61 protein-coding genes (1 of these 61 running past the window's edge) are annotated in these 57,671 nt (G+C 34.2%); 37 read left to right on the top strand and 24 right to left on the bottom strand.

What is annotated here, in order from left to right:
- The 7 genes from BLV64_RS05530 to BLV64_RS05500 all read left to right on the top strand — a co-directional run.
- Positions 1–3,146 carry the 3' portion of an ATP-binding protein gene (locus BLV64_RS05530; RefSeq protein WP_092133202.1) on the top strand. It extends 2,680 nt beyond the left edge of the window, so the window shows 3,146 of its 5,826 coding nt (coding positions 2,681–5,826); its start codon lies off the left edge, out of view; the stop codon is at positions 3,144–3,146.
- A complete protein-coding gene (locus BLV64_RS05525) occupies positions 3,143–5,320 on the top strand; it encodes an ATP-binding protein (protein ID WP_092133201.1) in 2,178 nt (725 codons plus the stop codon). Before BLV64_RS05530 ends, BLV64_RS05525 begins: the two co-directional genes overlap by 4 nt.
- Positions 5,321–5,333: 13 nt before the next feature.
- A complete protein-coding gene (locus tag BLV64_RS05520) occupies positions 5,334–5,708 on the top strand; it encodes a response regulator (protein ID WP_092133319.1) in 375 nt (124 codons plus the stop codon).
- Positions 5,709–5,753: 45 nt separating this feature from the next.
- The gene (locus tag BLV64_RS05515) at positions 5,754–6,794 is read left to right on the top strand and encodes an adenylate/guanylate cyclase domain-containing protein (RefSeq protein ID WP_177165298.1); all 1,041 of its coding nucleotides are present in this window, start codon (positions 5,754–5,756) and stop codon (positions 6,792–6,794) included.
- Positions 6,795–6,865: 71 nt separating this feature from the next.
- Positions 6,866–7,441, top strand: coding sequence for a Pycsar system effector family protein (locus BLV64_RS05510; protein ID WP_092133199.1), 576 nt, complete (start codon positions 6,866–6,868; stop codon positions 7,439–7,441).
- 411 nt (positions 7,442–7,852) lie between these two features.
- Complete coding sequence (locus tag BLV64_RS05505) at positions 7,853–9,496, top strand: M1 family metallopeptidase (RefSeq protein WP_092133198.1); 1,644 nt, start codon at positions 7,853–7,855, stop codon at positions 9,494–9,496.
- 12 nt (positions 9,497–9,508) lie between these two features.
- Entirely contained in the window at positions 9,509–10,720 is a 1,212-nt protein-coding gene (locus BLV64_RS05500; protein ID WP_092133197.1) for a bifunctional alpha/beta hydrolase/OsmC family protein, read from the top strand.
- 81 nt (positions 10,721–10,801) lie between these two features.
- Here BLV64_RS05500 and BLV64_RS05495 read toward each other — a convergent pair whose 3' ends face one another.
- Complete coding sequence (locus BLV64_RS05495) at positions 10,802–12,268, bottom strand: sigma 54-interacting transcriptional regulator (RefSeq protein ID WP_092133196.1); 1,467 nt, start codon at positions 12,266–12,268, stop codon at positions 10,802–10,804.
- Positions 12,269–12,369: 101 nt separating this feature from the next.
- The gene (locus tag BLV64_RS05490) at positions 12,370–13,497 is read right to left on the bottom strand and encodes a vWA domain-containing protein (RefSeq protein WP_092133195.1); all 1,128 of its coding nucleotides are present in this window, start codon (positions 13,495–13,497) and stop codon (positions 12,370–12,372) included.
- A 214-nt stretch (positions 13,498–13,711) separates the two neighbouring features.
- On the opposite strand from BLV64_RS05490, the gene BLV64_RS05485 reads away from it, so the two are divergent.
- The 3 genes from BLV64_RS05485 to BLV64_RS05475 all read left to right on the top strand — a co-directional run bounded on the left by BLV64_RS05485 (position 13,712) and on the right by BLV64_RS05475 (position 15,709).
- Entirely contained in the window at positions 13,712–14,293 is a 582-nt protein-coding gene (locus BLV64_RS05485) for a superoxide dismutase family protein (protein WP_092133194.1), read from the top strand.
- Positions 14,294–14,368: 75 nt separating this feature from the next.
- On the top strand, positions 14,369–14,899 hold the full coding sequence (locus tag BLV64_RS05480) for an RNA polymerase sigma factor (protein WP_092133193.1): 531 nt from the start codon (positions 14,369–14,371) through the stop codon (positions 14,897–14,899).
- Complete coding sequence (locus BLV64_RS05475) at positions 14,900–15,709, top strand: anti-sigma factor (RefSeq protein ID WP_092133192.1); 810 nt, start codon at positions 14,900–14,902, stop codon at positions 15,707–15,709.
- 340 nt (positions 15,710–16,049) lie between these two features.
- Here BLV64_RS05475 and BLV64_RS05470 read toward each other — a convergent pair whose 3' ends face one another.
- The 4 genes from BLV64_RS05470 to BLV64_RS14780 all read right to left on the bottom strand — a co-directional run bounded on the left by BLV64_RS05470 (position 16,050) and on the right by BLV64_RS14780 (position 20,916).
- Complete coding sequence (locus BLV64_RS05470) at positions 16,050–18,287, bottom strand: TonB-dependent receptor (protein ID WP_092133191.1); 2,238 nt, start codon at positions 18,285–18,287, stop codon at positions 16,050–16,052.
- 6 nt (positions 18,288–18,293) lie between these two features.
- On the bottom strand, positions 18,294–19,583 hold the full coding sequence (locus BLV64_RS05465; protein ID WP_092133190.1) for a tetratricopeptide repeat protein: 1,290 nt from the start codon (positions 19,581–19,583) through the stop codon (positions 18,294–18,296).
- A 95-nt stretch (positions 19,584–19,678) separates the two neighbouring features.
- The gene (locus BLV64_RS14785) at positions 19,679–20,242 is read right to left on the bottom strand and encodes a DUF4331 family protein (protein WP_092133189.1); all 564 of its coding nucleotides are present in this window, start codon (positions 20,240–20,242) and stop codon (positions 19,679–19,681) included.
- Between the two features lie 23 nt (positions 20,243–20,265).
- Positions 20,266–20,916 (bottom strand): DUF4331 family protein, encoded by a 651-nt coding sequence (locus tag BLV64_RS14780; RefSeq protein ID WP_092133188.1) that lies wholly within the window; start codon positions 20,914–20,916, stop codon positions 20,266–20,268.
- A 145-nt stretch (positions 20,917–21,061) separates the two neighbouring features.
- Between BLV64_RS14780 and BLV64_RS05450 the strand changes: the two genes are divergently transcribed.
- A complete protein-coding gene (locus BLV64_RS05450; RefSeq protein WP_092133187.1) occupies positions 21,062–22,288 on the top strand; it encodes an LETM1-related biofilm-associated protein in 1,227 nt (408 codons plus the stop codon).
- Positions 22,289–22,294: 6 nt separating this feature from the next.
- Here the strand turns inward: BLV64_RS05450 and BLV64_RS05445 are convergent, their stop codons facing one another.
- The 4 genes from BLV64_RS05445 to BLV64_RS05430 all read right to left on the bottom strand — a co-directional run bounded on the left by BLV64_RS05445 (position 22,295) and on the right by BLV64_RS05430 (position 24,978).
- Entirely contained in the window at positions 22,295–23,050 is a 756-nt protein-coding gene (locus tag BLV64_RS05445) for a LytR/AlgR family response regulator transcription factor (RefSeq protein ID WP_092133186.1), read from the bottom strand.
- 17 nt (positions 23,051–23,067) lie between these two features.
- Positions 23,068–23,382: a 2TM domain-containing protein gene (locus BLV64_RS05440; RefSeq protein ID WP_092133185.1), complete on the bottom strand. Its 315-nt coding sequence runs from the start codon at positions 23,380–23,382 to the stop codon at positions 23,068–23,070.
- 1 nt (position 23,383) lies between these two features.
- On the bottom strand, positions 23,384–24,721 hold the full coding sequence (locus tag BLV64_RS05435) for a 2TM domain-containing protein (protein ID WP_092133184.1): 1,338 nt from the start codon (positions 24,719–24,721) through the stop codon (positions 23,384–23,386).
- A 74-nt stretch (positions 24,722–24,795) separates the two neighbouring features.
- Positions 24,796–24,978 (bottom strand): hypothetical protein, encoded by a 183-nt coding sequence (locus BLV64_RS05430; RefSeq protein WP_092133183.1) that lies wholly within the window; start codon positions 24,976–24,978, stop codon positions 24,796–24,798.
- A 153-nt stretch (positions 24,979–25,131) separates the two neighbouring features.
- Between BLV64_RS05430 and BLV64_RS05425 the strand changes: the two genes are divergently transcribed.
- The 6 genes from BLV64_RS05425 (at position 25,132) to BLV64_RS05405 (ending at position 28,598) form a co-directional block, all read left to right on the top strand.
- Positions 25,132–25,536, top strand: a complete 405-nt coding sequence (locus BLV64_RS05425) for a hypothetical protein (RefSeq protein WP_092133182.1) — start codon at positions 25,132–25,134, stop codon at positions 25,534–25,536.
- A 12-nt stretch (positions 25,537–25,548) separates the two neighbouring features.
- A complete protein-coding gene (locus BLV64_RS05420) occupies positions 25,549–25,980 on the top strand; it encodes a hypothetical protein (protein ID WP_092133181.1) in 432 nt (143 codons plus the stop codon).
- Positions 25,981–26,160: 180 nt separating this feature from the next.
- Complete coding sequence (locus tag BLV64_RS05415; protein WP_092133180.1) at positions 26,161–26,670, top strand: DUF3124 domain-containing protein; 510 nt, start codon at positions 26,161–26,163, stop codon at positions 26,668–26,670.
- A gap of 169 nt (positions 26,671–26,839) precedes the next feature.
- Positions 26,840–27,208 carry a hypothetical protein gene (locus tag BLV64_RS14460; RefSeq protein ID WP_143034133.1) on the top strand — a complete coding sequence of 123 codons (369 nt, stop codon included), beginning with the start codon at positions 26,840–26,842 and terminating at the stop codon, positions 27,206–27,208.
- 101 nt (positions 27,209–27,309) lie between these two features.
- Positions 27,310–27,786, top strand: a complete 477-nt coding sequence (locus tag BLV64_RS05410) for a hypothetical protein (RefSeq protein WP_092133179.1) — start codon at positions 27,310–27,312, stop codon at positions 27,784–27,786.
- 140 nt (positions 27,787–27,926) lie between these two features.
- Positions 27,927–28,598 carry a lysoplasmalogenase gene (locus BLV64_RS05405; protein ID WP_092133178.1) on the top strand — a complete coding sequence of 224 codons (672 nt, stop codon included), beginning with the start codon at positions 27,927–27,929 and terminating at the stop codon, positions 28,596–28,598.
- Between the two features lie 4 nt (positions 28,599–28,602).
- On the opposite strand, the gene BLV64_RS05400 is transcribed toward BLV64_RS05405, so the two are convergent.
- Positions 28,603–29,877 carry an NAD(P)/FAD-dependent oxidoreductase gene (locus tag BLV64_RS05400; protein WP_092133177.1) on the bottom strand — a complete coding sequence of 425 codons (1,275 nt, stop codon included), beginning with the start codon at positions 29,875–29,877 and terminating at the stop codon, positions 28,603–28,605.
- Between the two features lie 132 nt (positions 29,878–30,009).
- Between BLV64_RS05400 and BLV64_RS05395 the strand changes: the two genes are divergently transcribed.
- Both BLV64_RS05395 and BLV64_RS05390 read left to right on the top strand, forming a co-directional pair.
- On the top strand, positions 30,010–30,504 hold the full coding sequence (locus BLV64_RS05395; RefSeq protein WP_092133176.1) for an RNA polymerase sigma factor: 495 nt from the start codon (positions 30,010–30,012) through the stop codon (positions 30,502–30,504).
- Between the two features lie 3 nt (positions 30,505–30,507).
- Positions 30,508–31,140, top strand: coding sequence for a hypothetical protein (locus BLV64_RS05390; RefSeq protein ID WP_092133175.1), 633 nt, complete (start codon positions 30,508–30,510; stop codon positions 31,138–31,140).
- Between the two features lie 117 nt (positions 31,141–31,257).
- Here the strand turns inward: BLV64_RS05390 and BLV64_RS05385 are convergent, their stop codons facing one another.
- Positions 31,258–32,064 (bottom strand): lysophospholipid acyltransferase family protein, encoded by an 807-nt coding sequence (locus BLV64_RS05385; RefSeq protein ID WP_092133174.1) that lies wholly within the window; start codon positions 32,062–32,064, stop codon positions 31,258–31,260.
- Between the two features lie 46 nt (positions 32,065–32,110).
- Positions 32,111–32,752: an NUDIX hydrolase gene (locus BLV64_RS05380; RefSeq protein WP_092133318.1), complete on the bottom strand. Its 642-nt coding sequence runs from the start codon at positions 32,750–32,752 to the stop codon at positions 32,111–32,113.
- A gap of 48 nt (positions 32,753–32,800) precedes the next feature.
- Between BLV64_RS05380 and BLV64_RS05375 the strand changes: the two genes are divergently transcribed.
- Both BLV64_RS05375 and BLV64_RS05370 read left to right on the top strand, forming a co-directional pair.
- Positions 32,801–33,511: a peptidylprolyl isomerase gene (locus tag BLV64_RS05375; protein ID WP_092133173.1), complete on the top strand. Its 711-nt coding sequence runs from the start codon at positions 32,801–32,803 to the stop codon at positions 33,509–33,511.
- Positions 33,512–33,569: 58 nt separating this feature from the next.
- Positions 33,570–35,732, top strand: a complete 2,163-nt coding sequence (locus tag BLV64_RS05370; protein WP_092133172.1) for a M3 family metallopeptidase — start codon at positions 33,570–33,572, stop codon at positions 35,730–35,732.
- Between the two features lie 161 nt (positions 35,733–35,893).
- Here the strand turns inward: BLV64_RS05370 and BLV64_RS05365 are convergent, their stop codons facing one another.
- Positions 35,894–36,499, bottom strand: a complete 606-nt coding sequence (locus tag BLV64_RS05365) for a trimeric intracellular cation channel family protein (protein ID WP_092133171.1) — start codon at positions 36,497–36,499, stop codon at positions 35,894–35,896.
- Positions 36,499–37,215, bottom strand: coding sequence for an RDD family protein (locus BLV64_RS05360; protein WP_092133317.1), 717 nt, complete (start codon positions 37,213–37,215; stop codon positions 36,499–36,501). Before BLV64_RS05360 ends, BLV64_RS05365 begins: the two co-directional genes overlap by 1 nt.
- A gap of 34 nt (positions 37,216–37,249) precedes the next feature.
- Between BLV64_RS05360 and BLV64_RS05355 the strand changes: the two genes are divergently transcribed.
- From BLV64_RS05355 to BLV64_RS05320, 8 genes are all read left to right on the top strand, one after another.
- On the top strand, positions 37,250–38,230 hold the full coding sequence (locus BLV64_RS05355) for a stage II sporulation protein M (protein WP_092133170.1): 981 nt from the start codon (positions 37,250–37,252) through the stop codon (positions 38,228–38,230).
- A gap of 1 nt (position 38,231) precedes the next feature.
- A complete protein-coding gene (locus BLV64_RS05350) occupies positions 38,232–39,113 on the top strand; it encodes a hypothetical protein (protein WP_092133169.1) in 882 nt (293 codons plus the stop codon).
- A gap of 5 nt (positions 39,114–39,118) precedes the next feature.
- Positions 39,119–39,859 (top strand): DUF4129 domain-containing protein, encoded by a 741-nt coding sequence (locus BLV64_RS05345; RefSeq protein ID WP_143034132.1) that lies wholly within the window; start codon positions 39,119–39,121, stop codon positions 39,857–39,859.
- A complete protein-coding gene (locus BLV64_RS05340) occupies positions 39,852–41,087 on the top strand; it encodes a DUF4350 domain-containing protein (protein WP_092133168.1) in 1,236 nt (411 codons plus the stop codon). Before BLV64_RS05345 ends, BLV64_RS05340 begins: the two co-directional genes overlap by 8 nt.
- On the top strand, positions 41,069–42,052 hold the full coding sequence (locus tag BLV64_RS05335; protein ID WP_092133167.1) for an AAA family ATPase: 984 nt from the start codon (positions 41,069–41,071) through the stop codon (positions 42,050–42,052). Before BLV64_RS05340 ends, BLV64_RS05335 begins: the two co-directional genes overlap by 19 nt.
- Before the next feature lie 37 nt (positions 42,053–42,089).
- Positions 42,090–43,421 (top strand): DUF58 domain-containing protein, encoded by a 1,332-nt coding sequence (locus BLV64_RS05330; RefSeq protein WP_092133166.1) that lies wholly within the window; start codon positions 42,090–42,092, stop codon positions 43,419–43,421.
- Between the two features lie 119 nt (positions 43,422–43,540).
- On the top strand, positions 43,541–44,875 hold the full coding sequence (locus BLV64_RS05325; RefSeq protein WP_092133165.1) for an OmpA family protein: 1,335 nt from the start codon (positions 43,541–43,543) through the stop codon (positions 44,873–44,875).
- A 98-nt stretch (positions 44,876–44,973) separates the two neighbouring features.
- On the top strand, positions 44,974–45,393 hold the full coding sequence (locus BLV64_RS05320) for a DUF2141 domain-containing protein (protein ID WP_092133164.1): 420 nt from the start codon (positions 44,974–44,976) through the stop codon (positions 45,391–45,393).
- 56 nt (positions 45,394–45,449) lie between these two features.
- Here BLV64_RS05320 and BLV64_RS05315 read toward each other — a convergent pair whose 3' ends face one another.
- Positions 45,450–45,932: a Dps family protein gene (locus BLV64_RS05315; RefSeq protein ID WP_092133163.1), complete on the bottom strand. Its 483-nt coding sequence runs from the start codon at positions 45,930–45,932 to the stop codon at positions 45,450–45,452.
- A 120-nt stretch (positions 45,933–46,052) separates the two neighbouring features.
- Between BLV64_RS05315 and BLV64_RS05310 the strand changes: the two genes are divergently transcribed.
- Complete coding sequence (locus BLV64_RS05310; RefSeq protein ID WP_092133162.1) at positions 46,053–46,991, top strand: LysR family transcriptional regulator; 939 nt, start codon at positions 46,053–46,055, stop codon at positions 46,989–46,991.
- A 31-nt stretch (positions 46,992–47,022) separates the two neighbouring features.
- On the opposite strand, the gene BLV64_RS05305 is transcribed toward BLV64_RS05310, so the two are convergent.
- The 3 genes from BLV64_RS05305 to BLV64_RS05295 form a co-directional block, all read right to left on the bottom strand.
- The gene (locus BLV64_RS05305; protein ID WP_092133161.1) at positions 47,023–47,220 is read right to left on the bottom strand and encodes a hypothetical protein; all 198 of its coding nucleotides are present in this window, start codon (positions 47,218–47,220) and stop codon (positions 47,023–47,025) included.
- A 140-nt stretch (positions 47,221–47,360) separates the two neighbouring features.
- Positions 47,361–48,158 carry a TIGR00266 family protein gene (locus tag BLV64_RS05300; RefSeq protein WP_092133160.1) on the bottom strand — a complete coding sequence of 266 codons (798 nt, stop codon included), beginning with the start codon at positions 48,156–48,158 and terminating at the stop codon, positions 47,361–47,363.
- Between the two features lie 67 nt (positions 48,159–48,225).
- A complete protein-coding gene (locus tag BLV64_RS05295) occupies positions 48,226–48,681 on the bottom strand; it encodes a DUF4442 domain-containing protein (RefSeq protein WP_092133159.1) in 456 nt (151 codons plus the stop codon).
- Positions 48,682–48,823: 142 nt separating this feature from the next.
- Between BLV64_RS05295 and BLV64_RS05290 the strand changes: the two genes are divergently transcribed.
- The 4 genes from BLV64_RS05290 to BLV64_RS05275 all read left to right on the top strand — a co-directional run bounded on the left by BLV64_RS05290 (position 48,824) and on the right by BLV64_RS05275 (position 52,566).
- Complete coding sequence (locus BLV64_RS05290; protein WP_092133158.1) at positions 48,824–49,270, top strand: DUF4870 domain-containing protein; 447 nt, start codon at positions 48,824–48,826, stop codon at positions 49,268–49,270.
- A gap of 68 nt (positions 49,271–49,338) precedes the next feature.
- Entirely contained in the window at positions 49,339–49,683 is a 345-nt protein-coding gene (locus tag BLV64_RS05285; RefSeq protein WP_092133157.1) for a PadR family transcriptional regulator, read from the top strand.
- Positions 49,676–51,529 (top strand): PspC domain-containing protein, encoded by a 1,854-nt coding sequence (locus tag BLV64_RS05280; RefSeq protein WP_092133156.1) that lies wholly within the window; start codon positions 49,676–49,678, stop codon positions 51,527–51,529. The genes BLV64_RS05285 and BLV64_RS05280 overlap by 8 nt, the downstream gene beginning before the upstream one ends.
- A gap of 206 nt (positions 51,530–51,735) precedes the next feature.
- Positions 51,736–52,566, top strand: a complete 831-nt coding sequence (locus BLV64_RS05275; RefSeq protein WP_092133155.1) for a GIN domain-containing protein — start codon at positions 51,736–51,738, stop codon at positions 52,564–52,566.
- Positions 52,567–52,651: 85 nt separating this feature from the next.
- On the opposite strand, the gene trxB is transcribed toward BLV64_RS05275, so the two are convergent.
- From trxB to BLV64_RS05255, 4 genes are all read right to left on the bottom strand, one after another.
- A complete protein-coding gene (gene trxB / locus BLV64_RS05270) occupies positions 52,652–53,632 on the bottom strand; it encodes a thioredoxin-disulfide reductase (RefSeq protein WP_092133154.1) in 981 nt (326 codons plus the stop codon).
- Between the two features lie 256 nt (positions 53,633–53,888).
- Positions 53,889–54,092 carry a hypothetical protein gene (locus BLV64_RS05265; protein ID WP_177165297.1) on the bottom strand — a complete coding sequence of 68 codons (204 nt, stop codon included), beginning with the start codon at positions 54,090–54,092 and terminating at the stop codon, positions 53,889–53,891.
- Positions 54,093–54,094: 2 nt separating this feature from the next.
- On the bottom strand, positions 54,095–54,442 hold the full coding sequence (locus tag BLV64_RS05260; RefSeq protein ID WP_092133152.1) for a phage holin family protein: 348 nt from the start codon (positions 54,440–54,442) through the stop codon (positions 54,095–54,097).
- Between the two features lie 3 nt (positions 54,443–54,445).
- On the bottom strand, positions 54,446–54,778 hold the full coding sequence (locus tag BLV64_RS05255) for a YtxH domain-containing protein (RefSeq protein ID WP_092133151.1): 333 nt from the start codon (positions 54,776–54,778) through the stop codon (positions 54,446–54,448).
- 201 nt (positions 54,779–54,979) lie between these two features.
- Here BLV64_RS05255 and BLV64_RS05250 point away from each other — a divergent pair, with 201 nt between their 5' ends.
- Complete coding sequence (locus BLV64_RS05250) at positions 54,980–56,344, top strand: NAD-dependent succinate-semialdehyde dehydrogenase (protein WP_092133150.1); 1,365 nt, start codon at positions 54,980–54,982, stop codon at positions 56,342–56,344.
- Between the two features lie 12 nt (positions 56,345–56,356).
- Positions 56,357–56,509, top strand: coding sequence for a hypothetical protein (locus BLV64_RS14530; protein ID WP_177165296.1), 153 nt, complete (start codon positions 56,357–56,359; stop codon positions 56,507–56,509).
- Between the two features lie 68 nt (positions 56,510–56,577).
- Here BLV64_RS14530 and BLV64_RS05245 read toward each other — a convergent pair whose 3' ends face one another.
- Positions 56,578–57,006, bottom strand: a complete 429-nt coding sequence (locus tag BLV64_RS05245; protein WP_092133149.1) for an FKBP-type peptidyl-prolyl cis-trans isomerase — start codon at positions 57,004–57,006, stop codon at positions 56,578–56,580.
- Positions 57,007–57,428: 422 nt separating this feature from the next.
- On the opposite strand from BLV64_RS05245, the gene BLV64_RS05240 reads away from it, so the two are divergent.
- Positions 57,429–57,671, top strand: a 243-nt coding sequence (locus BLV64_RS05240; protein WP_092133148.1) for an ISAon1 family transposase N-terminal region protein, incomplete at its 3' end; no start/stop codon positions are given.

The following is a 57,671-nucleotide window of genomic DNA, read 5'->3' as shown; positions in this document are numbered from 1 at the left end:
TTGGTAAGGTATTTCAGCAAACCTATACGCGCTTTTTAGATCTCCAAAAATCTGAAGCACAAGCAAGAGAAGCACAAATAGAAACAGCCCTGGAGAAAGTGAGAAGCCGTACTATGGCTATGCAAAAAGGAGAAGAAGTAAAAGCTGTTGTTGTTCTTTTATATAAGGAGCTCATTGCTCTTGGAGTGACCAACTTCGTTACTTGCGGTTACGTGGAAATAAATGAAAATACCAAGAAACAAGAGACATGGGTTACTAATCCTGGCGGCGATTCTTTAGATTTATTTTTTCTTCCTTTAACTGGTGATGCTCATTTTGACGCACGTTATGAGGCATGGAAAAAACAACAAACCGTATTTCACCAAACTGTTGAAGGTAAAGAACGAAGAAAACATCTTGAATATGCTATTACCACCTTTAATTCAAAAGAGGCAGAAGAGATGGTTCTTAATCAGTTTCCAGACCCCACCGTATTTTATTGCTTTAATTTTTCTCATGGGTACTTACATCTGGTTTGCAACTCCAATCTGACTAAAAAAGAAGAGAATTTATTGGCGCGATTTACAAAAGTTTTCGAACAAACGTACGCACGTTTCTTAGACTTAAATAAATCTGAAGCTCAAGCCAGAGAATCCCAAATACAGTTATCCCTAGAACGTGTAAGAGCGAAAGCTATGTCTATGCATAACTCAGAAGGTATAGACGACGTATTAACAGTGTTATGTGGGCAATTTGATGACATAGGCATTCTACCTATGTCTACAAACATGACTGTTTTTGATTTTGAAAACAACAGCTTTATTTTTCGTGAAACAGGAAAGTACGGAGATAGAAGTTTTGGAAAACAAACAATTGCTCTCGATGCTATGGACAACTGGACAGAAACCGTTAACCAGTGGAAAGCCGACAATCCTTTTGCTGTAAATAAACTGCATTTCGCTAAAGAACAGCTTCCTGAAGTTTGGGAGGTATTTCACGAATCCTTTGCTTCCATGCCCGAAAACTTTAAAATTACGCCAGAGGACTATCCGGATGGTATTTACCATACCGCTGGAAAACATCCTTTTGGTTATCTAGGTATAAATCAAACCCGACCAGCGACAGATGAAGAAGAACGCATTGTTATAAAATTTGCCAATGAATTTGGAAGAGCCTACCAACGTTTTATCGATTTACAAAAAGCGGAAGCTCAAACTAAAGAAGCACAAATTGAAGCTTCACTAGAAAAAGTGAGAAACGTAGCATTAAGCCTAACAAAATCTGAGGACATGCTAGACGTTGCCAAGGCATTATATGAGCAATTACTAGATTTAGGTTTTACCGATATGCGTAATGCCATTATTGACATTCACAATGATGATGAAACGTTTCTAGACTACGACTACTCTCATGATATGTCAAGCGCTATAACCAAATTTTCATTTTATGGGGACCCTGTTATTGAGCAACAAATTAAAAAAGTTGAATCGAGTAACGATGCTTTTTTTGAAATTGAATTAAAAGGCAAACAAATAGAAGAGCTTATTGAAACCCGACTACGCAATGGTGAAAAAGACGATCCGAGACTTAGAAACACCCAACACCTTACTTACAATCTCTATTCCTTTGGAAACGGAGCTATTGGAATTTCCAACTTCGGAATACTAAGCGATGAACAAAAATCACTTTTAAAACGATTCAGGAACGTTTTTACCTTTGCTTACCAAAGATATACTGAAATCTCCAACACAGAAGCACAGGCAAGGGAGGCTAAAATTGAAGCAGCTTTAGAAAAAGTGCGTTCTGTTGCTCTTAGTATAAACGAATCTACAGAATTACTACATATAGCAAAAGCGCTGTACGAGCAGCTAATAGAATTAGAGTTTAACAACATTCGCAATGTAATTATAGATGTAAATAATGAAGATGATAAAACGTTTTTAGACTACGACTATTCCCACGAAATGGGGGGCTCGGTTACTCTTATGTCCTACGATGACGACCCTACACTTGACGAACAAGTGCGGGTTATAGCTGAGACCACCGATGGTTTTTCAGAAATGACACTTAAAGGACAACAACTACAGGATCTTATTGACATGCGAAGAAAAAATGGCGAAGCAGAAGACCCACGATTACTTAAAACCGATAGTCTATCCTACTTACTGTATGCTTTTGGAAATGGCGCTATAGGGATATCAAATTTTGGTTCATTAAACAAAGATGAAAAGTCTATTTTAGATCGTTTCCGAAATGTATTCACCTTTGCATACCAACGTTTTAAAGATCTACAGGTAAAGGAAGAACAATCAGCCAAACTTTTAAGCGAAAAATTACGTCTAGAGGAAACCTTAACCGACCTTCAGCTTACACAAAAGCAATTAATACAATCCGAGAAAATGGCTTCCCTTGGAGAATTGACAGCAGGGATCGCACACGAAATTCAAAACCCATTAAACTTCGTTAATAATTTCTCTGAAGTAAGTAAAGAACTCTTAGAAGAAATGAAAGAGGAAATTGAAAATGGTGATATGAAGGAAGTAAAAGCTTTAATGAATGATGTGATTAAAAACCTTGAAAAAATAAACCATCATGGAAAACGTGCCGATGGCATTGTAAAAGGTATGTTACAACACAGTCGTGCTAGTGGAAACCAAAAAGAACCAACAAATATTAATGCATTGGCAGATGAGTATTTTAGATTGGCCTATCACGGATTAAGAGCAAAAGACAAATCGTTTAACGCACATCTTAAAACAAATTACGACGAGAGCATCAAACCTGTAAAAGTGATTCCCCAGGAATTTGGTCGCGTGGTACTAAATTTATTTACTAATGCGTTTTATGCCGTTGATGAAAAAAGCACCGGCACAGAAGATAAAGACTATAAACCAACAGTATCTGTGAGTACAAAGAATCTAAAAGACAAAGTAACAATTACCGTAAAAGACAATGGTAACGGCATACCTAAACATATAATAGATAAAATTTTCCAACCTTTTTTTACGACAAAACCAACAGGAAAAGGAACCGGTTTAGGATTGAGCATGAGCTATGATATTATAAAAGCACACGATGGGGAATTAACCGTGAATACCATTGAAGGGGAAAGCACAGAATTCACCATTCATTTACCACTAACAGCATCAACACTTTCAGACCGATGAAAAATATACGACACACTAACACATCTATATTTGGTTGCCTTTTGCAGAAATACTGTCAATTAATAATCCTTTTATTAATTGGCGCTAGTGGTTTTTCACAACAACCTTCAGCAGAAAGCAATCAAAATATTGAAAGCATGCTATCCTCTATTTCAGAACAACTTCAGGGTACTATTACCGACTCTATACAATTCCGAAATTCTATGTTTAGAGTTTTAACCCTAGCAAAGCAAACTCAGAATAACGCTCAACTTATAAAAGCGTATCACAATCTTGCCACTTGGCACACTAGAAACCCCACCTTAGATTCTACGATTTACTATTTAGATCAGGCTGAAAAAATTTCTAAAACACATAAACTCCCTCTACTTGAAGCCGAAACCTTCTTAAAAAAAGAAACGGCTTATAAGCAAAGAGGACTGTATGGCAAAGCCATGACCGAAAACTTTAAAGCATTAGAATCGTTTGAAGCAATTAACAACCAATTAGGCATTGCCAAAAGCTATACAAGACTATGTGATCTTTTATATTTTCAAGAAAAATATGCAGAAGGTGCCGAGTATTGTCAAAAAGCCATCACTATTCTAAAGGAATTGAATGACCCCAAGGAATTGGCAAAGAGCTATAGGTATAAAGCAGATAATCTTTTAATTCTAGAGCGCTATGACGACGCGCTTAATGACATAAACAATTCCATAAACTTGTTAAAAAATGCAGGAAGCGGAGAACCAGAATTGGCGAGAAACTATAATACGAGGGGAAATATATATAAATACATGAAGCGTTATGACGACGCTATTACAGAGTATAAAAAGTGTTTAGAAATTGCCAAAAAGCACAACCTAAGTCAAGGTATAATTCCGGCATTAGGAAATATTGGACATGTATATAGGTTGCAAGAGAAACACAGTGAAGCACTACCATATACTTTAGATGCTATAGACTTAATGAAAAAAAGCGGCAACACTCCTAACCTTAAGGAAAACTACGCACATACTTCAGGCTCTTACGAAGCTTTAGAACAGTATAAAGAGGCATTGAAATACGAACAACTGTATTCTGAAGCTCGTGTTAAGGAGCTAGAACAAATTATTGAGCAGCTTGAATCGGAACTACAAATAAAATACGAATCGGCTAAAAAAGATGAAACCATAGAATCTCAAGACGCGACCATAGACCGTCAGCGTAAAACACAACTTTTATATATCAGTCTAGCGGCATTATTGGGAATTATTCTCTTCGGCATGTATTTTACAATTAGGAATATACGTAAGAAAAGAAAAGCGCTTGCATTACTTAATAAAGAACTTGCCAATAAGCAACATGCTTTAGCCGAGTCTAACAACAAATTAAAACACTCTCTTAACGAATTAAAGGCGACTCAATCTCAATTGATTCAATCAGAAAAATTAGCCTCCTTAGGTCAACTCGCAGCTGGAATCGCACATGAGATTAAAAATCCTTTAAATTTTGTCAATAATTTTTCTGAACTAAACTTAGAACTCATTGATGAAATTCATGTAGAGTTAGAAAAAGTGCCTTCTAGTCCCGAAAAAGAAGATATAATAGGCCTATTAGAAGACGTCGTATCGAACCAAAAGAAAATACACCAGCACGGAACGCGAGCCGATAGCATTGTAAAATCCATGCTATTACATAGCCGCGGAGGGAATGGCATTAAGGAACCTACCGATATTAATGCTATGCTTAAAGAATATATTAATCTATCATTTCACGCCATGAGAGCTGGCAAAAAGGCCATTAACGTGACTTTAGATTTTCAGTTGGATGACACCCTAAAAAAACCAGCTGTAATTATGGAAGATGTGAGTCGTGTTATTCTCAATCTTTCTAACAATGCCTTCGATGCCATGTACGAGCGGATAAAAGATAAAGACTCATCAGAGAATTATCATCCAAAACTAACGGTAAGAACTTATGAAGATCATCAGAATGTCGTTATAGAAGTTGAAGATAATGGGAATGGAATACCCCAAGATTTTAAAGACAAAATACTCATGCCTTTTTTCACTACCAAACGAGGTACTGAAGGCACTGGTCTTGGTCTTTCCATTTCAAATGATATCGTAAAATCTCATGGTGGCCACTTGCAGATAGACTCTAAACAAGGTGATAATTCATTTACAAAATTCAAAATTATTTTACCAATATAAACACTATACAACTATGAAAATTTTAATAGTAGACGACGAACGCGATGTAGAAACATTGTTCCGTCAAAAATTCAGAAAAGAAATAAGAAGTAAAACACTGCATCTAAATTTTGCCTTCTCAGGACAAGAAGCTCTAGAATTTTTAGAACATCAAGAACCGCCGAAAGTAGTTTATGTGTTTTCGGATATTAATATGCCAGGGATGACAGGTTTAGAATTGTTAGAAAGGATTAAACAAAAATTTCCAAAAATTAGTGTCTCAATGATTTCTGCTTACGGAGATTCGCAAAACTACAATAAGGCAATGAATAGTGGAGCTAAAGAATTTTTTACCAAACCCATTAATTTTGATTCGTTACGCAAGGAAATTGAATCACTAATCGAATAAAGAAAACGCATACAAGTTATACTTTAATATTTTAAACATCATATTATGGGAAAGATACTAGTCGTTGATGATGAACCGGATTTAGAGGTTTTAATTAAACAAAAATTTAGAAAACAAATTCGAGAAAAAGAATACGTCTTTTATTTCGCTGAAAACGGAAAAGAAGCACTTAAAAAAATACTAGAACATCCAGAGGTAGATATTGTACTCAGCGATATTAACATGCCTGAAATGGATGGGTTAACACTATTGACCAAATTGCACGAAACAAGTCCACTTATTAAATCGGTTATTGTTTCGGCTTATGGTGATATGGAAAATATAAGAACTGCTATGAATAGAGGCGCATTCGATTTCATTACCAAGCCCATTAATTTTGAGGATTTGACATTAACCATGGAAAAAACGCTAAAACATGCACAGCAAATTAAAGACACCCTTAAAGCTATTAAGGAAAATAATATCCTAAAAATGTATGTGGATGAAAACGTATTAAATTTTATGGGTAATAAAGAATTTGAATCCACAATCATGGCTAGTGAAACCATTGAAGCGACGGTTATATTTATTGATATATGCGGATTTACTAAGATTAGTGAAAATGTAGAAGCGGATACCGTAGTTAAATTAATAAACAACTATTTTGATGAAATGGTAAAAGAAATCATAGAGCAAAAAGGGCATATCGATAAATTTATTGGCGATGCTATAATGGCTGTATTTAAAGGAGAGTATCATTTAGACAGGGCTATAGATGCGGCACTTGCTGTATGCGAAAAAATAAACAATCTACCTGCTTTAGAAGGGTACTTAGACTACAAACCGAAAGTGTCTATTGGTATTAAAAGTGGTGAGATGGTTTCAGGAAATATCGGATCTGTAAGTCTTAAACGCTTAGACTATACTGTAATTGGAGATACAGTAAATACGGCTGCTCGTTTACAAGATGCCGCTAGAGAAAATCAGATAATTATTTCAGAAGATTGCTATCAAAAAGTAAAAGAATCTTTTAAATGCAAAAAGGTGGGCAATATTATGGTTAAGAATAAAACCAATCCGCTTACTATATATCAAGTTATTGAATGAGAGTATTTGTAGAGTTATATTTCATTTTATATCAACCCTATTATGCATCTAACAACTAATCCATCAAAATTATGGAAGACTCAAAACCGTTAAAAAAACAGGTGTCAACAAAAAAGAAGGCAAAAGATCATACCGAAGAGTTAGTTGATCATTATTGGGGAACCATAAATTATTTGACTAACTTAATAAAAGCGTCTGAAATAAAAGCAGGTTTAATATTATCTTTCTATGGTATACTGCTAAATTTTATTTATCAAGGGGCTACAAGTATTTCTAATTCATTGGACAGAAATACCATTATATACATTCTAATTAGCGCTTGGATCTTTTGTACTTCGGCCTCCATCTTTTTCTGTATTCGCTGTTTTATGCCAAAAATTGAAGGTAAATTTAATAAGAACATGTTTTTCTTTAAGGATATCATTACAAAATTTGGGACCGTCGAAGAGTTTTCAAAAACCTTTTTAAAAAAGAGTAAAAATGAAGACAGTCTTTTTCTTCAGTTGGGAGAACAGATTTTTATTCTCTCAAAAATTTCAGCTTGGAAATTCAAAAATGTGAGACGGGCCATAAGTCTTTTAGCACTAGGTCTTTTTATTTTATTCCTCACAGGCATATTACATTTTATAATTATACTCAACCCGTAAAACACAATCCAATTAACAACATGTTAATCGTAGCGTTAATGATGCTTTTTTACCCAGAAACACATCACATAGCTAATACTTGGTACCAAAACTAAAGCAGAACGACAGATTTTATTCACCCTCCACTCCTCAATAACTCTAGAATCCTATAACTGATATTTCCCCGAACTTATGACATCTACTATTAAATAAATCAACAACTTAAAAGAGCCCCTTAAATACAAGAGCTTTCATTAGCACATAACACTTCTACTCTCTTCCTCTCAATAGTTCATTTTGACTACCTAAAAACAGATTTAAAATTTTCTAGCTTTCAGCTAATCGTCTTTTTACTATTAAGTTGTTAAAGCCGATTTACTCACTAGAAACAGCTTTTATTTTTTGTATTTTTGATTAAATTCTATCCAATACATGAAAAAAACAATTCTCCTTTTTGCATTCCTTAGCTTATCACTAAATGGATTTGGTCAAGGACTCCTTTCTAAGAAAACCAATTTTTCTCAACAAGACACTTTAAGAGGAAGTATTACCCCCGAAAGAGCATGGTGGGACCTTAATTATTACCATTTAGATATTGCTGTAAATCCTGATAAAAAATATATATCGGGTAAAAACACAGTACAGTATAAGGTCTTACAACCTCATCATATTATGCAAATAGACCTACAGTCTCCCCTTAAAATCACCAAAGTCATTCAAAACGATAAGACGCTTCCTGTTAAACAGGATGGTAATGCGTGGTTTATTTCCTTAAACAAAAAACAAAACAAAGGCGATATCCAAAGTATAGATGTTTATTATGAAGGCTACCCTAAAGAAGCCGTTAATGCACCGTGGGATGGTGGTATTTCTTGGAAAAAAGACAGTAACGATAATCATTTTGTAGCTTCTTCGTGTCAAGGTCTTGGCGCTAGTGTATGGTGGCCTAATAAAGACCACATGTACGATGAGGTCGATAGTATGCTTATAAGCGTGAATGTGCCAAAAGAATTAATGAATATTTCTAACGGTCGTTTACGAGGAGTAGAGTCGCTACCCGATAACACCAACACATACCATTGGTTTGTAAACAACCCCATAAACAACTATGGCGTGAATATAAACATAGGAAAGTATGCTCAATTTTCTGAAGTTTATAAAGGAGAAAATGGTGATTTAGACATGAGTTATTATGTATTAGATTATAATTTAGAAAAAGCAAAAGAACACTTTACCGATGCTCCTAAAATGATGGAAGCTTTCGAGTATTGGTTCGGACCGTATCCGTTTTATAAAGATGGCTTTAAATTGGTTGAAGTGCCTTACTTAGGCATGGAACACCAAAGTTCTGTGACTTACGGCAACCAATATAAGAAAGGCTATTTAGGGCGTGATTTATCGGGTTCTGGATGGGGTTTAAAATTCGACTTTATTATTATTCATGAATCTGGACACGAGTGGTTTGCCAATAACATTACCAATAAAGACATTGCCGATATGTGGATTCATGAAAGCTTTACAGCCTATTCTGAAAGTCTCTTTGTTGACTATTACTATGGCAAACAGGCAGGAGCAGATTATGTAGTTGGAACGCGAAGGGGTGTTCAGAATGACCGACCTATTATTGGTACCTACAATGTAAATAATGAAGGTTCTGGTGATATGTATTATAAAGGTGCTAATATGCTTCACACCCTAAGGCAATTAATTAATGATGATGTTAAATGGCGCAATATTCTTCGTGATATGAATGCTGAGTTTTATCATCAAACAGTAACTACGGAGCAAATTGAAAACTTCTTAGCGGAAAAAAGCGGACTCGAATTACATGCGTTTTTTAACCAATATTTACGAGATACGCGAATTCCTGTTTTAGAATACACTACCAACGGCCGAAAATTGAATTATAAATGGAGTAATACCGTGGATGACTTTACTATGCCTATTCAAATAGCTATCGACGGTAAAAAACAATGGATAACCCCAACCTCCACAATTAATACCATAAAATTAAAGTCTAAAAACGCCTCTATAAAAGTCAGTAATGATTTTTATATCGACGTAAAAAAACTCTAAAAAACAATTGAAATGAATATTCAAAAAGTAACGTTTAAAAACAATGATGGTCTTGATTTAAAAGGGCGATTAGAACTTCCTACACATCAAAAGCCTCATAATTTTGTGCTTTTTGCACATTGTTTTACCTGTAATAAAAACTTATCTGCTGTAAGAAATATTAGTCGCGCTCTTACCGCTAAGGGTTTTGGTGTTTTGCGATTTGATTTTACAGGCTTAGGTGAAAGCAGTGGCGATTTTGAGAACACTAATTTTTCCGGAAACATTTTAGATTTAATAGAGGCTTCAAAGTATCTTGAAGAAAATTATGCTGCACCTACACTGCTTATTGGTCACTCTTTAGGAGGTGCCGCAGCTATTTTTGCTGCTGATGCTATAGACAGTATAAAAGCGGTTGCCACGATAGCCGCACCATCAAATCCAGACCACGTACAACATTTACTAAAAAGTAATCTGGAGGAAATAAATACAACAGGTAAAGCTGTTGTTAATTTAGGCGGAAGAGATTTTACCATAAAAAAACAGTTTTTGGACGATATAAAATCAAAATCACTGTCTGAAATTGCAAAAAACCTTAATAAAGCATTACTTATTTTACATTCCCCACAAGATAGAATTGTCGGTATAAAAAATGCTGAAGACCTGTATATTGCAGCAAAACACCCTAAAAGTTTTGTCTCCTTAGATGGATCTGATCACTTATTAATGCAAAAAGAAGACTCCATTTATGTTGGTGAGTTAATTGCGAGTTGGGCTAAGCGCTACATTCCCATACCAGAAAACGACATCTTAAAAACGACTCATGATGTTGTTGCTAGCTTAGCTAAGGAGGAAGGATTTACTACACAATTACGCTCTGGAAATCACAATTTAATAGCCGACGAACCCCTTTCTTTTGGAGGTAACGATTTTGGTCCATCACCTTACGATTATGTCAGTGCCGGACTTTCGGCGTGTACAGCGATGACAGTGCAAATGTATGCCAAAAGAAAACAGTGGGACTTGGATAACATTGAAGTGCATACCAGTTATTCTAAAACACATGCCGAAGATTGTGCCAACTGTGAAGAAAACTCTGCTAAAATTGACACGTTTAAACGCACTATTAAACTAACAGGTCATTTAGACGACAAACAGATTAAACGTCTTTTACAGATAGCAGATAAATGTCCTGTACACAAAACGCTCCATAGTGTTGCGCAGATAATTACCACCTTAGTATAAGCAGTGTAAAGCTATATAAATAATAAAAGGAGTGCTAAAACAGCACTCCTTTTTTATACTCGATTAACTAGTACAGTATGATTATAAATCGTTTATAAAACTACCGTAAGGATCCTTAAACTGCGTACCTTCCGTAAATCTGTACTTACTTAATTGCTTAAACTGAACCAATCCCCAAAGCACAAACTCTTTCATAAAATAAGTGGCCTCCTTTGAGAGTGTAGGTTGATACTCCCCTAACAAATCATCTAAAGGTGTAACAGCATCTAATACGTGTTTATATTCTTTATCGCGCAATTCATCTAATAGATCAAATCCTTCACTATGGTTAAAGAACCAAGATATAATTGCGTCATACGGACTTTCGTCGTCTGGTTTTCTGAGCTTTTCTATTTCCGGGAAGTAGTTTGGAAACAAGCGCTGAACGGCCTCTCCTATTAAATGATAAGCAACCTGTGCTGCACCTTCCTGCTCCCCTTCATAAACCAATTCTACTTTACCAGTAATGGAAGGAATGATACCTGTAAAATCGCTTAAGCGCACAGTTGTGGTTTTATCACCTGCTTTTAAAGCTCTGAGCTCTGCTGTACTTAATAAATTTTCATAAGCCGTAATACTCAGACGGGCACTCACCCCACTTTTAGCATCTATATATTCGCTTTCTCGCGCCTCGAACACGATCTGCTCCAAAAGATCTTTGGCTACGTCTGGCACGGTAATGCTTTCTTGTTGCTGTGCTCCTATTTTTGCTTCCTGTTGGGTAATACGTCTCGCTGTTTCAATATCTTGCGGATAATGTGTTAAAATCTGAGAGCCTATTCTATCTTTTAGCGGCGTAACGATACTCCCTCTATTTGTATAATCTTCAGGGTTAGCGGTGAATATAAATTGCATATCTAAATTCAACCTCAGTTTAAATCCTCGTATTTGAATATCTCCTTCTTGTAATATATTAAATAGTGCTACTTGAATTCGCGCTTGTAAATCGGGAAGTTCATTAATAACAAAAATACAGCGATTTGCTCTTGGAATCATCCCGTAATGGATAACGCGATCATCGGCATAACTCAATTTTAAGTTGGCCGCTTTAATAGGGTCAACATCTCCAATAATATCGGCTACCGTTACATCGGGGGTAGCTAGTTTTTCGGCAAATCGCTCGCTTCTGTGCAGCCAAAAAATTGGTGTTGCATCACCTTTTTCTTTTATTAACTCGATAGCAAATCGCGAAATAGGCTGTAACGGATCGTCGTTAATTTCAGAACCATGTACCACCGGAATATACTCGTCTAATAATTCCAGCATCAGTCTTGCTAATCGCGTTTTCGCTTGCCCCCGCAATCCTAACAAATTGATATTATGACGAGATAATATCGCGCGCTCTAATTCAGGAACCACTGTGTTTTCATAGCCGTGAACTCCTTTAAAAGGAGGTACTTTATGCTTTATTTTTTCAATTAAATTATCTCTTAATTCATCTTTTATAGATTTACTTTGGTAACCCCAAGCTTTTAATTCTCCTAATGTTTTTATCGTTTGTACTTTCATAGTTTCTTTTTAAAAGGAATGCACGACCAAGTATCAATGAACACACCTTTATTGTCTTATTACATCTTATCTATTCAACTTTATTTAATAGCGTATACAAATCACCCTCTAATTCTCTTTTTCCTATTGGTTTCATAATCTTCAAAAATCATCTCCCCAAGTCCCTTAATCCCAGTATAAAATGCTTTCCCTTGATTTGCGCGGGTAAACTCTTGAACAAATTGCATTAAATAGCGATCTTGAGCAATCATAAACGTGGTTATTGGTATATGCAATTTTCTAGCTTGTTGAGCCATTGCATAGCACTTGTTGGTGATATACGGATTTAAACCATTACTATCTTTGTAATAACTACCGTCTTTTAATCGTAAACAACTAGGCTTTCCATCGGTAATCATAAAAATCTGTTTGTTGGTGTTGCGTTTACGCCTTAATAAATCCATAGCCAATTGTAGGCCAGCAACAGTATTAGTGTGGTATGGCCCAACATTGAGATACGGTAAATCTTTTATTTGTATTTGCCAAGCATCGTTACCAAATACTAAAATATCCAAAGTGTCTTTTGGGTATCGTGTGGTAATTAATTCGGCTAAGGCCATAGCCACTTTTTTTGCTGGTGTAATTCGGTCTTCACCGTAGAGAATCATACTATGGCTAATATCAATCATTAGCACGGTACTCATTTGTGATTTGTGCATGGTATCCTCGACTATCAAGTCCTCTTCAGTTAAACTAAAATTACCAATACCATTATTAATTTGGGCATTTTTTAAACTTTCAGTCATAGACACCTTATCTAATCCGTCACCAAACTGATAGCTTCTAAAATCACCAGTATGTTCATCTCCTAACCCGATTTGTTTACTTTTATGATTACCCGAACCGCTACGTTTTATAGCGCCGAAAATCTGATCTAAAGCCGCTTGGCGAATGGCGCGTTCTGTTTTTGCTGTAATGCCCATACCACCAGTTCCATCTGGTTTGATTTCTTCTCGGATATAACCTTTGGCTTTAAGATCTTCAATAAAATCATCTATAGTATATTCTGGTGTGGTTAACTTATACTCTTTATCTAATTCGCGTAACCACGCAATCGCCTCATCAAAATCTCCAGAGGTATGCGTTATCAATTCTTTAAAAATCTCAAATAACTTTTCGAACGGGGATTGAAAAGGTGCTTCGTAAGTTTTAAAAACAAAACCTTTTTTATGCGTATAATGTGTTTTCATCACTATAAAAATAAGCCTTTTTTAATCTGAAAGAAAGTAACGGCTTAATAAAAACAGGCTTTTAACACTCTTATAACAGAATAGCTATATTTTAAAAATGAACAGGTTACACCTCATTCTTAATGTATAGATTCTAATTATAGCTTTAGAATTTGCATGACGGAAAATATCTCCTTACATTTAAACGTATTTTAATAATTCAAAACAATAAAACATGAAAAAAATAACTCAATTAGCATTAGCATTAACTTTAATTTTTGCTGCAAGTTGTAAGGATAAAAAAGAAACACCGGCTGCACCAGAAATGGAGAAAGAAACTGAAGTGGTAACAAAAACAGAAACAGCTGTAAAAATAAAAGTCGCTTTAGAATCTAAAAGCAACAGTAAGGTAACTGGAAATGCTGTATTTACTCAAGAAGACGGAAAGGTAAAAATGGTTGCAGTAGTAGAAGGTTTAGAGCCGGGTACTCACGCTATACATTTACATGAAAAAGCAGATTGCTCAGCGGCAGATGGCACCTCTTCTGGTGGACATTGGAATCCTACGGGAGCACCACACGGTAAATGGGGTGATGCAGCAGGGTACCATAAAGGAGATATTGGAAACTTAGAAGCAGACGACAAAGGTTATGCTACAGTTAATATGACTACAGACGAATGGTGTATAGGTTGTGGTGATGAAACCAAAGACATTTTAGGTAAAGCGATTATTATTCACAAAGATGCCGATGACTTTACATCTCAGCCTACTGGAAATGCAGGCTCAAGAGTTAGTTGTGGTGGAATTATTCAATAATAACTCCGTACAATTTAAAAAAAAAGCAGCTTATAATAAGCTGTTTTTTTTTTATCTTTAAACGAAATCGAGCCTATGCAATTAGATTTATTAATTTCAAAATTCCAGCAGAAAGACGAAAATGCCTTTGAAACACTTTACAATATGTATAGTACAAGTATGCACGGTGTTATATATAATATTGTAAGAGATCATAATATTGCTGAAGAAGTGATGCAAGATGTTTTTATAAAAGCCTGGCATAAATCAGAATCCTACGACGCTACCAAAGGTCGTTTTTTTACTTGGCTCCTTAATATTTCTAGAAATGCCGCAATAGACAAAACTCGATCTAAAGGATTTAAAAACAATTCTAAAAACCTTGACGCAGAATATTTCGTAGATATTTTACCATCACAAGATGACTTAAATAACAGTACAGATGCTATAGGGGTTGGTAAATTTATAAGTTTGCTTAAACAAAAGTGTATTGAAGTTTTAGAGTTATTATACTTTAAAGGCTACACACAAAAAGAAGCTGCAGAAACCCTAGAAATACCTATAGGAACTGTTAAAACAAGAAATAGAAATTGTATTAATGAATTAAGAGAAATCGTTTTAAATTAAATGGATATTAAAACCTACATAAAATCTGGAATTTTAGAACTGTATGTTGCAGGCGCACTCTCTGACAAAGAAAATAGAGAAATTTACGACGCTATGCTTAAGTACCCTGAATTACTAGAAGAAGTTTTAAATATTGAAGCTGCTGTTGTAAAATTAACAGCTCACGCAGCCCCTTCAAATTCTAAGCATATATTTACTAGTGTAAAAAAAGCACTCAGCTTTACAGACAACGACACGAAAGTTACTTCTTTGCTTCCTCCTACAAGAAAGACCATTTGGTTTAATTATACGGGCTGGGCAGCTGCAGTCTTATTAGCTGTTGGTTTACTTTGGACCTTAAACAAAAATGAAGCTTTAAATACTAAAGTCTCGACCATAACTACAGATAAAGAGTTTTTAGAAATACAAGTTAAAGATATTAATTCTGATTTGGCAGACACCAAAAAACTACTAAATGTTATTAGAGATCAGAATTTAATAAATATTACGTTAAATGGTCAAGACGTTTACCCTGAAGGATACGCCAAAGTGTATTGGGACAAATCTTCAGAAACTGTTTACTTAGATTTAGCAGGTTTGCCAAAACCTCCCGAGGGTAAGGTTTATCAAATTTGGTCGCTTACATTAAATCCGTTATCCCCTACTAGTTTAGGAACAATAGACGATTTTAACGACAATGCAAATAAAATTTTCGAGTTACAAAACAACAACGCTTCTCAAGCTTTCGGTATTACTTTGGAACCGGCTGGCGGAAGTGAATCGCCAACGATGGAGCAACTGTACACATTAGGTGTGGTGAGTGATTCTTAAATTAGTAGTGAGTAGTAAAATAAAAAAACTTAAACTGAGAACAGTTTAAGTTTTTTTATGGCTTTAAATGAATACCGACATCACTAAAACTGATTCTTTTTAATACGTTCTTAATGATGAGAAATACGTTACATTTTTATATAATAATAAGTAATAGAAGGGATTCCTTTTTTTTTAAGGACGCAAAAACCCACTTAAATTATACTAAAAATAAAGCCCTTTTTAAACAGCGTTTAAAAAAGGCTTTACAATCAACCAACAAAAAGCAAACAAATAATCTTACTTAACAAAACAATCAAAGCAAAAAAAATGTTAGCCAAAATCGTAACTTAAAAAACTCTTAAAAATTATACGTTATAGATCCTTTTGCAGTAAATGGTGTTCCAGGTGTAAAGTGTATTTCTTCTACAGGATTCAATTCGTTTTGTAAGCGTGTTTCTGTTAAGAATTGTGTTTCATTCCACTCCGTATCAAAAACATTTTCAATGGCAACACCCAGCGTTATGTTTTTATTAATTTTATAATTCAAATTAAAATCGGTTACAAAATATCCTTCGGCGACTACCGAATTGTCTTCATTTGCTGGGCGATCGCCTACATATCTGTAATGGATACCACCTGTAAATCCGTTGAATTCGTTTAAAGATAATCCTCCTACAAACGTTAATTTTGGCGCTAAAGGAATATAGTTTTCTCCCTCTGGATCTTCTGTGCTTCTTGCCTTAGTTAATGTAGCATCGGTATTAAAATATAAATAATCAGTTAATTGGTAACGCAATCCAAAATCTACACCATAACGTTCTGTTTTTCCGCTAGGCTCTACAACACCTGCATCTCCAACATAAACAAATTCTTGTTCTAAAAATAAATACCACGCTGTAGCGTTTACTGCTAATTTAGGAATTGGTTTCCATATCGGACCAAAATCTACACCATAAGCTTTAGGTAAAACCTCTTTCCCTTTTTGAGCTACTACCACTCGCGTGTCGTTTGAGTGAAAACCGATTCCAGATTTAAAAAACCACTGTAGGTTATCGTTTTGTTCGAATACCACATTCAATTTTGGAAATAACCCTGCTTTATTTTCGGCTTGAGTAACATAATCTTCAGCTAAAGCATCGTTATACATAAATTTAAAATATTCTAAACGCAGACCTGGCGTAATTTTAAATTTACCTAAGTCGAATTCTGCTTTATAAAACGCAAACATATTGGTTTGGTTTAAATCACCCAATTGAATATTCTCTAAGGTTGTCTTTCTGTTTAGAGTATGCGATAATTCGATATCACTAACTCTATCGTGTCTTAACCCTACACCAGTCGTGGTTTTTAAATCGGCAAAACTAAGAGCTTTTGTCTTATCTATTTGTGCATTAAATCCGAAAATATTTCTATCTTCTTTCTGTTTAATTTGATCGCCATTAATAGGATCCTCTAGAAAGAAAGTAAAGTTAGAATACAATTCGAAATCGTAATGAGAATAGAATGCATTTGAAGTTAATAAAGTATTATCATCAATTACCGATCTAAATTCAACATTTGCATTGGTACGACTTGTATTACCTCCTTCGGTATCATCTATTGCACCAAAGCGATCTATTAATCCGCTATCCACGGCACGTTGAGGAATTTGTCCTGAAGCATCCCAACGGCTGTCTAAATGCGTAACTGTAAACGCTAATTTATCGGTATTGTTTACGTAGGCTGTATATTTACCAATAAGATTTACTCTATTAAAATTTTGAGAAGTATTAAACGGGCCATCAGTTTCAATATATTCTATACCTACATAAGCATTATCACGCTTCGATTTTTCATGTACATTGAATAATCCTAAAGTTCTAATGGTATTAAACTGCCCGTAAGACAATTTAATTGTATTATTTTTTAAACTATTCTTAGTTTTAAAATCTACATAGCCTGCAGTTGTAAAATCTCGTGCTTCGGCGTAATAAGGGCCTTTACCAAAATGGATATTACTAATCGTTTCTGGTATTACAAAGTGTAAATCGCTATACCCTTGCCCGTGAGCATGAGATACGTTGTTAACTGGTATGCCATCTACATTTATGGAGATATCTGTACCGTGATCGATATCGAAACCTCTTAAAAAAATTTGCTCGGCTTTACCTCCACCGGCATGCTGACCAATTATTAACCCTGGTACTTTTCGTAAAATCTCCTGTGATGAGTTAATAGGATTTGTTTCTAAATCCATTTTCACCAAAGTATTTAACGGATTGATTTGCTCGGTTAATACAAGCTCTTCTAAGTTGAAAACATTATTTTCTAAAACAATAGACAACGAGCCAGAAAAAGAATTTTCGGTTAAAACAATTGTCGTTTTTTTAAAGCCTAACAATCCTATTTCTAAAGAATCTCCAACCGCGCTTTCTTCGATAAGGAAATATCCATTTTCTGAAGTGTGTGCGTGCGATTTGCTTGTTGTATTGTAAACATAAGCTCCATTTAAAGGTTGTTTATAGCTGTCGAAAACAGATCCTTTAATTTGTTGTGCTTGCGAGTAGGTAACACTTAAGAGAAGAAAAGTGACAAAAATTAGTTTAAATTGATTCATATATAATTATAATTGGTTTATTTTAATCTCCATTAATGGTCCTAGTTCGTAAGCACTATTTTCTAATTCTTCTTTCAAAGATTTTACTTTGCCTAACATATTGTTTGCTTTGTATATTTCTGCAATATGGTACAACGCATTAGGCTCGAAAGTTTTGTTTACAACGTGTGTTTCTACTATGTATAATGCCCTTTCAAAATTTCCTTTTCTAAACTCAGACCACGCTAATAAATCGTACGACAAAGGTGTTGGTCTGTTTTCGATTTCTCGTTTAGAGATTGCTATCGCGGCGTCTATACTAGAATTGTTTTCTGCCCATAACTCTACATTATAGGCATTATACATATCGCCGTAATTTTTGTTTTTTACTGCCTCTTTATACTCCTTTAAATAACCATCTTTAGCGGTAATATCATTCATATACTCAGAGATTTTTGCTTTTAACAAGAAAAAATCCGGTGTGTTGTAATTTTTAGTCACCGTATTTAAAATGCGCATTGCTTCTTCTGGGTTGCGCTCGTAAGAGTAAACAATCCAAGCAATTCCTTTTTTAGAATAGGCGTTGTTTGAATCTAACTCAAGTGCCTTTAAATAATAGTTATATGATTTTTTAATCTCTCCATTATGTCCGTAAAAATCGGCAAGGTTTGTATAAGACCATTGCATTAAGCCTTCGTTTTTTGAAGTTTCAGCTACAATAACAGCTTGCTCCATGTACTTAATTGCTGCGTCTAAATTCCCTTTGTGATCGTTCCATTTAGCGGTTCGAATTAGATAATCAAAGCTATTAAGATTTAATATCTTTTCTAAATAAAATTTTGCTTTTTCATCGTCTCCAAGCTCTAAATATACATCGAACAGCATTTTTTGAGTATCATTTAATTTTTCACCATTTTCTTCTGCTTTTAGTAATAATTCTAACGCATTTTTAAACTTATGTTGCGAAATATAATTACGTGCCAATCCTCTTAAATAGCCAGCATTGTTAAAGTTTGTTTTTTTATTTAAAATAAGATAATTTTCTTCGGCTTCAATAAGTTTAGAGATGTCTCCAGTGGTTTCAAAATAACTTCCGTTTAACCCTGCCAATTTTCCTAAGTAGGGAAATTGATTTGGCGTTTCTTCTAATTTTTGAGACCAAAAAGCATACTCTTTATTTATAGCTTCTAATTTTTGATTTTCAGAATTTAAAAAAGAATTATAATCCTGAGCAGCTGTAATATCTTTTGATTTAGAAACCTTGCTACAACTTGCTACAGTAACTAATAGAACTAAAGAATAAAGTATAGATTTCATAATATGTTTTGTTTGTTTGCTTGTTTGTTTTAAATTTAGCTTGATTATAAAAAACCATAGCGCTATTAAGGGTAGCGCTACAGTTTAAAAGGCTTCTACCAAGCAGAAGCTAAATATGGAAATGAGGCTAAAAAAGGTTTATCGTTAGCATTAACATTATCGTTAGATAAGGCTGGGTTTTCAGTAAAATCTTCCCCACCAAAAATTAATAATAACTCTACAGTAATTACATCATCTGCAAGAGCACGACCTGTTAATACATTAGTACCGTCGTAAAAAGTAGTTGTTCCGTCAAGCGATACATTTAATACATCGGTAGCTAATAAACCTGTAAATGCTGCAGCGTCTTGCCCTAAAGCATTCATATCTCCAGGATTTGCAAACGCCGGACTTAAGCCCATTAAGTTTGCTTGAAACATCCCTTGGAATGCTGCATTTTGTTCTGAAGGTATCGTGGTATTAAAACCATCTTTAGAGCCCGAAGAAACAAATACTGTATTTACTGCTGGGCGTCCCATTTGGTCTGCTTGATTGTAAGTTCCAGAAAAATCTAGAGTTGTTGGTGTAGGTGTTGTTGTAAAGTTATCGTCGTCGCTAGAGCAGTTAAAAGAGACTGCTGAGACTAATAATGCTGTCATTACTATTTTTATAGTTTTCATAAGTTTTAAGTTTTAAAGTGTTATTATTTTCTTTTAGATTCTACCCATGTATTAATAGTTCCAGAACCACCAATCATAGATTTTGGTACCTCAACTACAATAGACATTACGTTAGTCCCTGAAAACGTATCGTCTCCTGGGTTATTAAAACTTGTTGCGTCTCCAGCAAGAATTGCCGAGTATTGTGCAAAGTCGAAAAAGAAAGGGTCATCTCTTGGTCCTGCGAAGGCTTTAATTCCGTTTGAGTTAGTTGTTACTTTCGCTATTTCACCGTAAGCTGTAATATCTACTACGGTTTGTGTAGCGTCCTTCATAATAATACTATTTAAACCTGTCGCTGTTGGAGCCGTTGGGCCAAAAAAGTACATCTTACCATTTCTTGGGATTGCTTGAATTACTAAATCTTCTACGTTGTCATTATTAGTATCAATATTTATCTCTACTAAAACATTTTCATCAAAAGTTGCCGAAGTCGTAGCCATCGGACTTAATAACCCTTGAACATTAGCTACAAAAGCAATGTTGTTTTCGTTTTGCCCTTGAAACGCATAGAAGTCTGTAATGTCACTACTCGTGCTCGCCACATCTGGTGCATCAATATGATCGGCTGCTACCATTAAGAAGCCAGCAATAGCTAATGCTGAAGCTCCTAATAAAATTTTCATTTTTTTCATAATATGAGATTTTTTGTTAGTTAATAATTTGTTCTCAGCAATACCTACGCATAAAAAGTAAAGCGGGTTTTATAAATTGTCTATTATTTAAAAATAATTCTGATTTTAAACTTTTAGAAGTACCTTTATCCCCAAATTAAAAGCTATGAATCCTTCAACTTCGGGTTGGATAAAAAAATTTGAATCGATAGTCTCACAAAGTGGTTTGTTTTATAACGACTTTAACGAGCTATACCTTAAATTGAGAGAAAACGGCTTTATTTACGGACTTAATATTTATGCTCCAGAGCGCATAATTTTTGAGCACACCTACTCTAAAGATGAAATTGCAAAGGTTAATTTACTTACCGGTTTATACCATACCTATGCGTGCACAACTCAAGATCACAACTTTAACGCCTTCTTAAAAAATGTTCTTCAGTTTTATAAAGATTTAGAAGTTTCAGATTTATCGTTATGGGACAAGCTCTTTATTGGAAGTTCGGACGCTTCGGTTTTAGAACGTCTAATTCATGATCGTGTGCAATTAGATAATAACTTATTAACCCGTAACTTTAATAAAACGGTAACAAATTCTTTAGTGTTTATAGACGTTCTTACGTTTCGTAAACATTTAATGGAAGAGATAAACGTCCATACCTATGCGTCACGTTTAGAAACTATTCTTGTCAATATTACCTATGACGCCTTAAATTATAAGGTTGATAACAACAAAAAGGATATCGATTTTCTAAAAAGTTTACGTGAATCGATCTCATATATAAAAGACGATCGTAATCACTTTAATTTAGATTACCGAATTGCGATAGGGACTAATTTTAATGCTTTCGAGAAAAAATACTTTTTGGATATTGCTTGTTTAGCGATTTGGGAAGACGTTTTTGAAGATGATAAAGCGCATAATTTTGTAAAATCGATTGGTGTAGATATGAACCTTTCGGTAGACGAAATTAACGACTCCTTATACCACCTTGTTGATTTTAATAAAAAACACAAAGCAGAATTTGCTGTTTTTAAAACCTCAACGCCGATTGCTAATTTTTACGATAATTCGTCCAAATTAGTTATGAAATTAATTAAGCGAAATAGCAAACGTATTTTTAAGGAGCTTGTTCAAAGTAAAGACCTCATGGTGCTTTTAACCCAAGCAACCACTAGAGATTTAACGAAAGAAGAGCAAAAAAGGGTACAATCTCAATTGGTCGATATTTTTAAAACCATACCTAGTCTTGCTATTTTTATTTTACCTGGTGGTGCTATATTGTTGCCTATTGTTGTAAAGTTAATTCCGAATATGTTGCCGTCAACGTTCGACGATAATAAAATTGATAAGCTAACAGAGAATCAACCTCCCAAGGAATTAAATGAATAACCCCAATTATTCTAACCAGTTTTTAAACGCTTTAACACGCTCTCTAGCCACAATTATTTCATAATCGTTATAGGTATTCAGCTTAATCTCTAAACGAGAATTGGTATAACTCACCATATCTTTTATAGCATTTATATTAACGTAAAATTTACGATTGACTCTAAAAAAAACATGGGGTTCGAGCTCGAATTCTAAATCTTCTAACGAAGTGTCTATTAAATAGTTTCGGCCTTGTGAGGTATAGAGGTAGGTGCCTTTGTTTTCACTGTAAACACATTCAATATCATCGCTATGTATAAGCTTTAAATGCTGACCAACCTTTACCGAAAAACGTTTTTTATAAGAACGTTCTATCGGATTGACCAATAACTGTTTAATAGCGTTGAAATCTAAAGTCACATGTTGCTTCTCGGGAAGCCGCGTTATATATTTATTTACTGCTGCTTCTAACTCGTCCTGATCTATAGGTTTTAGCAAATAATCAATACTATTAAGTTTAAAGGCTTTTAGTGCGTATTCATCGTAGGCTGTTGTAAAAATAATCGCTGATGAAATAGAAACCGCTTCAAAAATTTCGAACGACAAGCCGTCACTTAATTGGATGTCTAAAAATATGAGATCAGGATGACTATTTTCTTTAAACCAAGCTATAGACTCTTCAACAGAATGCAACATGGTATTCACCTCAATATCCATTTTTTCTAACATGCGTTGTAAACGCCTTGCCGATGGTTTTTCGTCTTCAACAATTAAAACTTTCATTATAAATTCTATTTAAATTATTCCCAGCGGTTATTTTTTGATTTCTCCATATACTCCCGAATTTTACGCTCTTCCCAATCTTTCCCCATGACCATTGTTGGAATAAAAACACTTAACCCATGTGCTAATAATCCGATACCCCAGAAAAACAAAGTGATAAAATTATGCCACTGAAAATAACTCTCCCCTGGGTCTAAATTTTGAATATTAATAATTACAATCATTATATTAATTACAATATAAACTAAAGCATGCGAGTAAAAGCCTTTAATTTTCTTTACTTGTTTTGCAGCTCTTTGGTAGCGTTCCTGTTCTATATATTTAGTATCCATTTTAATTCCAGTTTTTAGTTTGTTGTTCTTTTTCTAAAATTTCTTTTATTTTTCGGTCTTCCCAATTTTTACCAAAGCCGAATACGCCAAATCCGTGAAAAACGACTCCCATTCCCCATCCTAACATCGGGTAGAAAAACCACTTGTGTTCTTCCCATGAGGTTTGATAATTGATAAAAATAATGACAGGTATAATTATACAGTAGGCTATAAGATTTCCATAAAATCCTTTAATCTCTTCTACCCGTTTTCTAGCCTGGTAATAAGCGTCATGTTCGTTAATCTCGTAGTTTGTTTTCATAATAGATAGTTGTTTTGTAAGCATTGGTAAAGCCACTTTAAAAAGCTCTTTACTCTCTATAATACTCACTTTTTTGTTTGTTAATAAGCCATATCGTTGTTTTATATTACTTAACCCAACACCGCTACTTGAGCTTTTTACGACTTGTTTAATTTGTAAATTATTTTCGACCACCAAAAACCCGTTCTCTTCATAAATAGTAATATGCAGCGGTTTGTTACTGTTTACAATATTGTGCTTTACAGCGTTTTCTAGTAACAATTGTAGCGATAATGGTACAACCTTACTCTCTGGGTTATTTGCCTGTTCTGGGATGGTAAATACCAAGCTATCTTCAAAACGCATTTTTAAAAGTGACATATAAGTTTTAGCAAACTGTAACTCTTGATCTACCGATACTAAATCCTTATTTTTTTGCTCTAATACATACCTGTAAATTTTGGATAGACTTGTTGTAAACCGCTGTGCATTCTCCGGATTTTCTTCAATTAAACTTGTTAATACATTTAGGCTGTTGAAGAGAAAATGAGGATCTAATTGATTTTTTAAGGCATCAAACTTCGCACTCGCTGTACCCGCAATAACCTTTTGCTCTTTAATTTTTTGCTTTTGTTTACGGTTATAGAAATACACAAAGTGAAAAACGATAACTATACTTAAGGTAATCCATAATCCAAACTGATAATCCTTAAGCGTTTCGTGACTTAAAAAATGTAAAAATGTATTCCCCATATAAACCACAGAGGTAAATAGTCGCAATAAAAACAATCCTATTAAGGTTAAAATTGTCGACCCTATTACTCCGATGGCAATACGTTTAACTCCATCTTTTTTCTTCCAATCTAAACCTTCTAAATAGGAGAAGTAGAACATATTTGAAAACCCTAAGACAAAAGCATATAACTGGTAAAACCCAAAACTGATTAAAAAATCGGACGAACTTTTATAGTTAAAATCCCCAAAAAACAAACTCCCTAGCACAAAGACTAAGCAGCCTATGGCAAACGTGATGATACTATTTTTTAAGAGATTTTTCATTAGTAGTCTGTTTTCTAAATTAAAGTACATTCAGGATTAAAGGTAAAAAAAGTTAAGCGCGACGTTTACTTATTTTAAGATTTCTTACTGTTACAAGACATAGCATCAACTAGCACTACTTGTTCTGAACACAAAAATGCAGAATTAGAGTTGTCTTTTTTAATAGTTACGACTTTATTTTCTTCTCGTTCACATTTTTTTTCCGAAGTGAGATACGCGGCAAGCATAAGAGAAATTAATACGGCAATTTTAATCATAATAAATGGTTTTAAAGGTTACAGCAAATATCTAACAGTAACAGAGATCATAAAAAAAGTGATTACCGAACTGTATTTTTTTACTTCTGAACTGCATTTACATGGTACATTTTAAAAAAATGAGTAACTTATACAGTGAAAACGTCTGTATTTATGATTTCCGTTAAAACTGTAGAGTATATTGTTCTTGGCATCATTGCCTGTTTAATGGCACTCAATATTGTTTTAAATTTTAATCGCTCTAAAAACGATACTGTAAATGTTATTCTCAAAAATTGGGCATATAACAAATACTTCTTTATTACTTTTTTTTGGGGCGTTTTAGGTGGACACTTTTTTTTGGGTTCTAGAATGCCTTTGTTTGGATCAAATTGGTGGCTCCCGGTGGTTCTATTGGTAATTATCGTAGTGATTATGATACGTATAGGAAGGCGACTGCCCTCAACCTATATTTTAAAACGACGTTATCAAATCATTTTATTACTATCGGGCGTGCTTTATGGGCATTTTATTTGGTCGCAACGCCATTTACCTAATATAGATTTACCTTGGTTTTAAAGCGTATTCCCTATGATAAAAAGTATTCAACAGTTTTTAAATAATACCCAGCTCATAAAACGCATTCAGTATTTTTTGATAGCCATGTTTGTGCTATTAATTGCTTTAGACGTGTATTTAGCTGTAGATACAATCGATAATAATACCATAAGTAGTATTATAAAAAACAACACCGACAACGGCTTATTTGTTCTTACTTATTTTTGGGGCGCTGTTGCTGCTAATCTTTTTTTTACAACACGAGGTGTAAAATTAGTCAGTCCTACTGTGGGCACCATTATCCTATTTTCTATCGCCCTAATTATTATTGTGTTTAATTTAGGTAAACTGGTTACCGATTTTATGGAAGACCACTATTATGGTATTTACCGATACTCCATATCTATGGTTTTTGGAATCGCTGTGGGTTTACTGTTTTGGAGGCAAGAAGGCAAAGCAGTATAAAATAGTGCAATACATCATCCTATCAACCGGGTTCACCAATTGCCCACTTTTAAATAATAAGGACTTCTAAATTCCCCCTACTAAAACATCATAAACACACCCTGGTATCTTACCGCTCTATTAAATTTAGTTTTATATGCTCTATCCTTCATATTTTTGTAATTTGCATAAAAAGATAAGATGAAAAGATTGTTATTAGTATTTAGTATTTGCATTCTATTTGTGAGCTGTAATAATAAAACAAATGTGAGTTCTATCGATCCTATTAATTGGAATAAACGAGCCATTCCCCTTCCTAAAACAGATTCTTTAATTAATGGAAAAACCTATTTGTCTGTATATTCAGAAATTTATGGTTTAACCGAACATCGGACTCAAAATCTAACGGCTACAGTTAGCATAAGAAACATAAATCCGAAGGACACGCTTTATATTAACAAAGCACAATACTTTAATACTAACGGAGAACCAACAAGAACCTATTTTTCGAAGACGGTTTTTGTTAAACCCCTTGAAACAATCGAAATTATAATTGACGAAAGAGACAAAGAAGGTGGTACTGGAGCTAATTTTATATTCGATTGGAGTAAAACTAGAGAAGACATACACGACCCGTTTTTTGAAGCTGTAATGATCTCTACAAGTAGCCAACAAGGTATTTCGTTTACCACTCAAGGTATAAAGATTTAAAACCACGGCGATCACAATGTACACTAAACCCAACGAGTTTATATCCTCATTTAATTAAACACACTACACGTCTTATTAAAAATATAAATATTTAACACACTTTTTTGTTTATTAAAAGTTAATTATTCACCAATCTAAAATTTTATTGCAGTAGCTTTGTATTGTGAAAATGTCGATTAAAATATTTAGCTTTTTATTTGTATTTGCATGCTGTTTTACAACGGTTAATGCAAACACAGAGCTATTTGCATGTAATACTATTGCGTATTCTAATGACTCCACCCACGACATAGATAAGAGTACAATTCGTACCGACTCGTTTACTATTCACTCCAAGGATTACGAACGTGTTATTACACAGCACCTAGGTACGACAACTCCTCTTTTTATAAAACATACGAAGACAGATTCGGCTATCTTAAATCATAGTAGCTATTTGTTTGCCCTAGTACACACTAAATATATTCAGTATTTAAAAGCCTGTCATCTCAATTTTATAACTACTGATATTATTTATCCCTTTCACGCCTTCTGGTAAACCCTTTTAATTATTTCGGAGCTGTAAAACAGCAAATATAAGTGCCTTTAAAACAACAAGGCAGCAATACTTCTATCAAAATAATTAAAATATAAAATACTATGGACTTAGGAATGATTACCATATCTGGTACACTAATATTATTAGTGGTAGTACCCTTAACTTTAATGCAATTACAAAAAAGAAAGAAGGAACAAGCACTTTTAAATGCTCTAAAATCTCTTTCAAAACAACACCACTGTTCGCTAACACATTACGACCTTACTAGCGACTTTGCTATTGGTATCGACCAAGTAGCAAAAGCCCTGTTTTTCTATAAAAATACGGCACATGAAAACAGATCGAAACACATTGCGTTAAAAGACTATTCAGACTGTAAAATTTCAGAAGAAAGACAAAACACTAAGAACACTACTTTAGGAGATATTACAGCGTTAAGTTTAACCTTAACTCCAAGAGACAATTCAATAACTCCCGAATACATAAACTTTTATAATTCTGACGAGAACTATCAACTAAATGGAGAAATCGACTTAATAAAAAAATGGAACGGACTACTAGTGTCTACCATAAAGTAAAACAGTTCGAACATAATAAAAGCCCTAATACTAACTATTAGGGCTTTTATTTTTATATGTTTTTACAAATTCTAAATGAATAAAAGTATATTTAACCCTCTGTTACAGCCCTTAACGGAATGCACTAAACCATCACATCAATGAAACCTATACAAACGACCACATTCTTAGTTATTTTTGTAATCCTAGTTTTTTTAGAAACTGTAATAGCCAACTTAGAAGGGTTCGATTCACTCCACTTTATTTCAAAACCCCTAATTTTAAGCGCTCTTATTACTTACTTTTGGCTGACTACCAAGCCTACAAACAAACGTCTAAAACAGTTAACACTAATGGCGTTGTTTTTTTCGTTAGTCGGCGATGTTTTACTACTATTTGTGTTTAAATCAGAGTTCTTTTTTATTGGTGGTTTACTCGCCTTTTTAGTGGCACATATACTCTACTGCCTTCTTTTTTTAAACCAGCGTAATTCCAGCTTAAAACCCTATGGAGTTATAGTCCTCTTTGCCATCTATGCTATAGGGCTGTTCGCCATGTTATACCCTGGATTAGGAGACTTACTAATTCCGGTAATTGTTTATATGCTCGTTATTATATTAATGGGAGTTACAGCATACTTAAGAAAAGAAAACGTGTCAAGCCTAAGCTTTAAACTCGTTTTTATTGGCGCTCTTTTGTTTATGCTTTCAGATAGTATATTAGCACTCAATAAGTTCTATACACCAATACCCTATTCGAGTTTTTCTATCATGTTAAGCTATGCCCTAGCACAATTATTAATTGTTTTAGGCATAAAAAAACAACTCGAATAGTCTTCTATTTTTTTGTGTACGGTCTAATAATAAGTCGGGACGCTTTATCAAAATTAATGTAATTATAGGTCCAATTAAAAAACACAATCACTTTATTTCTAAAGCCGACAAGCGACATTAAGTGAACAAACATCCAGACAAACCAAGCGAAAAACCCACCAAACTTATAATGCTTAAGGTCTACCACCGCTTTATTTCGTCCAACGGTCGCCATAGACCCCTTGTCTTTATAAACAAACTTCTTTAAAGGCTTCCCTTCGATTAGTTTAATAATATTTTTTCCTAAAAGTTTTCCTTGCTGAATTGCAGGTTGTGCTAATTGCGGATGTCCTTTCGGGTAGGCTTCAGTTTGCATACACGCAATATCTCCCAAAGCGAAAATGGAATCGTAACCTAGCACTTGATTGTACTCATTTACTTTATAACGATTTGCCTGTTGAATTAAGGCTTCTGCTTTTAGTCCCTTAACAGGTTTACCTGTAACTCCTGCTGCCCAAATTAAGGTTTCTGATTCTAAAAATAACGCTGTGTTAGTAGTCACCGTTTTTCCATCATAATTACTTACTAGGGTATTACAGTGCACGTTTACTCCTAGTTCCTTTAAAAAACACTCTGCTTTTTTTGAGGCGTGTTTACTCATTGGAGGCAACACACGATCTGCTCCTTCCAGCAAATGAATCTCCATAGCACTAGAGTCTAAATCTTTATAATCACGAGGTAAAATATGGTTTTTTAGTTCTGCAATTGCTCCTGCCAACTCCACACCAGTAGGACCACCTCCTACAATAACAAAATTTAAGAGCGCTAAACGTTCTTGTTTAGACTTTGTAATTGCTGCCTTTTCAAAATTTTGAAGAATTAAACTCCTAATATTTAAAGCTTGCGGCACCTGCTTCATGGGCATACTGTGCTTTTCGACCTCTTTATTACCAAAATAATTAGTCCGCGTTCCCGTTGCTAAAATGAGATAATCGTAGTTAAGAGTACCAATAGTAGTTTCTACTGCTTTCTCTTCAGGATGAATTTGTAGAACATCGGCTAACCTAAAAAACGCTTTATCATTCTTTTTTATAATTTTTCGTAAAGGGTATGCAATAGCGTCAGGTTCTAAACTAGCTGAAGATACTTGATAAAGTAAAGGCTGAAAGGTATGGTAATTATGCTTGTCAAATAAAACCACTTGCACGTGTTTATCTGCTAATGATTTAGCCATACTTATACCGGCAAATCCTCCTCCTACAATAACAATTCTAGGGTCCTTTGTATCTGGAATATTCATACTACTTAAAACGTATTATTTAGCGTAAAGATAGAGAAGCGACACTATTTATACTTTTATTTTTAAAATTAATTTATGTACTTGTAACAATTCATACCTTTAGACTACTTATACAATACCTAACTAAACACTTTGAATAAAGAACTTGAACATAGTTTTATAGAATTGCTGGAAGAGCATCAAAATATTGTGCATAAAGTTTGCCGCTTATACACGAATAATTACGATGCTCATAATGATTTGTTTCAAGAAATCACCATACAACTTTGGAAAGCCTATCCGAAATTCCGTGGGGATTCTAAGTTTAGCACTTGGATGTATCGCGTAGGCTTAAATACAGCAATCACCTTATATAGAAAATCAAAACGACAAGTAAAAACTCAGGAATTTGATGCTGTACAATTTAAGATTAAAGCTGAAGATTATGATAACACCGAAGAACAGCAACTAAAACTATTATACCAAGCGGTCTATCAGCTTGACGATATTAATAAAGCACTTGTCTTTTTATATTTAGAAGACAAAAGCTATAAGGAAATAAGCGAAACTCTAGGAATTAGTGAGGTAAATGCAAGAGTGAAAATGAATAGAGTAAAAAACAAATTAAAAACAATATTAAATCCGTAATATATGGATGAGTTAGAATTATTAAAAAAACATTGGAAAAGTACAGGCGATAGTGATCAAAAATTATCGGCTAAGCAGTTATATCCTATGTTATTAAAAAAGTCGTCTTCAATTGTGAAAACGCTTTTTTATATCAGTATTGCAGAGCTCGTGTTTTGGATATTGATTAATTTCCTTCCGATGCTTTCTACAAGTTATTTAGACGACTTGGAACAAGTATATGGCAATAATATTGTGCTGATTGTGCTTTCTGTAATCAGTTTCGGAGTGGTTTTGGTTTTTGTATATCTCTTATATAAAGCCTACAAAAACATTTCGGTTACCGATAATACAAAACAACTTATGGCGAGTATTTTAAAAACGCGAAAAATTGTAAAATACTACGTCATTTACAACCTGACTATGATTTTTATTAGTGTACCCATAAGCTTGTATTTTACCTCGCTAAACGACACTGCTTTACACGACAAAATTATACATTTTACAACCACACAAACCATAGTGTTTTACCTTATTACCTTTGTTTTAACGGGAATATTTGTACTGGTTTTCTGGTTATTCTACAGGTTGATTTACGGTATACTACTACGCCGTTTAAATAGAAACTATCTTGAACTTAAAAAGTTAGAATTATAGTAGTCGCTATATGTAGACGGCTTTTTATTATAATCGATTATAAATAAAAACTCCTGATACCGTGTTACGGTTATCAGGAGTTTTTTTATTTCTAGAAATTGCTAAAAGCGTATTAGCTTAATTTTCTAACCATTCTCTTTGTTTGTTAAGCTCTTCTTTTGCTATTAATTCCTCTTGAGGAATCACCTTTAAAAATGAAGGGTGTTGCTCTATAGCATATTCTATTTTTTCAACGATAGAATCGATAGTTTCATTCTCATAGTCAATTTCCAAAGGCTGTTTAATTTCGAAAGATTGATACACATTTTTCTTCTTAACGCGTAATCCTTTCTTATCAAAAGAACGTCTAAAACCGTCAATTACAATCGGCACAACCACAGGTTTATACCGCTTAATAATATGAGCAGTTCCTTTTCTAATCGGCTTAAACGGTGTTGTCGTACCTTGCGGGAAGGTAATAACCCAACCATCATCTAAGGCCTTACTAATTGCAGAAATATCACTCATTTTCACCTGCCTGTTAACATCCTTACCTTCACTTCTCCAGGTACGTTCAATACTAATCGACCCAACGTAAGCCATTATTTTAGGTAATAATCCAGAGCGCATGGTTTCTTTGGCTGCCACATAATACATATTTAATTTTGGCTGCCATAAATAACCGACATTCTTTATAGAATCATCCCTACCACTTAAACTCGCATTAAAAACGTGAAACATTGCAACAACATCTGCAAAATACGTTTGGTGATTAGAGATAAACAATACGTTTGTATCTGGTAAGTTTTTTATTACATCCGAGCCTTCAATTTGCAGTTCGTTAAAACCTCTAAAGCGCCTATGAGAAAGCACTCCAAGAATTCTTATCAACCATTTTTTAACGAATAAATTGTGGCCAAAAGGATTTTTATCAAATAAACCCATAGTTATATTAAGTTGTTATTATAAAAGCAAAGGTAAAAAATCAAGGCTATTTAATAGCAGTCTTTAACAAGTCTTTTACCTCACTAAGCATCATAGCGGTCGCTCCCCAAACCAAAAAATCATTTAACTTATAAGCGGGCACTGCAACTTTTACATTGTAAGAAGTTGACACCTGCTTAGTTACTACATTTTCCTCATTAAAAAAATCGGCGAGTTTAACAGTTAAAATAGCCTCTACTTCTCTATCCTGTTTTATAAATTTAGGGGTCTCCTCTACAATACCTATAAAGGGTTTTACGTGAAAATTACTTGGCGGTATATACAAAGAGGTCATTTCTTTAACCACTTTAATACGGTTTTTAGAGACACCAATCTCCTCTTCTGTTTCTCTTAACGCCGCCTGCTTATCAGTTTCATTAGCTTCCAATTTACCTCCTGGAAACCCCACTTGTGCCGAGTGCACGCCTTTGTATGATTTTCGAAGTATTAATACAAATTCCGTTTCATAATCAGCATTGGGATAAAAAAGGGCCATAACAGCCGATTTCTTCGCCTTCTTTATCAATTCTTTTTGTTTATTGATAAGCTCTTGACGATACGGAGGAGACATTTTAAACTGTGATGTTTCGGCTGGAACTGGTAAATTTTCTATTTTTACGCTTAGTTTTAAAAATTCATTAAAATTCATATCACACGAGCCTTTTTTTGGCATTAAAATTCAAAAACACCTCAATACATGAGATTTTTCTTATTTCTATTTTTTACTCTTTTAGTCTTTAACTGTGAAGATAAAAAAACTAAACCAAAAAAAACCACCAATACCATTACAAAAACAGACACTAGTGTAACAGAACCCCCTAAAGTAAAACAGGACAGTATTTTAACTTTAGAAGAAAAATACTTACCGCTTAACGATACTAATGCCATGGCTTTTTTTTCAGAATATGAGAAAGAAAATCCAGAAACTAAAGTGAGATTATTTACCGATTTTGGGACTATAGATATTGAGTTGTTTGAAAACACAGAATACCATCGTGCTAACTTTATTTTTTTAACGAAGAATAAAGTATTTGATGGCACACAATTTCACCGTGTGGTAAAAAACTTTGTTATTCAAGGAGGGAGTTCAGACGACAAGGAGGTCTTAAAAAAACGAGGACGTATAGGGCGTTATTTATTACCTCCCGACACGCGACATGATCATAAACACTATCGCGGTGTCATATCTATTCCGAGTAGTGAAATTGAAGACGCCTACAAACTAGCATCTCCTTACGAGTTTTTCATCACTCAAACCAATCAACACCACCTAGACGGCCTGTACACCATTTTCGGAAAAGTAATCAAAGGAATGGATGTTGTAGATAAAATTGCCGAGGTAGAAACCGATGGTGGCGATTGGCCGCTTCGCAATGTATACATAAATAAAGTAGTCGTTTTAAAATAGGTTTGAAAAGGCATATTTCTTATATTCACTCACTTAATTTAATTCCCATTTAAACACTATGAAACCATACGTAAAAGCGATTATTTGTAGTCTTTTAATTTCTACAACGAGTTGTAAAGACAATCAGTCAGAAACCGAGACACCTCATTTAAATAATGAAGCTATGAGTACTAATTTGTTATTACAAGAATGGACTGGACCATATAATGGCGTACCTGCATTCGATAAAATGAAGGTGTCAGCTGTTAAAGAAGCCATGGAAACAGGAATGACTTTGGGCTTAAAAGATATTGAAGCCATTGCAAACAATCCTGAAGCTCCTACTTTTGAAAACACTATTGAAGCCTTTGAGCGCGCCGGTAAAGAATTAAACCGTGTATTTGCCTATTATGGTATTTTTAGTAGCAATATGAGCTCTCCAGAGTTTAGAGACGTTCAGAGTGAACTAGCTCCGAAATTATCGGAATACTCCTCTAAAATCAACCAAAACACGGCCTTATTTCAGCGTATAAAAACAGTTTATAAAAACGCCCAAAAAACACCTTTAGACTCTGAAAAACAACGGGTTTTAGAACTAATCTATAAGCGTTTTGAAATGAACGGTGCTGAATTGGATGATGCTAAAAAGAAGCGTTATGCTGAAATAAACAAAGAGCTCTCTTCTCTTTATACCGATTTCGCTAATAATGTATTACACGACGAAGAAAATTATATTACCTATTTGGAGAAAGACCAACTGGGTGGTTTATCACAAGCCTTTATTAAATCGGCAGCAAAAATTGCTAAGGACAACGGTGAGCCAGAAAAATATGCGATTACCAACACACGATCGTCTGTCGATCCGTTTTTAACGTATTCTACCGAAAGAAAATTAAGAGAAAAAGTTTGGGATAATTATTACTCTCGAGGAGATAATGGCGATGCTTACGATAACAACGCTATGATTGCTCAGATTTTAAAACTTCGTAGAGAACGCGTAGAACTCTTAGGTTACGACAATTACGCACAATGGCGTTTACAAGATCGAATGGCTAAAACTCCTGAAAACGCTATGGAATTAATGATGGCGGTTTGGCCGGCTTCTATTGCTAGAGTTTCCGAAGAGGTAATAGACATGCAAGCCATTGCGAAGAGAATGAACGATGATATTATTATAGAGCCATGGGATTACCGCTACTATGCCGAAAAAGTACGTCAGGAAAAATATGATTTAAATAGTGACGAAGTCAAACAATATTTACAATTAGACAAACTTACCGAAGCGTTGTTTTATGTTGCAGGGCGTTTGTTTAATTACGATTTCAAACCTGTGGAAGACGGTACTGTACCTGTATTTCATGAGGATGTGAAAGTTTGGGAGGTTACCGATAAGTCTAATGGAAAACACATAGGGTTATGGTATCTCGATCCGTTTGCAAGATCTGGAAAACGTTCTGGTGCTTGGGCAACGACCTATAGAAGTCACACTACTTTTGACGGACCAGAAACGGTTCTAGCCTCTAACAATTCTAACTTTGTTAAACCGGCACCTGGAGAAGCTGTTCTTGTTTCATGGGATGATGCAGAAACTTTTTTCCATGAATTTGGTCATGCCCTACACTTTTTCTCTAGTACTGTTGCTTATCCAACATTAAATGGTGGCGTTAGAGATTATACCGAGTTCCAATCGCAATTATTAGAACGCTGGTTATCTACAGACGAAGTGATCAACACTTTTTTAGTACATAACGAAACTGGAGAATCTATTCCAAAGGAGTTAGTCGAAAAAATAAAGAAAGCCTCAACCTTTAATCAAGGATTTGCGACTACCGAATATTTAGCTTCTGCTTTAATGGATATGAAATTACACTTAGCCGATCCAGAAACTATAGATGTGGATAGTTTTGAACGTAAAACTTTAGCCGAATTAAACATGCCTAAGCAATTACCTATGCGTCACAGAACACCTCATTTTGGTCATGTGTTTTCTGGTGAAGGCTATGCTACGGCCTATTACGGTTATATGTGGGCAGATGTATTAACAAGTGATGCTGCAAAAGCCTTTAAAAATGCTCCAGGAGGATTTTATGACAAAGCCCTTTCGAATAAGCTAGTGAAATATTTATTCGCACCAAGAAATGCTATGGATCCTGCTGAAGCCTATAGAAAATTTAGAGGGAGAGATGCTAAAATTGAAGCATTAATGCGAGACCGCGGATTCCCTGTTTCAACGGAAGAGTAATATATTTAAAGACTAAATAATAGACACTAAAGCCCTGCAGAATTAGTTATTCTGCAGGGCTTTTTTATTGGTTTTCTCAAGCTGCTTTTAAAGACAGCAGCCCACTAACTAATTTATAACTCTGAATGGAATGCCTAGGACTTCCGAAGAAAACTTAGGCGCTATGCTTTTCCGTAAATATTAGGCAAACTAATTTTAAACTTTACTGCTAATAATCGCACAGAAATCACCACACAGCCGGCTACAATAAAAACCACATCTTCTTCAATGGGTAGTTTACTCATTAAAAAGTAAGCTATACCCCCTAAAATACACGCTGTTGCATAAATTTCTTTTCTAAAGATAATAGGTATTTCGTTACATAATATATCGCGAATCACACCACCAAAACAGGCAGAAATAGTCCCTAAAGAAATACAAATAAGTGGATGTAATCCCGCATTAATTCCTTTTTCCACCCCCACTACAGTATACAGTCCGATACCAATGGTATCGAAGAGAAACAAGGAAGTTCGCAAATAATCAATTTTATTTCGGATTAATATTGTGATGGTCGCAGTTATAGCTACCACATAAATAAATGTCATATCCCGCATCCAAATAACTGGCGTTTCATTTAAAAGAATATCTCTTAAAGTTCCCCCACCAACAGCGGTGACAAAAGCGATAATAAAAATCCCAAACGGATCCATCCTTTTATTTAACGCTACCAAAACTCCCGAAATTGAAAATGCGATAGTCCCTATTATATCTAAAATGTAAAACATTATGTGTTTTGAGTATAGTAATTATAATCTTTAATTACTGTGTTTATAAAATCTATAGGTTGTTCATTAGGCTCAAGTTTCATAACTGCTATCAGCCTTTCATACAATTTATTAATAACATTATGTTGCTTTTTTTTCAGGGCTTGGTCATACACGTTTTTAATGATTTGCATTTCAGAATCTGAAAACAAGGTCACTTGAGGGTATTTTGGTTTATAATCTATTGGCAACTCTTTTAAAATGGTATCGTTAATATTTATTCTTCGTTTCTCAGAAATCACAGTGGTTCCAGCTGCGATATCCCCTAGCCGCTGACCATTACCTTTTATCAAAATAATTACCACTGCTAAAGCTCCACTAGTTAAAACAACATCGACCACCCTTAGAATCCAGCGCACGAAATAATTAGCGAATCCGGGCTTAGAGCCATCTAGTTTAACCACACGTGTTTTTAAAACATGTTTCCCTACGGTTAACCCGTCCCAAAAGGTTTCTAATAAAACATAATATAAAAAAGCTGGAAGGGAAACTAACAAATAAATAGCCCAAGCATCTCTCATATCAAGATCTAAAGCTATTAATAACAAGAACGCAGCAAAACCGTAAAAAAATATAACACAACTATCTATAATGTATCCGAGCATACGATCGAGCACGGGAGCTGCGTTTTGGCTGATGGCTACATTTTGAGCTGTTTCTATTTGAAATTCCTTCATATTTTCTTTTCTTTGATAGCAAATACTTCTAATCATGCGCGAAGCAGCTTTCGTCAAGCAAAATAAGGATAAATGGTTAACATTTGAAAATGTTCTATCAAATAATATATCTATTCAACCCGACGCGCTTTCTAATTTGTATATTGAAGTTACCGATCATCTGAGTTATGCAAAAACATTTTACCCAAACAGTAATACGGTTTTGTACTTAAATGAATTGGCATCCAAAGCGCATCAAAAAATTTATAAGACGAAAAAAGAACCTAAAAACAGGTTGATAACATTCTTCACAAAAGAATGCCCTTTACTTTTTAAGCAACATCACCGCGAATTACTTATAGCTTTTCTAGTGTTTACATTATTTGTTATTGTCGGCGCTTTTTCGGCGGCTAACGAAGGGGATTTTGTACGCGCTTTTTTAGGAGATGGTTATGTAAATATGACCTTGGAGAATATTGAAAAAGGAGACCCCATGGGAGTGTATAAGCAACAAGGGGAGTTTAATATGTTCTTAGGGATAACACTAAACAATATAAAGGTAGCTTTATTTGCATTTGCATATGGTATCTTGTTAGGTATAGGCTCGCTTTATATTATGATGCAAAACGGTATCATGCTTGGCAGCTTTCAGTATTTCTTTTACGACCAAGGATTGCTTTGGGAATCGGCTCGTACGATATGGATTCATGGTACTATAGAAATTTCAGTGATTATAGTTGCCGCCTGCTCCGGATTAGTTGTCGGCAATGGCATGCTTTTTCCTGGAACTTATACGCGGTTAGAATCTTTTAAACGCGGTGTTAAAAATGGTCTCAAAATATTAATGAGTACTATACCCTTTTTTATAATTGCAGGCTTTTTAGAAGGATTTGTTACGCGACACACAGAAATGCCCGATTGGCTTGCTATATTAATAATTAGCACATCGTTAGGTCTTATAATATTTTACTACGTTATTTATCCTATTCAATTACACAATAAACATAAAACCCCAACTTACCATAACCCCATTTAATATGAAACAATACATTGAATTTAAAGCACAACGCGATTTAGGTCAAATAATTACCGATACGTTTAATTTTATTAGAAACGAGTTTAAACCTTTTTTTGGTTTAATCCTTCAAGTAGTCCTACCGTATTTACTAGTTATGTTTGCTGCTCTAGCCTTTTATTTTTATAGCGTAGGAAGTTTAACCAATTTAGTGGACGACAATGCGCTTTTTGATGGTAGTACGACCTCTATTCTTACTATGCTAGCTACTTTTCTTATTTTAATAACAACCGGTATAATCGCTTATGTATTAGCTCATTCTACAGCACTTTACTATATTAAATCGTATGTAGAAAATAAAGGTGTTGTCAATACCGAAATTGTAAAAACTAATGTAAAAAACAGCTTTTGGAAATTTGTAGGCCTAGGTGTTATAGTAGGTCTAGCCGTTACTTTTGGTTTTTTACTCTGTGTGATTCCTGGAATCTATGTATTTGTCCCTTTAAGTATTTCATTCTCTCTCATGGTATTTAAAGATCAAAGTGTATCAGACGCTTTTAGCAACAGCTTTAATTTTATAAAAAACGAATGGTGGATGTCCTTTTTAACAATTTTTGTTGTAGGAATCATCGTTAGCGTTATCGGATCAATATTTAGTGTTCCTGCAATGATATACGGCATCATTAAAATGGGTGTGTTCTCAGGGGAGGTAGACCCTACAGGCCAAGCTGGCTTATTTCAAGACCCCGTTTATATTATTCTTAATGTACTATCGTATGCTCTTAAATATTTCTTGAATTTCATCTCCATAATCGCTGTCGTATTTATTTACTTTAATATTAACGAAAAGAAAAACTTCTCTGGTACTTTCGACCGCATAGATTCGTTAGGTAAAACAGAATAAACTTTATGCCCTACATTAAGTACCTTTTTCTTTTCCTGTGTTTAAGCACCTCAGTTTTTGCTAAGCAAGATACTCTTGTCTACGACAAAGAGGTGCCTTTTATTCAACAACAAAATATTACAGAATCAGATTTAGAAACTTACAAAAACGATAAAAATTTTGACTATACCGAAGTGGATACATCCGACAATTGGTTTGTTAAACTAAAACGCTGGTTTAGGAACCTACTTTTCAAAGTAATGGAATACCTTTTCGGTAATGTGGCTGCATCAGGAATCGTTAAGTTTATATTTCAAGTCGTCCCCTATATTATTCTAGCTATACTGGTTTTTCTATTAATAAAATTTTTCTTGAAGGTGAATGCGAGAAACATAATACAAGGCAAGCAAAACAAACCTGAATTTGAATTTACAGATGAAGAGCACATTATTAAAAATGAAGACATTAATGCTTTAATAACACGTGCTATTGAGCAAAATAACTACCGATTAGCTATTCGTTATTATTATCTTTTAGCCCTAAAGGAATTAACTGATCACAACGTTATAAAATGGGAGCAAGATAAAACCAATGCCGATTACATAAATGAAATTGAAAATAAAACCCTTCAAACAAATTTTAAACAAGCTACCAAAATCTATGATTATGTCTGGTACGGGGAATTTACTGTTGATGCCATTAAATTTGAAAGCCTAAAAAAACCTTTTAACCAATTAAGTAAACTAAGCTCAAATAAAATTGGATAGAAAAGGAAAAATATACGTCGCTTTAACTGCATTGGTAATACTTTTACTAGTGGTCGCAGAGTACTCAAAACCTAAAGAAATAAATTGGTTCCCTACGTACACCAAACATCATAAAATTCCTTTTGGGACCTATGTTTTTCACGATCAATTAGAACGTATTGTTAGTAAAAAACATTTTATAGATGTCGAAACTCCTCCTTATGAGTATCTGAAAAAAGAGGCTATTTCAGGAACTTATTTTTTTGTAAATGACGTTGTTAATTTTGATGAAGCAGAACTAAACAGTCTTTTAGAATGGACAGCTAAAGGAAATACTTTGTTTGTAGGTTCCTCGCAGTTTGGAACTCAACTTCTAGACACCCTAGGATTAGAACAAAGTATAATTAGTAACTTTAATAATATTAACAACTCCTTTGATCTGTATTTAAACCACGGCGATCTAAATAAAAGCTTGGATACTTTTAGCTTCGACAAGGCTGGTTTTGTTCATTATTTTGATAAGTTAAATAACAAAACTACTCAAGTAATTTCGTTAATAGATAATGCCACAGAAGACACTCTTAGCAGTGATAAAACGCATTACCCAAACACCATCAAACACAATTTTGGGAAAGGCACAATTATACTGAGTTTGTTTCCGCAAGCCTTTACGAATTATTTTATTTTAAACACACCAAATCAAAATTTTACGGCAGGAATTTTATCTTATTTAGACACATCAAAGCCCTTGTACTTTGATAATCATTATAAATCGGGTAAAAAGGTAAGCCTCTCCCCGATGCATGTCTTTTTGAATAATACAAACTTGAAATGGGCATACTACATCATGTTAATTGCTGTGTTATTTTATGTTGTTTTTGAGGGAAAACGCAAACAACGAGCGGTACCAGTAATTGAACCTTTAAAAAATCAAACTGTCGACTTTACACGTACTATTGCGAATATGTATTACGAAAACGGACAAAACAATGCTATTGCAAAGCATAAAATTCAGCATTTTTTAGAGTACATCCGTACCCATTTACACTTAAATACGAATACTATAAATACTGTATTTATTACTAATTTGGCGGCAAGAAGTAATAATACCTTAGCAGATACACAAGCGCTTTTTAATTTAATAGAAACGATTACGAATCAAGATAAAACGAGCGTTGAACTGATACAAAAGTTAAACACTTCAATAGAACTATTTAAATCCAACAACGAATGGAAAATCAAGACTTAGAGTTTAATAATAGGATACAATTAGAATCACTACAAGCTGCGGTGAACGCTATAAAAGAAGAACTTAGAAAGGTTATTGTTGGTCAGGATACCTTTGTCGAATTACTTATTGCGGCCTTGTTAGCAGATGGCCATGTGCTTATTGAAGGTGTTCCTGGAATAGCAAAAACGGTGACCGCTAAACTGTTTGCAAAAGTTTTGAAAACCGATTTTAGCAGGATTCAATTCACACCCGATTTAATGCCTAGTGATGTACTAGGAACATCGATTTTAAACATGAAATCTTCGGAATTTGAATTTAAAAAAGGCCCTATCTTTTCTAACATTGTTTTGATTGATGAAATTAACCGTGCTCCAGCAAAAACACAAGCTGCTTTATTTGAGACTATGGAAGAGCGTCAAGCCACAATAGATGGAACCACCTACCCTTTTGCCGAGCCGTTTATGGTATTAGCAACTCAAAATCCGATAGAACAAGAAGGTACTTATGCGTTGCCAGAAGCACAGTTAGACCGTTTCTTATTTAAGATAAAAGTCGACTATCCGTCTTTAGAAGATGAAATAAAAATCATTCAAACCCATCATGAACGCAAAGGAAAAAAACCACAAACACTAATACACCCGATTTTAAATACTATAGATTTAAAAGACTATAAAGAGAAAACACAAGCTGTTTTAGTAGAAGAAAAAATAATAAAATACATTGCGCAACTCGTTTCTAATACTAGAAATCACCCGCATTTATATTTAGGAGGATCACCAAGGGCGTCACTAGCAATTCTAAATACCGCAAAAGCTTTTGCGGCTATTAACGGAAGAGATTTTGTTATTCCTGAAGATGTAAAGAAAGCTTTAAAACCCGTTCTTAATCACCGAATCATTTTAACACCAGAACGTGAAATGGAAGGTATGACTACCGAAAATGTAATAGATATGATCGAACAATCGGTAGAAGTACCTAGATAACATCCAATAAAGGTTTAAAAACAAGACTTCAACACCTATGAAATTTATAAAATCGCTATACTTACATAAAGCCTTTTTTGTCTATTTGGCAAGTGCTTCAGTATGCTTTTTATTATCCTTTTGGATACCTTTCTTGTATCCTATTGCATGGGTTTTGGTTTTAATTATAGCCCTCTTGTTTGTAGTCGATCTAATCATTTTATACCGCTACAATAATGCCATTTCAGCCTCGCGCTTATTACCGGATAAATTCTCTAATAGCGATAGTAATACAGTCCCAATATCCTTAACAAACCACTACCCTTTTAAGATTGAATTGGATATTATAGACGAATTACCAATACAATTTCAAAAACGAGATTTTTCATACCAATCCACTGTGAACCCTAATCAAACCATAGATTTTAACTACAGTGTGCGTCCGGTAGATCGCGGAGAATATGTCTTTGGACACTTAAACGTTTACACCTCTTCAAAATTAAAAATTGTAAAGCGGAAGTATCAGTTTCAAAATGAGCAAATGGTGGCTGTATATCCCTCATTTATCCAAATGCAGAAATATGATTTTTTAGCCATCAGTAATAACCTTACGGAGTTTGGCTTAAAGAAAATTAGACGTATTGGAAACACCTCAGAATTTGAACAAATAAAAGATTACGTTCACGGCGATGATTTTAGAACTGTAAATTGGAAAGCCACGGCAAAACGCGGACAATTAATGGTTAACCAGTATCAAGATGAAAAATCACAGCCTATATACTCTATTATTGACACCGGCCGTGTCATGAAAATGCCATTTAATGGTTTAAAACTATTAGATTACGCTATCAACTCAGCCTTAGCATTTAGTAATGTCGCGTTAAAAAAACACGATAAAGTCGGGTTATTAACCTTTTCAAAAACAATAGAGTCCTTTTTACCGGCAACCCAAAAACTAAGCAATTTAAACGTTATACTCCAACGCTTGTACAATATCAAAACACAGTATTATGACAGTGATTATGGTTTATTATACGCACAATTAAAGCGAAAAGTTACTCATCGAAGTCTGTTGATATTATATACAAACTTCGAACATATAAGCGCACTAAAACGTCAGCTCCCCTACTTACAAGCCATTTCTAAAAACCATTTATTGGTGGTCGTTTTATTTGAGAACACAGAACTTGATGCTATTATTTCAGAATCGGCAGAAGATCTCCAAGCGATTTATCATAAAACCATAGCTGAGAAATTTACCTATGAAAAAAGATTAATGGTTAAAGAACTTCAAAAACACGGTATACAAAGTATCTTAACACCGCCCGAAAATCTAACGGTAAACACCATAAACAAATACCTAGAAATTAAATCTAGAGGCTTATTATAAGCAGTATAACAGACGTTTATCCCAATTATAAGCCGTTAAACCACAAATCACTATTTTATTTTTAAATATTCTTTTTTTTAGCATATCTTGTTAAGGCTATTAATTTAACCCATAACAAAATGAAACCTTTTGGCTATTTCCTTATCGCCATTTTATGCACGTTTTGTGTATATAATACGACCGCTCAAACAAAAAACAATCCATGGACGGCTAGTTTTGGCACCAATATGATACATAATCCTATTCGAGATATTGATGACGATAATAACCGCTTTAAATCGTGGAATTGGAACACGGGTGGTTTTCGCCTTTCTATTGGCCATATTATTTCCAACAGGCTGTATCTGGAAGGAGCTGCTTCATTAAGCACGGTGACTGACAATTATAAAATCACAGATAAAAAACATACTTATGCCTCCATTGATGGAATGGTAAAATACCACCTAACTAGAGGTTTGTACACGATAGATCCTTATGTTACATTAGGAACAGGCTATTCATGGATAGACATGTACAACAGAAGTCTTAGATTGTACGGCTCTCCAGTTATACATGGAGGTATTGGTGTAAATTTCTGGCTTACTTCAAGCTTCGGTTTAACAGTTCAATCTCAATACAAATATGCTTTTAAAGATTACGGTTTAAACCATTTTCAACACGCAATAGGTATAAGTTATAGGTTTGGAGAAAAAGACACAGATAATGATGGAATAAATGACCGTGAAGACAAATGTCCTGATTTGTTTGGAATGATTGAAACAGGAGGGTGTCCTGATAGAGATGGTGATGGTGTTATTGATTCTGAAGATCTATGTCCTGACAATTTTGGCCCCCCTCATTTAAGTGGATGCCCTGATCGAGATGGGGACGGCACACCGGATAAGTACGATATGTGCCCTGATGAGCCAGGTGCAATAGATGATGATGGATGCCCTAGAAGAGACTCAGATAATGATGGTGTAGACGACAGGTTTGACAAATGCCCATTGGTACCTGGTCCAAAAGAAAATTCAGGTTGTCCAGACCCAAAACAACAAGCGCGAGAAGAAGCAGCGGCAAACTTAGAAAAACAACGCGCTAGGGATAACGACATTAAACAAGCTGTAATTTTAGAATTAGCAAAACTTTCTAAACTAATCACATTTGATAATGGGCAAACATCACTAACAACTAATTCTACCGTGGCTTTAGATGAAATTGCTAAAATCATGATCATTCAAAAGTTTATGAAATTTCATATTGCTGGGCATACAGATAGCACAGGTAATAGAACAAAGAATATACAGTTATCAGAGCAACGTGCACAAGCTGTTAAAGACTACCTATTGTTTAAAGGTCTAGAATCTAACAGAATAACTTCTCAAGGCTACGGACAAGAAAATCCTATTGCAGATAATACTACGGCCGAAGGCCGTTTAAAAAACCGACGCATAGAAATTTTTGTAGTAAACTAACTGTTTATCCGTAAGAATCAACGATTCGGTCGTCTTTAATATGATACAAACTGGTGAATTCTAATCTTTGATAAACCAATAATTTAAAAATCAATATTATGAAAACTAGTTTACTTTTTATTATTTGCCTAACACTATCTTTAGGTGTTTATGCTCAAAACGAAGTCGGAAAATCTGTCACCGTGACCATTAACACTATCAAAAACGATACAGGAAAAGTGATTTTGGGCTTACATACCACGGATACTTTTATGAAAACCAAAGCCTTACAAACACAAATAATTGAAATTAAGGACGGAAAAATCGAAGCTACCTTTTCTAATATAATTCCTGGAGAGTACGCTATTCTCGCCTTACATGATGAAAACAATAATAAGAAAATGGATTTTTCTCCCAACGGCATGCCCAAAGAAGATTACGGCCTTTCTAATAACCCAATGAGTTTTGGCCCTCCTCAATTTAATGAAGCCAAGTTTAAAGTCTCAACCGAGGCTATTACACTCAACATTATATTTTAAACAAAAAGGGCGATTATTATAAAATAATCGCCCTTTAATTATATCGTAAAATCTATTTACGCATTACTTTGGTTTAACCACGCATTCATCATCCATAAGGTTTTTTCTTGCTCGGTTATAAAGTCACTCATCATAGCATTTGTTCCTTCGTCACTAGCCTCTCCTGACTTTTCTAAAATAGAACGCTCTATTTTTAATAATTGACTTAAAGAGTCTACAATTAACTCTACAGCTTTATCATCTTTAGATACGTTTTTTCCCACCGGCACTTTAGCCGCTTTAGTATAATCGTCAAAAGTATGTAAAGGTGTTTCTCCTAAAGTTAAAATACGTTCAGCAATTTCATCTACTTTCACATTGGCATCGGTGTACAATTCTTCAAATTTAACGTGTAAATCAAAAAAGTTTTTACCCTTGATATTCCAATGAATACCTCTTAAATTTTGATAGTATAATTGAAAATTTGCTAATAATTTATTTAAATCTTCAGCAATTTCTTTTGTTTTTTTACTGTCTAATCCTAAACTGTTTAATCCCATAATATATTGATTTTAAATTGTTATTACTCCTATTGTAAATTTAATGAATAATAATTTGTTAATTAGTATAAGGTTTATTGATAGTTTTTATATTTTTATAGTCTTAAACTATTCTACAAAATGACAATCACACAACTCTCTTACGTCCTAGCTGTTGCAGAAGAACAAAATTTTACAAAAGCCGCAAAAAAATGTTATGTAACACAACCAACATTGAGTATGCAAATTCAAAAGCTAGAAGATGAATTAGATATTTTAATATTTGATCGTGGAAAAAAACCGATTGAACTCACGGAGGTTGGAAAAAAAATTGTGCATCAAGCCAGAAATATAGTTAATGAATCGTTTAGAATTCAAGATATTGTAGATCAGCAAAAAGGGTTTATAGGTGGTGAGTTTCGTTTAGGAATTATTCCTACGATAATGCCCACTCTACTTCCTATGTTTTTAAAGACGTTTTTAAAGAAACATTCAAAAGTAAAGTTAATTATAGAAGAACTTACTACTGAAGAAATCATACTGCGTTTAAATGAAGGGCACTTAGATGCGGCCATAGCGGCAACGCCTTTAGAAAACGATACAATAAAAGAACGTCCGTTATTCTACGAACCGTTTACAGCATACATACCCGATAACCACAGATTGAGTATTAAGAAAAAAATTGAAACGACAGATTTAGATATCGACGATATGCTGTTATTAGAAGATGGGCATTGCTTTAGAGATGGTGTAATTAACTTATGTAAGGCCTTAAAAACTCAAAATATTTCTAGTTTTCAATTGGAAAGCGGAAGTATTGAAACCTTAATAAAACTATCTAATGAAGGCTTAGGAATGACCTTACTCCCCTATTTACACACCCTAGATCTAAGTGCTGAAGACAAACAAAACCTACATCATTTTACTGAACCTTCCCCAGCACGTGAAGTAAGTTTAATTTTTCATAAGAGCGAATTAAAAATGCAAATTATTGAAGCCTTACACGACGTCATTTCTGGAATTATAAGGGGCGCAATCGCTTTCCAGAATGTAAAAATAATAAGTCCCTTACCGAAATAAAAAAAGCGACTTTTTCAAGTCGCTTTTTAATTTATGTTTTTAAGTATATTAAACATTGGTCTAAATCTGGATTTTGAGAAACAATAGATTTAATAAAAATTTTTAATTCTTCAACTTCATAAGGTAATAATCTCTGAAGTGCTTTTTGAACTTCTTTGCAAAATAGGTTTGCATCAAAGCTGACTTTATTAAGTACAGTTTTTGTGTACTCAAACATTGCTCTTGACATAATTATAAATATTTTAGTTTAATAAGGTAGATTTGTACTATAGGCAAATGGTTTATTAATCCGTTTAAATGTAGTGAAAAAAGCCATTGAAAAAACAATAGCTTCAAACTTTAACTGTTAAAAAAAACCTAAAACCACACCTAAAATCTGTTATCACCATCCAATAAATCTCCTAAGCCGCCTAAAATACTCCCTTCCCCTTTACTATTACCTCCTTTAGGTAAACTTGCAAGCACGCGATTAGCTAATCGGCTAAATGGCAAGGACTGCACATAGACAATTCCGGGACCTTCTAATTTGGCAAAGAACAAGCCTTCACCTCCAAAAATTGAGTTTTTAATGCCACCAATAAATTCTATATCATAATCTATTGTTTGTGTAAAACCAATAATACAGCCCGTATCTACTCTTAACACCTCACCCGCTTGTAAAACTTTTCTGGACATTGTTCCCCCTGCATGAACAAAGGCCATCCCGTCGCCTTCTAATTTTTGCATGATAAAGCCTTCGCCTCCAAATAAACCACGACCGAGCTTTTTACTAAATTCAATTCCTACACTAACCCCTTTGGCTGCACAAAGAAAAGCATCTTTTTGGCAAATAAATTTCCCTTGATACTCAGTAAGATTTATAGGAATAATTTTTCCTGGATAAGGGGCTGCGAAAGACACGCTCTTTTTACCTGGTACGGTATTATAAAAAGCGGTCATAAATAAACTTTCACCAGTTAAAATACGCTTTCCTGCTCCTAAAATCTTTCCTAGAAAACCCGAGTCGTTTTTAGAACCATCACCAAAGATAGTTTCCATTTTAATGCCATCGTCCATCATCATAAAACTTCCCGATTCGGCGACAACGCCTTCTTGCGGATCAAGTTCTATTTCGACATACTGCATCTCTTCTCCGTAAATTTTATAATCTATTTCGTGTGCTGTCATAATATTATAGTTTAATACCTATTAGTTGTCGCGCCTGTACTTTTGTTACAGCCGCTTATAAAGTTAACTAATTTTTGACTTTAACAGACCACTCAAAATCAAATGTTGAAACCACAACACCAGCGCTATTTGTTCCAATAGAAGTCATCCAAAACGTTTGACCTTCATTAGTTTCAATCGCTCTTTGGATTGCAGCTTCAATTTTATCGCCATCCTGACATACAAAAGTAATTTTACCGGTTGCTTTTTTGGTAAATGATGCTTTATTGTTGGCCACTAACATAGAGATTTTTCTTCCACTCTCTTCAATTTTCATTAACACTAAAGCGCCAGTCGTTAACTCGGCAGCCATACCTTGAACCGCCCAAAACATAGATTTAAACGGATTTTGATTAATCCATCGGTGACGTACTGCAACTTTACAATGTGTACTTGATATCTCTTTAACTCTAATCCCGGTAAAGAAAACAGCAGGTAATTTAACGAGGTTAAATAAGTTTATTTTTCGCGGTGTTAATTTCATTTTTTTATTGTTTGGACCAAAACTATCAAAAAAAAGCGACACCAACACTATGTTAATTTTATGTTAAATTATAGTACTTTGTATTGCATAATACCTTCCTAAAGATATATATTTGTATAAGCTACTATTATATACTTTAATTATGGATCAAAATAATCACAAAACTATTGCCACTTGGATACACTTATCTACCTTTACAAGGTTTATCATACCATTTGGAAATTTTATAGGTCCGTTATTACTATGGGTAACTAATAAAGAAAAGTCGGAGTTTATAGATGCTCATGCCAAACAAGCCATTAATTTTCAAATCAGTCTATTACTATACACTATGATTATTGGCCTAGTAAGCATTCCATTGTTAGCCTTTGATATACTACAGGGAATTGATTTTTTTGATTTCAACTTCGACGCCCCTATCGATTTTAATTTAAGCACTATATCTCCTTTATTATTTATAGGAGGATCTCTAGTTTTTCTAGCGGTTATTGCCTTTATATTGGAATTGGTATGTGTTCTCACCGCCAGTTTAAAAGCGAAAGAGGGTAAGCTATATAAGTATCCATTAAACATAAAATTTATAAAATAAAATTTCATCAACACTTAACAATCAAATCAAAAAATGAACAGTTTAATTTTTACAAAATGCTTTAGAGAATGAAGATAGAAAACACAAAAGCACAGATGCGTAAAGGGGTTTTAGAGTACTGTATACTTTCGGTACTCAAGGACAACGACGCGTACGTAGCAGAGATTTTAGATACCTTAAAAGACGCCAAGTTACTGGTTGTCGAAGGCACGATTTATCCGCTACTAACCCGTTTAAAAAACGCAGGACTTCTTAATTACCGTTGGGAGGAGTCGACATCTGGACCGCCCAGAAAATATTACGGATTAACGGAAACCGGAAAACTATTTCTAAATGAATTAACCACGACTTGGGACGAATTACAAAATGCTGTAAACATAGTAACAAGTACAAAAAACACTAAAGATGAATAAAACAGTCAATATAAATTTAGCAGGCATTTTTTATCATATCGATGAAGACGCCTATTTAAAGCTACAACGCTATCTTGAGGCTATAAAACGTTCATTTACTGATTCTCAAGGTCGCGATGAAATCGTAGCAGATATCGAAGCACGTATTGCCGAGCTGTTTGCCGAACGTATTAAACACGACAAACAAGTTATAGGAATTAAAGAAGTTGACGAAATCATTTCTATCATGGGGCAGCCAGAAGATTATTTGGTTGATGACGAGATATTCGAAGACGAACCGAAACAACACAAAGCAAAAAAAGCGGGCGTTAAAAAACTATTTAGAGATACGGACAACTCTTATATTGGAGGTGTTTCAGCAGGTCTTGGCCATTATTTAGGAATCAATGCTACTTGGATTCGATTAGTTTGGATTTTACTTGTTTTTGGTGTCGGTACTGGTATTTTCGTTTACATTATATTATGGATTTTAATCCCTGAGGCTAAGACAACATCAGAAAAAATTATAATGACCGGAGAACGTGTAAATATTACCAACATTGAAAAAAAAATTCGTGACGGGTTTGACAATGTATCGGAAACCGTAAAAAATGTTGATCTCCAAAAACATAGCAACAAAATTAAAGAAGGCTTCGAATCGGTATCTGGAAGTATTTCCGATTCGGTAAAACGCGCTAAAGGGAATAGTATTAAATCGAGTTCTAAATCGTTTTTCGATACCATCGCTGATGTCATTTCATTTTTCTTTAAAATATTCGCCAAGTTTATAGGCCTTATTTTAATATTCACTGGAGCTACCGCTGTAATTTCCCTAATTGTAGGTTTAATTTCGGCAAGTGTATTAGATCATTCTAAATTTTTTAATAGTGATATTGCCGATCTTTCTAGCGCTAGTGGTGCACCAATTTGGTTATTAGCTTTACTCTTGTTCTTTACCTTTGCTATTCCGTTTTTTATGCTCTTTTATTTAGGCTTAAAAATACTAGTGACTAATTTAAAATCTATTGGAAGCATTGCGAAATTTAGTCTTTTAGGACTATGGATTTTATCCTTAATAGGCTTGGCAGTTATAGGAGCGCGACAAGGTTTGTCTTACAGCGAGAAAGCTCCAGCGATTACCATAAAAAACCTAGACACAATAACTGCAAAGGACACCTTGGTTATTTCTATGAAAGCACATGACAATTTCGCCGAAGAGTTTTACAGAAATTCTTCATTTAATTACGGCTATAACAATGCTGGTGATGAAGTGACCTACTCTCAAGATATTCGTCTAATTATAAAATCGACACGAGATAGTATTGCAAAAATAAAGATTTTAAAAACAGCTAGAGGCGCTTCGTTTGAAGCTGCGAAAGAGCGCGCAAATACAATCAGTTATAATTACGAATTCCGTAATAATGAATTGATTTTAGACAACCATTTACTCATTTCAAACGACGAGCAAAAAAGAGATCAACGCGTAGAAATCACAGTGTATTTACCAATAGGAAGTACTTTATTAGCTAACGAGAACACTTACCGTTACCACAAAAACAGCAGTAGATATAATGATATTTTAGATAACGGTATGGAGAACTATTATTTAAAAGTTCAAAACAATAAACTACGCTGTTTGGACTGTCCGACGACATTTGATAACACTGATGATGATTTTGCAGTTAACATAGATATTAAAGACAAAGATGCAAAGCTCCTTATTAATGAAGACGGTTTAGAAGCTAAAAATAAAAATTCTGAACTTGAAATCAATAACAACGGTGTTAAAGCAAAAAGTAAAAGTGTTAATGTAACCATCGATGAAAGCGGTATTAATATTAATTCGGATACAGACACTAACGAATAGGTTTTAACACTATAAAACCAACATCCAACACATTAACCACAAACAGACAACAATGATCATATTAGCAAAATTAATTGTAATCATTATATTATTAATCTTTTTATAAGCCAAACGCTTAAATCATAAAAACAAAAACCATTTCTTACTTTACTAAAAAGTTTGGGATGGTTTTTGCTTATCTTTGTAGTCTAACTTAAATTAGAATAATGAATCACTATATTTCAATTACATTACTCACATTATTTACGGTGTTTACTGGCTTTTCACAACAAACAGAAAAGATAAAAGGAAGCCGAAATGTGACCGCCGTTGTAACTCCAATTACTACTTTTGAACGCTTAGTTATAGGAGAAGATTTTGAAATCAAATTACTTCAAGGACTTACCAATAGCGTACAAATTGAAACTGACGATAATCTTCATGAAGTTATACAGTTTTCTGTGCAAGATGGGAATCTAAGTTTTAATACGACCAAAAGAATACGATCCTCTAAAAAATTAGATATCACTGTAACTTTTAAAGATTCCTTACAGTATATCGAAGTAAAAAAAGACGCAGAATTATCGGCATTAAACGATTTAACAGTACCCTCACTTACGCTAGTCACCAAAGAGTCTTCTCGAACAGCTCTTACCATTAAAACTGATTTATTTAAATTAATTAATAGTGACAAGAGCAAAGTAGAATTAAATGTAACTGCAGATAAAGTGACGCTAGAGCTTAATGACAATAGTAGAACTGAAGCGCTATTAAATGCTCCGGAAATCACCCTTGACCTGTACCAAAGAGCATCTGCTAGAATAGATGGTGACACAGAAAATTTAGTAATAAGAGCGGATAACTCTATAACTTTTAGAGGAGAAAAGCTTACAGCAAATAGTACCACCTTAACAAACGAAGGTCGAGCTAAAGTATATATTGATACTAAAAACACATTATCTTTAGAAGCTTCAGGATATAGCGAAACCCACATTTATGGCAGTCCGAAAATAGAGATTATTAAATTTGAAGACCAAGCAAGACTCTTAAAAAAGTAGTAATCTATTCCACAATTTAGAGCATAAAAAAAAGCTGAAATATTAAAATATTTCAGCTTTTTTTATGTTTTTAAAACCGCTCTAATTAATTATAGCTAGATGTACTAACTTCAAAAGTTGAGTCTTGAGCTGCTAACCAACGTTCGGCATCTAAGGCTGCCATACACCCTGTTCCAGCTGCTGTAATTGCTTGACGATACACATGATCGGCGGCATCACCACTAACAAACACACCTTCTACATTAGTTTGGGCTGTTCCTGGTTTATTTATAATATATCCCGTTTCATCTAAATCTAAATAGTCTTTAAAAATATCTGTATTCGGTTTATGACCAATGGCTACAAAAAATCCTGTTACTGGAATTTCTGTTTTTTCTTTAGTTACATTATTCACCACTCTTACTCCAGTAACAACTTGTCCGTCGCCAATTACCTCTTCGGTTTCTGTATTGAATAATATCTCTATATTCTCGGTATTTTTAACACGTTCGGCCATAATTTTAGACGCTCTAAATTCGTCTCTTCTTACAAGCATGGTCACTTTTTTACACAGTTTAGATAAATAATGTGCTTCTTCACAAGCACTATCTCCTGCTCCAACAATAACTACCTCGTGATTTTTGTAGAAAAATCCATCACAAACAGCACATGCCGAAACACCTCCACCTAACTTTAAATATTTTTGTTCAGAATCTAATCCTAAATATTTTGCACTCGCTCCAGTGGAAATAATTACTGTATCACAGTGAATTTCTTTAGTGTCGTTTACCCAAACTTTATGTGGTTTCTCTGAAAAATCTACTTTAGTCACCCAACCGTCTCTTACATCAGTTTCAAAACGCTCTGCTTGTTTTTGCAACTCCATCATCATAGCTGGTCCTGTGATTCCATCAGGGTAACCTGGGAAATTCTCAACTTCATTGGTTGTTGTTAATTGTCCACCAGGTTGAGTTCCTTGATATAATACTGGAGCCATATTAGCACGGGCAGCATAAATCGCCGCAGTATATCCTGCAGGTCCTGAACCTATAATTAGACATTTTACTCTTTCAATTGTATCAGACATATTATCGTATTTTATAATGAACAAAAATAGGCATTTTTAGTAGAAAAACAGCTTCAAAGTTATCAACTGTAATTATTTTTCTATAAACATTTATTATGTGTCTTTTATAACACGTTTTTATCACATGAAACTTATGAATACGGTTCCGTTCTACCCAAAATACTTAATAATACTGCCATGATCAGGTATAATTAAACAAAAAAAAAGCCCGATACTATTTAGTATCAGACCTTTTATCTTAAGGGGTTATATCTTATTATCTTCTAAAAATCTTTTTTACAATCATCATCACGCCGACTTTACCTAGCATTTTAAAACCCGTTTGCATCCACTCTGCGGGCTGTAAACTTTCTTTAAATTGTCCTTTTGCGGCTTTCATTTCCTCTAAAGCTATGTTGCGCTCCAGTGTTAATCTTTTCAAATCAAATTCGATATCCTCTAATGTTTTATATGTTTTCATAATTATTCGAAGAATTTATCTGATAAGTTACTAACTACAAGATTATTAATATGCTTTCTTAAAAGGAAACATAGTACGGCAAGTATAAAAAACAGAGCACCGACGATAACAAAACCTAAAGCATAATTATCTACCATAGACCCGATAAAGAAAGCCAAGGCTATAGCCACAAAAGTTAATCCTACAACCGTAAGACCAGCTATAATCACAGTTTTAAATACCAAACTAAGGGATACTGAAAGCTGTTGAAATATCTTAAGCCTATAATATTCGTGTGAAGATTTTAAATACCTTTCACCAGCATCTATCGCATTATTTGATGTTTCATTTATTGAATCAAATACAGACATATATTATGAAGTTTTCTGAAATTTCTTGTTTTTAGATTTTAATTCCTGAAGCTTCTTTTCTAAAGTTGTAATCACATCATCAGCTTTATAGCTTGCGTTAGTAACCACATGTTCTAATTGACTTTCTAAATCAACTTTTTTAGATTGTAATGAACTCGCCACTTGATCTCTCATTTCCATTGCGCCACTAGCAAATCTATCTTTAGCATTGTTAGCCTCTTCAGCCAAACGCTCTCTCGTTTTAACGCCTTTATCCGGAGCGTATAATATACCTAATGTCGCACCTATTGCAGCGCCTAATATTAATCCTAAAGCTGTACTTCCGTTATTGTTCATAGTCTGTTGGTTTTAAATGTTAAACTTGTTTTTAGCAATACACTTTTTACTTGTAATGCTATCTACTCAAAGATACAAAATTAACAGTTTAACTCTCTTAAAATAAACATAAATGAATTCCTAAACATTTGTTAAACGAACCCGTTAAACGTGCAAAATGATTAACTTTTACAAGATTTTCAAAGAATAAAATAAGCATTTATGAAAAACACCATTAATACTACAAACCCATTTAATAATAAATCCCTAAACTCATACACATTATTTACGGAGCAACAGGTTGAAAACAGCTTAGAATTAGCAGACTCTTGTTTTAGTACTTGGAAAAAAACATCGGTTTCCGAGCGCACGTCCCTACTATCCGTATTAGGCGATTTACTCAATAAAAACAAAGCAGAATTTAGTGAATTAATGACTCTAGAGATGGGTAAACCTATCTCCCAAAGTAGAGCTGAAATTGAAAAATGTATTACCCTTTGTGATTTTTACGAAACCAATGCCGAATCCTTCCTAGCAGATGACATTATAGAAACCGAAGCCGAGGAAAGCTACATAAGTTATGACCCTTTAGGAACCATTTTAGCCGTTATGCCATGGAACTATCCATTTTGGCAAGTTTTACGCTTTGCCATTCCAACAGTAACCGCAGGTAACACCGTATTACTAAAACATGCCTCTAACGTTACGGGTTGCGCTTTGGCCATTCAGGAGTTATTTGAGCAAGCTGGTTATCCGAAAGGATGTTTCCAAACCCTTTTAGTAGACCATAAAACCATAGCGTCTATTATTAGTAATGACATTGTAAAAGCCGTTTCCTTAACAGGAAGTGAAAAAGCTGGTAAAAGCATCGCAGAAATTGCGGGCAAAAACTTAAAAAAGTGTGTATTAGAATTAGGCGGAAATAATGCCTGTATCATTCTTGACGACGCCGATTTGGATACCTATATGGATACCATTGTAAATGCTAGAATGCAAAACACAGGACAAAGTTGTATCGCAGCAAAACGTTTTATAGTTACCGAAGGTATTCACGACACGTTTATAAAACGATTTAAAGCCATAATTGAAAACCTTAGATATAGTAATCCGCTAGATGAAAACACTACGATCTCTACCTTAGCACGTGAAGATTTAGCTGAAGATCTACAAAAGCAAGTGGATGATGCTATTTCTAAAGGAGCACAAGTAGTTGTTGGAAACTCCAGAAATAAATTGTATTTTGAAGCAACATTACTAGCTAATGCCACTCCAGAAATGGACGTTTTTAAGGAAGAAACCTTTGGCCCTGTTGCTCCAGTTTTTAAAGTAAAAAACTTAGATGAAGCCTTAAAACTAGCAGGGAATTCTAAATTCGGATTGGGAACAATGGTCTTTACTAAGGATATAGAAACCGTGAGCAAGAAAGTTATTGAGATTAACGATGGGGCTTTCTTTATTAACGAATTAGTAAAATCGGACTCCCGATTACCTTTTGGAGGCACAAAAGCCTCAGGGTATGGAAGAGAACTTTCTCAAGAGGGTATTAGAGAATTTGTGAATGTTAAGACTGTTTATATTAAGCACTAAAAAAATTAAAGTATGGGATTACTAAAGGAAGCATATAAAAAAAGAAAAAAGTATATTATTGAACAAAAGAAAAGTAAGCGCACTATGGTAGCCTTTATAATTCTTGTTGTTATTTTACTAGCCGTAACACTTATACTAGGAGGTTTTTTGTTTTCTGATTTTTAAAGATTTTTTTTAATAAAAAAGCCGTTTACAATGAAGTAAACGGCTTTTATAATTATAGTATTCAATACTTATTTGATTTCAACCAACTCTAAATCAAACACTAAATCCTGACCAGCTAATGGGTGATTTCCATCGACTACGATGTGATCTTCATTAACCTCAGCAATTCTAAATTGGTGCTCTCTACCATCTTCGCTTTTAGATACTAAACCTAAACCTACTTGTGGCTCCATATCTTGTGGTAATTGCGCTTTATCAACTTTATGAAATAATTCGTCTTGAACATCTCCATAAGCTTCGTGTACTGGAATCTCTACTGTCTTTTTATCATTCACTTTCATATCGATAACAGCTTTTTCAAAACCAGGAATTAACATACCTTCTCCTAAGGTGAATTCTAAAGGCTCACGCTCTAAAGAACTGTCAAAAACTTGACCGTTATTTAATTTTCCTGTGTAATGTACTTTTACCGTATCCTTTTCTTTAACTTGACTCATAAATAGTTTTTAAAATTTTAATAAATAAAGTACAAAGCTATTATTTATATATTGAAAATTAGGAGAATATGCGATTTTTCAATCTAAATTAAGAAAAACTTAACTTTATTTAAGAGAAACAAGGCTAAAAACAACATTTAACCTCCTGAAATACAAGACTATTATCTTAAAATCTTGGTGGTAAAATAAATTTTACAATTATTTTTACAGGGTACAATTAAAAATCTAATGTGTGGTCTATCTAATTCTGTAGAACACCATACTTTTTTACAACACTAAAGTCGTAGTGGTATGTTGGGATTATAATGTTACCTAAACCAATTAAATATTAAAAAGACCAGAATATGGACTTGATCCCGGATCAATCTCAAAAGTTGTGTGTGAATTGAAATAAGATTACGATTTTTGTAAAAAAAATAGCCGTGGACAATTATTTAGAATTACTGAAACTTATTCTCCCTGAATTTTTAATTAATCATTTCGATTTAATAAAAAACACAAAAAATGGTGAAGTAATGCACCTTTATTTTGAAGAGCGCAATGTGATTCCTAAAGAGGAGAAATCCAAAATGCTTGTTGCTCATGGTTTTCACAAAGAAGTCACTATTCAAGATTTTCCACTTCGAGGTAATACAGTCTATCTTCACGTAAAACGTCGCAGATGG

The organism is Bizionia paragorgiae, assembly GCF_900107625.1.
GTDB lineage: Bacteria > Bacteroidota > Bacteroidia > Flavobacteriales > Flavobacteriaceae > Bizionia > Bizionia paragorgiae.
This window is presented reverse-complemented; position numbering and strand designations above follow the sequence as displayed.

Bases quoted from the DNA above. Each gene is read 5' to 3' on its own strand.
- BLV64_RS05525 (WP_092133201.1), top strand. From the start codon at position 3,143: ATGAAAAATATACGACACACTAACACATCTATATTTGGTTGCCTTTTG.
- BLV64_RS05520 (WP_092133319.1), top strand. From the start codon at position 5,334: ATGAAAATTTTAATAGTAGACGACGAACGCGATGTAGAAACATTGTTC.
- BLV64_RS05515 (WP_177165298.1), top strand. From the start codon at position 5,754: ATGGGAAAGATACTAGTCGTTGATGATGAACCGGATTTAGAGGTTTTA.
- BLV64_RS05510 (WP_092133199.1), top strand. From the start codon at position 6,866: ATGGAAGACTCAAAACCGTTAAAAAAACAGGTGTCAACAAAAAAGAAG.
- BLV64_RS05505 (WP_092133198.1), top strand. From the start codon at position 7,853: ATGAAAAAAACAATTCTCCTTTTTGCATTCCTTAGCTTATCACTAAAT.
- BLV64_RS05500 (WP_092133197.1), top strand. From the start codon at position 9,509: ATGAATATTCAAAAAGTAACGTTTAAAAACAATGATGGTCTTGATTTA.
- BLV64_RS05495 (WP_092133196.1), bottom strand. From the start codon at position 12,268: ATGAAAGTACAAACGATAAAAACATTAGGAGAATTAAAAGCTTGGGGT.
- BLV64_RS05490 (WP_092133195.1), bottom strand. From the start codon at position 13,497: ATGAAAACACATTATACGCATAAAAAAGGTTTTGTTTTTAAAACTTAC.
- BLV64_RS05485 (WP_092133194.1), top strand. From the start codon at position 13,712: ATGAAAAAAATAACTCAATTAGCATTAGCATTAACTTTAATTTTTGCT.
- BLV64_RS05480 (WP_092133193.1), top strand. From the start codon at position 14,369: ATGCAATTAGATTTATTAATTTCAAAATTCCAGCAGAAAGACGAAAAT.
- BLV64_RS05475 (WP_092133192.1), top strand. From the start codon at position 14,900: ATGGATATTAAAACCTACATAAAATCTGGAATTTTAGAACTGTATGTT.
- BLV64_RS05470 (WP_092133191.1), bottom strand. From the start codon at position 18,287: ATGAATCAATTTAAACTAATTTTTGTCACTTTTCTTCTCTTAAGTGTT.
- BLV64_RS05465 (WP_092133190.1), bottom strand. From the start codon at position 19,583: ATGAAATCTATACTTTATTCTTTAGTTCTATTAGTTACTGTAGCAAGT.
- BLV64_RS14785 (WP_092133189.1), bottom strand. From the start codon at position 20,242: ATGAAAACTATAAAAATAGTAATGACAGCATTATTAGTCTCAGCAGTC.
- BLV64_RS14780 (WP_092133188.1), bottom strand. From the start codon at position 20,916: ATGAAAAAAATGAAAATTTTATTAGGAGCTTCAGCATTAGCTATTGCT.
- BLV64_RS05450 (WP_092133187.1), top strand. From the start codon at position 21,062: ATGAATCCTTCAACTTCGGGTTGGATAAAAAAATTTGAATCGATAGTC.
- BLV64_RS05445 (WP_092133186.1), bottom strand. From the start codon at position 23,050: ATGAAAGTTTTAATTGTTGAAGACGAAAAACCATCGGCAAGGCGTTTA.
- BLV64_RS05440 (WP_092133185.1), bottom strand. From the start codon at position 23,382: ATGGATACTAAATATATAGAACAGGAACGCTACCAAAGAGCTGCAAAA.
- BLV64_RS05435 (WP_092133184.1), bottom strand. From the start codon at position 24,721: ATGAAAAATCTCTTAAAAAATAGTATCATCACGTTTGCCATAGGCTGC.
- BLV64_RS05430 (WP_092133183.1), bottom strand. From the start codon at position 24,978: ATGATTAAAATTGCCGTATTAATTTCTCTTATGCTTGCCGCGTATCTC.
- BLV64_RS05425 (WP_092133182.1), top strand. From the start codon at position 25,132: ATGATTTCCGTTAAAACTGTAGAGTATATTGTTCTTGGCATCATTGCC.
- BLV64_RS05420 (WP_092133181.1), top strand. From the start codon at position 25,549: ATGATAAAAAGTATTCAACAGTTTTTAAATAATACCCAGCTCATAAAA.
- BLV64_RS05415 (WP_092133180.1), top strand. From the start codon at position 26,161: ATGAAAAGATTGTTATTAGTATTTAGTATTTGCATTCTATTTGTGAGC.
- BLV64_RS14460 (WP_143034133.1), top strand. From the start codon at position 26,840: ATGTCGATTAAAATATTTAGCTTTTTATTTGTATTTGCATGCTGTTTT.
- BLV64_RS05410 (WP_092133179.1), top strand. From the start codon at position 27,310: ATGGACTTAGGAATGATTACCATATCTGGTACACTAATATTATTAGTG.
- BLV64_RS05405 (WP_092133178.1), top strand. From the start codon at position 27,927: ATGAAACCTATACAAACGACCACATTCTTAGTTATTTTTGTAATCCTA.
- BLV64_RS05400 (WP_092133177.1), bottom strand. From the start codon at position 29,877: ATGAATATTCCAGATACAAAGGACCCTAGAATTGTTATTGTAGGAGGA.
- BLV64_RS05390 (WP_092133175.1), top strand. From the start codon at position 30,508: ATGGATGAGTTAGAATTATTAAAAAAACATTGGAAAAGTACAGGCGAT.
- BLV64_RS05385 (WP_092133174.1), bottom strand. From the start codon at position 32,064: ATGGGTTTATTTGATAAAAATCCTTTTGGCCACAATTTATTCGTTAAA.
- BLV64_RS05380 (WP_092133318.1), bottom strand. From the start codon at position 32,752: ATGAATTTTAATGAATTTTTAAAACTAAGCGTAAAAATAGAAAATTTA.
- BLV64_RS05375 (WP_092133173.1), top strand. From the start codon at position 32,801: ATGAGATTTTTCTTATTTCTATTTTTTACTCTTTTAGTCTTTAACTGT.
- BLV64_RS05370 (WP_092133172.1), top strand. From the start codon at position 33,570: ATGAAACCATACGTAAAAGCGATTATTTGTAGTCTTTTAATTTCTACA.
- BLV64_RS05365 (WP_092133171.1), bottom strand. From the start codon at position 36,499: ATGTTTTACATTTTAGATATAATAGGGACTATCGCATTTTCAATTTCG.
- BLV64_RS05360 (WP_092133317.1), bottom strand. From the start codon at position 37,215: ATGAAGGAATTTCAAATAGAAACAGCTCAAAATGTAGCCATCAGCCAA.
- BLV64_RS05355 (WP_092133170.1), top strand. From the start codon at position 37,250: ATGCGCGAAGCAGCTTTCGTCAAGCAAAATAAGGATAAATGGTTAACA.
- BLV64_RS05350 (WP_092133169.1), top strand. From the start codon at position 38,232: ATGAAACAATACATTGAATTTAAAGCACAACGCGATTTAGGTCAAATA.
- BLV64_RS05345 (WP_143034132.1), top strand. From the start codon at position 39,119: ATGCCCTACATTAAGTACCTTTTTCTTTTCCTGTGTTTAAGCACCTCA.
- BLV64_RS05335 (WP_092133167.1), top strand. From the start codon at position 41,069: ATGGAAAATCAAGACTTAGAGTTTAATAATAGGATACAATTAGAATCA.
- BLV64_RS05330 (WP_092133166.1), top strand. From the start codon at position 42,090: ATGAAATTTATAAAATCGCTATACTTACATAAAGCCTTTTTTGTCTAT.
- BLV64_RS05325 (WP_092133165.1), top strand. From the start codon at position 43,541: ATGAAACCTTTTGGCTATTTCCTTATCGCCATTTTATGCACGTTTTGT.
- BLV64_RS05320 (WP_092133164.1), top strand. From the start codon at position 44,974: ATGAAAACTAGTTTACTTTTTATTATTTGCCTAACACTATCTTTAGGT.
- BLV64_RS05315 (WP_092133163.1), bottom strand. From the start codon at position 45,932: ATGGGATTAAACAGTTTAGGATTAGACAGTAAAAAAACAAAAGAAATT.
- BLV64_RS05310 (WP_092133162.1), top strand. From the start codon at position 46,053: ATGACAATCACACAACTCTCTTACGTCCTAGCTGTTGCAGAAGAACAA.
- BLV64_RS05305 (WP_092133161.1), bottom strand. From the start codon at position 47,220: ATGTCAAGAGCAATGTTTGAGTACACAAAAACTGTACTTAATAAAGTC.
- BLV64_RS05300 (WP_092133160.1), bottom strand. From the start codon at position 48,158: ATGACAGCACACGAAATAGATTATAAAATTTACGGAGAAGAGATGCAG.
- BLV64_RS05295 (WP_092133159.1), bottom strand. From the start codon at position 48,681: ATGAAATTAACACCGCGAAAAATAAACTTATTTAACCTCGTTAAATTA.
- BLV64_RS05290 (WP_092133158.1), top strand. From the start codon at position 48,824: ATGGATCAAAATAATCACAAAACTATTGCCACTTGGATACACTTATCT.
- BLV64_RS05285 (WP_092133157.1), top strand. From the start codon at position 49,339: ATGAAGATAGAAAACACAAAAGCACAGATGCGTAAAGGGGTTTTAGAG.
- BLV64_RS05280 (WP_092133156.1), top strand. From the start codon at position 49,676: ATGAATAAAACAGTCAATATAAATTTAGCAGGCATTTTTTATCATATC.
- BLV64_RS05275 (WP_092133155.1), top strand. From the start codon at position 51,736: ATGAATCACTATATTTCAATTACATTACTCACATTATTTACGGTGTTT.
- trxB (WP_092133154.1), bottom strand. From the start codon at position 53,632: ATGTCTGATACAATTGAAAGAGTAAAATGTCTAATTATAGGTTCAGGA.
- BLV64_RS05265 (WP_177165297.1), bottom strand. From the start codon at position 54,092: ATGAAAACATATAAAACATTAGAGGATATCGAATTTGATTTGAAAAGA.
- BLV64_RS05260 (WP_092133152.1), bottom strand. From the start codon at position 54,442: ATGTCTGTATTTGATTCAATAAATGAAACATCAAATAATGCGATAGAT.
- BLV64_RS05255 (WP_092133151.1), bottom strand. From the start codon at position 54,778: ATGAACAATAACGGAAGTACAGCTTTAGGATTAATATTAGGCGCTGCA.
- BLV64_RS05250 (WP_092133150.1), top strand. From the start codon at position 54,980: ATGAAAAACACCATTAATACTACAAACCCATTTAATAATAAATCCCTA.
- BLV64_RS14530 (WP_177165296.1), top strand. From the start codon at position 56,357: ATGGGATTACTAAAGGAAGCATATAAAAAAAGAAAAAAGTATATTATT.
- BLV64_RS05245 (WP_092133149.1), bottom strand. From the start codon at position 57,006: ATGAGTCAAGTTAAAGAAAAGGATACGGTAAAAGTACATTACACAGGA.